At 70.1% G+C, this 57,108-nt stretch carries 53 protein-coding genes and 6 pseudogenes (1 of these 59 cut by a window edge); 38 read left to right on the plus strand and 21 right to left on the minus strand.

All coding sequences use genetic code 11. The features are described from left to right. Both OG568_RS08340 and OG568_RS08345 read right to left on the minus strand, forming a co-directional pair. Positions 1–989: the 5' portion of an Acg family FMN-binding oxidoreductase gene (locus OG568_RS08340; protein ID WP_329530920.1), read on the minus strand. Its footprint begins 16 nt before the window's first position; 989 of the gene's 1,005 nt are visible here — the first part of the coding sequence; it begins with the start codon at positions 987–989; the stop codon falls past the left edge of the window. A gap of 194 nt (positions 990–1,183) precedes the next feature. Next, the gene (locus OG568_RS08345; protein ID WP_329530921.1) at positions 1,184–1,384 is read right to left on the minus strand and encodes a hypothetical protein; all 201 of its coding nucleotides are present in this window, start codon (positions 1,382–1,384) and stop codon (positions 1,184–1,186) included. A gap of 548 nt (positions 1,385–1,932) precedes the next feature. Here OG568_RS08345 and OG568_RS61345 point away from each other — a divergent pair. Next, positions 1,933–2,942: pseudogene (locus OG568_RS61345) on the plus strand (MFS transporter). A 70-nt stretch (positions 2,943–3,012) separates the two neighbouring features. On the opposite strand, the gene OG568_RS08355 reads toward OG568_RS61345, so the two are convergent. Then, complete coding sequence (locus OG568_RS08355) at positions 3,013–4,731, minus strand: GAF domain-containing sensor histidine kinase (RefSeq protein WP_329530922.1); 1,719 nt, start codon at positions 4,729–4,731, stop codon at positions 3,013–3,015. A 227-nt stretch (positions 4,732–4,958) separates the two neighbouring features. Between OG568_RS08355 and ppdK the strand changes: the two genes are divergently transcribed. The 8 genes and pseudogenes from ppdK (at position 4,959) to OG568_RS08395 (ending at position 18,315) form a co-directional block, all read left to right on the plus strand. Continuing rightward, positions 4,959–7,643, plus strand: a complete 2,685-nt coding sequence (gene ppdK, locus OG568_RS08360) for a pyruvate, phosphate dikinase (RefSeq protein ID WP_329530923.1) — start codon at positions 4,959–4,961, stop codon at positions 7,641–7,643. Positions 7,644–7,680: 37 nt separating this feature from the next. Then, the gene (locus OG568_RS08365; RefSeq protein ID WP_329530924.1) at positions 7,681–8,478 is read left to right on the plus strand and encodes a CBS domain-containing protein; all 798 of its coding nucleotides are present in this window, start codon (positions 7,681–7,683) and stop codon (positions 8,476–8,478) included. A gap of 122 nt (positions 8,479–8,600) precedes the next feature. Continuing rightward, the gene (gene adhE, locus OG568_RS08370) at positions 8,601–11,303 is read left to right on the plus strand and encodes a bifunctional acetaldehyde-CoA/alcohol dehydrogenase (protein WP_329530925.1); all 2,703 of its coding nucleotides are present in this window, start codon (positions 8,601–8,603) and stop codon (positions 11,301–11,303) included. A gap of 293 nt (positions 11,304–11,596) precedes the next feature. Then, a complete protein-coding gene (locus OG568_RS08375) occupies positions 11,597–12,811 on the plus strand; it encodes a globin domain-containing protein (protein ID WP_329530926.1) in 1,215 nt (404 codons plus the stop codon). Positions 12,812–12,852: 41 nt separating this feature from the next. Then, positions 12,853–13,275 (plus strand): hypothetical protein, encoded by a 423-nt coding sequence (locus OG568_RS08380; RefSeq protein WP_329530927.1) that lies wholly within the window; start codon positions 12,853–12,855, stop codon positions 13,273–13,275. A gap of 187 nt (positions 13,276–13,462) precedes the next feature. Further along, positions 13,463–15,055 carry an oleate hydratase gene (locus OG568_RS08385; RefSeq protein ID WP_329530928.1) on the plus strand — a complete coding sequence of 531 codons (1,593 nt, stop codon included), beginning with the start codon at positions 13,463–13,465 and terminating at the stop codon, positions 15,053–15,055. 107 nt (positions 15,056–15,162) lie between these two features. After that, positions 15,163–15,447 (plus strand): annotated as a pseudogene (locus OG568_RS08390) (hemerythrin domain-containing protein); the annotation flags it as partial. A 180-nt stretch (positions 15,448–15,627) separates the two neighbouring features. Beyond that, positions 15,628–18,315: a bifunctional acetate--CoA ligase family protein/GNAT family N-acetyltransferase gene (locus OG568_RS08395; RefSeq protein WP_329530929.1), complete on the plus strand. Its 2,688-nt coding sequence runs from the start codon at positions 15,628–15,630 to the stop codon at positions 18,313–18,315. A gap of 391 nt (positions 18,316–18,706) precedes the next feature. On the opposite strand, the gene OG568_RS08400 is transcribed toward OG568_RS08395, so the two are convergent. After that, on the minus strand, positions 18,707–19,006 hold the full coding sequence (locus tag OG568_RS08400) for a hypothetical protein (RefSeq protein ID WP_329530930.1): 300 nt from the start codon (positions 19,004–19,006) through the stop codon (positions 18,707–18,709). 357 nt (positions 19,007–19,363) lie between these two features. Here OG568_RS08400 and OG568_RS08405 point away from each other — a divergent pair, with 357 nt between their 5' ends. Then, positions 19,364–19,822, plus strand: coding sequence for a Crp/Fnr family transcriptional regulator (locus OG568_RS08405; RefSeq protein ID WP_329530931.1), 459 nt, complete (start codon positions 19,364–19,366; stop codon positions 19,820–19,822). 26 nt (positions 19,823–19,848) lie between these two features. Beyond that, a complete protein-coding gene (locus OG568_RS08410; RefSeq protein WP_329530932.1) occupies positions 19,849–20,499 on the plus strand; it encodes a CBS domain-containing protein in 651 nt (216 codons plus the stop codon). 99 nt (positions 20,500–20,598) lie between these two features. Here the strand turns inward: OG568_RS08410 and OG568_RS08415 are convergent, their stop codons facing one another. The 3 genes and pseudogenes from OG568_RS08415 to OG568_RS08425 form a co-directional block, all read right to left on the minus strand. Next, positions 20,599–20,904 carry a hypothetical protein gene (locus OG568_RS08415; protein WP_329530933.1) on the minus strand — a complete coding sequence of 102 codons (306 nt, stop codon included), beginning with the start codon at positions 20,902–20,904 and terminating at the stop codon, positions 20,599–20,601. Between the two features lie 232 nt (positions 20,905–21,136). Continuing rightward, complete coding sequence (locus tag OG568_RS08420; RefSeq protein WP_329530934.1) at positions 21,137–21,838, minus strand: CBS domain-containing protein; 702 nt, start codon at positions 21,836–21,838, stop codon at positions 21,137–21,139. A 155-nt stretch (positions 21,839–21,993) separates the two neighbouring features. Continuing rightward, positions 21,994–22,249 (minus strand): annotated as a pseudogene (locus OG568_RS08425) (sensor histidine kinase); the annotation flags it as partial. 213 nt (positions 22,250–22,462) lie between these two features. On the opposite strand from OG568_RS08425, the gene OG568_RS08430 reads away from it, so the two are divergent. Continuing rightward, on the plus strand, positions 22,463–23,635 hold the full coding sequence (locus OG568_RS08430) for a site-2 protease family protein (RefSeq protein ID WP_329530935.1): 1,173 nt from the start codon (positions 22,463–22,465) through the stop codon (positions 23,633–23,635). Beyond that, positions 23,635–24,066: an OsmC family protein gene (locus tag OG568_RS08435; protein WP_181652414.1), complete on the plus strand. Its 432-nt coding sequence runs from the start codon at positions 23,635–23,637 to the stop codon at positions 24,064–24,066. The genes OG568_RS08430 and OG568_RS08435 overlap by 1 nt, the downstream gene beginning before the upstream one ends. A 225-nt stretch (positions 24,067–24,291) precedes the next feature. On the opposite strand, the gene OG568_RS08440 is transcribed toward OG568_RS08435, so the two are convergent. The 3 genes and pseudogenes from OG568_RS08440 to OG568_RS61350 form a co-directional block, all read right to left on the minus strand. Beyond that, a complete protein-coding gene (locus tag OG568_RS08440; protein WP_329530936.1) occupies positions 24,292–25,194 on the minus strand; it encodes a universal stress protein in 903 nt (300 codons plus the stop codon). Next, positions 25,121–26,413: a penicillin-binding transpeptidase domain-containing protein gene (locus OG568_RS08445; RefSeq protein WP_329530937.1), complete on the minus strand. Its 1,293-nt coding sequence runs from the start codon at positions 26,411–26,413 to the stop codon at positions 25,121–25,123. Before OG568_RS08445 ends, OG568_RS08440 begins: the two co-directional genes overlap by 74 nt. A gap of 193 nt (positions 26,414–26,606) precedes the next feature. Next, positions 26,607–26,933: pseudogene (locus OG568_RS61350) on the minus strand (penicillin-binding transpeptidase domain-containing protein); the annotation flags it as partial. A 607-nt stretch (positions 26,934–27,540) separates the two neighbouring features. On the opposite strand from OG568_RS61350, the gene OG568_RS08455 reads away from it, so the two are divergent. Continuing rightward, positions 27,541–28,857 carry an MFS transporter gene (locus OG568_RS08455; RefSeq protein ID WP_443077587.1) on the plus strand — a complete coding sequence of 439 codons (1,317 nt, stop codon included), beginning with the start codon at positions 27,541–27,543 and terminating at the stop codon, positions 28,855–28,857. A 265-nt stretch (positions 28,858–29,122) separates the two neighbouring features. On the opposite strand, the gene OG568_RS08460 is transcribed toward OG568_RS08455, so the two are convergent. Together OG568_RS08460 and OG568_RS08465 are read right to left on the minus strand one after the other, a co-directional pair. Next, the gene (locus OG568_RS08460) at positions 29,123–30,160 is read right to left on the minus strand and encodes a phosphatase PAP2 family protein (RefSeq protein WP_329530939.1); all 1,038 of its coding nucleotides are present in this window, start codon (positions 30,158–30,160) and stop codon (positions 29,123–29,125) included. A 194-nt stretch (positions 30,161–30,354) separates the two neighbouring features. After that, positions 30,355–30,681: a hypothetical protein gene (locus tag OG568_RS08465; RefSeq protein WP_329530940.1), complete on the minus strand. Its 327-nt coding sequence runs from the start codon at positions 30,679–30,681 to the stop codon at positions 30,355–30,357. Here OG568_RS08465 and OG568_RS61355 point away from each other — a divergent pair. The 5 genes and pseudogenes from OG568_RS61355 to OG568_RS08485 form a co-directional block, all read left to right on the plus strand. Beyond that, positions 30,629–31,063: pseudogene (locus OG568_RS61355) on the plus strand (substrate-binding domain-containing protein); the annotation flags it as partial. The gene OG568_RS08465 and the pseudogene OG568_RS61355 sit on opposite strands and share 53 nt — an antisense overlap. After that, the gene (locus OG568_RS08475; protein ID WP_443077853.1) at positions 30,973–31,593 is read left to right on the plus strand and encodes a PstS family phosphate ABC transporter substrate-binding protein; all 621 of its coding nucleotides are present in this window, start codon (positions 30,973–30,975) and stop codon (positions 31,591–31,593) included. The pseudogene OG568_RS61355 and the gene OG568_RS08475, both read left to right, overlap by 91 nt. Positions 31,594–31,685: 92 nt before the next feature. Beyond that, a pseudogene (gene pstC, locus OG568_RS61360) lies at positions 31,686–32,684 on the plus strand (phosphate ABC transporter permease subunit PstC); the annotation flags it as partial. A 204-nt stretch (positions 32,685–32,888) separates the two neighbouring features. Further along, positions 32,889–33,701, plus strand: a complete 813-nt coding sequence (gene pstA / locus OG568_RS61365; protein WP_443077854.1) for a phosphate ABC transporter permease PstA — start codon at positions 32,889–32,891, stop codon at positions 33,699–33,701. 39 nt (positions 33,702–33,740) lie between these two features. Further along, entirely contained in the window at positions 33,741–34,241 is a 501-nt protein-coding gene (locus OG568_RS08485; protein ID WP_329530944.1) for a winged helix-turn-helix domain-containing protein, read from the plus strand. Positions 34,242–34,395: 154 nt separating this feature from the next. On the opposite strand, the gene OG568_RS08490 is transcribed toward OG568_RS08485, so the two are convergent. The 5 genes from OG568_RS08490 to OG568_RS08510 form a co-directional block, all read right to left on the minus strand. After that, the gene (locus tag OG568_RS08490; RefSeq protein WP_329530945.1) at positions 34,396–35,199 is read right to left on the minus strand and encodes a hypothetical protein; all 804 of its coding nucleotides are present in this window, start codon (positions 35,197–35,199) and stop codon (positions 34,396–34,398) included. A 79-nt stretch (positions 35,200–35,278) separates the two neighbouring features. Continuing rightward, on the minus strand, positions 35,279–35,890 hold the full coding sequence (locus OG568_RS08495; protein ID WP_329530946.1) for a hypothetical protein: 612 nt from the start codon (positions 35,888–35,890) through the stop codon (positions 35,279–35,281). A gap of 200 nt (positions 35,891–36,090) precedes the next feature. Next, positions 36,091–36,486: a hypothetical protein gene (locus OG568_RS08500; RefSeq protein ID WP_329530947.1), complete on the minus strand. Its 396-nt coding sequence runs from the start codon at positions 36,484–36,486 to the stop codon at positions 36,091–36,093. Between the two features lie 59 nt (positions 36,487–36,545). Then, the gene (locus OG568_RS08505; protein ID WP_329530948.1) at positions 36,546–36,686 is read right to left on the minus strand and encodes a hypothetical protein; all 141 of its coding nucleotides are present in this window, start codon (positions 36,684–36,686) and stop codon (positions 36,546–36,548) included. Positions 36,687–36,797: 111 nt separating this feature from the next. After that, positions 36,798–37,475, minus strand: a complete 678-nt coding sequence (locus tag OG568_RS08510; protein ID WP_329530949.1) for a DUF429 domain-containing protein — start codon at positions 37,473–37,475, stop codon at positions 36,798–36,800. A 62-nt stretch (positions 37,476–37,537) separates the two neighbouring features. Between OG568_RS08510 and OG568_RS08515 the strand changes: the two genes are divergently transcribed. The 5 genes from OG568_RS08515 to OG568_RS08535 all read left to right on the plus strand — a co-directional run bounded on the left by OG568_RS08515 (position 37,538) and on the right by OG568_RS08535 (position 43,498). After that, complete coding sequence (locus tag OG568_RS08515) at positions 37,538–37,897, plus strand: potassium-transporting ATPase subunit KdpA (protein WP_329530950.1); 360 nt, start codon at positions 37,538–37,540, stop codon at positions 37,895–37,897. Positions 37,898–38,471: 574 nt separating this feature from the next. Then, on the plus strand, positions 38,472–39,668 hold the full coding sequence (locus OG568_RS08520) for an EfeM/EfeO family lipoprotein (RefSeq protein ID WP_329530951.1): 1,197 nt from the start codon (positions 38,472–38,474) through the stop codon (positions 39,666–39,668). Continuing rightward, the gene (gene efeB, locus OG568_RS08525; protein WP_329530952.1) at positions 39,665–40,900 is read left to right on the plus strand and encodes an iron uptake transporter deferrochelatase/peroxidase subunit; all 1,236 of its coding nucleotides are present in this window, start codon (positions 39,665–39,667) and stop codon (positions 40,898–40,900) included. Before OG568_RS08520 ends, efeB begins: the two co-directional genes overlap by 4 nt. Positions 40,901–41,077: 177 nt before the next feature. Continuing rightward, positions 41,078–42,919 (plus strand): phospholipase C, encoded by a 1,842-nt coding sequence (locus tag OG568_RS08530; protein ID WP_329530953.1) that lies wholly within the window; start codon positions 41,078–41,080, stop codon positions 42,917–42,919. A gap of 318 nt (positions 42,920–43,237) precedes the next feature. Next, entirely contained in the window at positions 43,238–43,498 is a 261-nt protein-coding gene (locus OG568_RS08535) for a hypothetical protein (protein ID WP_329530954.1), read from the plus strand. A 137-nt stretch (positions 43,499–43,635) separates the two neighbouring features. Here OG568_RS08535 and OG568_RS08540 read toward each other — a convergent pair whose 3' ends face one another. Both OG568_RS08540 and OG568_RS08545 read right to left on the minus strand, forming a co-directional pair. Next, positions 43,636–44,007 (minus strand): hypothetical protein, encoded by a 372-nt coding sequence (locus OG568_RS08540; protein WP_329530955.1) that lies wholly within the window; start codon positions 44,005–44,007, stop codon positions 43,636–43,638. A gap of 93 nt (positions 44,008–44,100) precedes the next feature. Next, positions 44,101–44,607 carry a MarR family winged helix-turn-helix transcriptional regulator gene (locus tag OG568_RS08545; protein ID WP_329530956.1) on the minus strand — a complete coding sequence of 169 codons (507 nt, stop codon included), beginning with the start codon at positions 44,605–44,607 and terminating at the stop codon, positions 44,101–44,103. A gap of 168 nt (positions 44,608–44,775) precedes the next feature. On the opposite strand from OG568_RS08545, the gene lgt reads away from it, so the two are divergent. Together lgt and OG568_RS08555 are read left to right on the plus strand one after the other, a co-directional pair. Beyond that, on the plus strand, positions 44,776–45,666 hold the full coding sequence (lgt, locus tag OG568_RS08550) for a prolipoprotein diacylglyceryl transferase (protein ID WP_329530957.1): 891 nt from the start codon (positions 44,776–44,778) through the stop codon (positions 45,664–45,666). Continuing rightward, entirely contained in the window at positions 45,663–46,496 is an 834-nt protein-coding gene (locus OG568_RS08555) for a phosphatase PAP2 family protein (protein WP_329530958.1), read from the plus strand. Before lgt ends, OG568_RS08555 begins: the two co-directional genes overlap by 4 nt. Here the strand turns inward: OG568_RS08555 and OG568_RS08560 are convergent. After that, complete coding sequence (locus tag OG568_RS08560) at positions 46,454–46,672, minus strand: hypothetical protein (RefSeq protein ID WP_329530959.1); 219 nt, start codon at positions 46,670–46,672, stop codon at positions 46,454–46,456. The two genes, OG568_RS08555 and OG568_RS08560, sit on opposite strands and share 43 nt — an antisense overlap. Positions 46,673–46,832: 160 nt before the next feature. Here OG568_RS08560 and OG568_RS08565 point away from each other — a divergent pair, with 160 nt between their 5' ends. The 3 genes from OG568_RS08565 to OG568_RS08575 all read left to right on the plus strand — a co-directional run bounded on the left by OG568_RS08565 (position 46,833) and on the right by OG568_RS08575 (position 48,356). Then, a complete protein-coding gene (locus tag OG568_RS08565) occupies positions 46,833–47,048 on the plus strand; it encodes a three-helix bundle dimerization domain-containing protein (RefSeq protein ID WP_329530960.1) in 216 nt (71 codons plus the stop codon). A 230-nt stretch (positions 47,049–47,278) separates the two neighbouring features. Beyond that, the gene (locus OG568_RS08570; RefSeq protein WP_329530961.1) at positions 47,279–48,109 is read left to right on the plus strand and encodes a hypothetical protein; all 831 of its coding nucleotides are present in this window, start codon (positions 47,279–47,281) and stop codon (positions 48,107–48,109) included. Between the two features lie 79 nt (positions 48,110–48,188). After that, positions 48,189–48,356 (plus strand): hypothetical protein, encoded by a 168-nt coding sequence (locus OG568_RS08575; RefSeq protein ID WP_329530962.1) that lies wholly within the window; start codon positions 48,189–48,191, stop codon positions 48,354–48,356. A gap of 357 nt (positions 48,357–48,713) precedes the next feature. Here the strand turns inward: OG568_RS08575 and OG568_RS08580 are convergent, their stop codons facing one another. Then, positions 48,714–49,391 (minus strand): DUF2202 domain-containing protein, encoded by a 678-nt coding sequence (locus tag OG568_RS08580; protein WP_329530963.1) that lies wholly within the window; start codon positions 49,389–49,391, stop codon positions 48,714–48,716. Positions 49,392–49,562: 171 nt separating this feature from the next. Between OG568_RS08580 and OG568_RS08585 the strand changes: the two genes are divergently transcribed. The 9 genes from OG568_RS08585 (at position 49,563) to OG568_RS61370 (ending at position 57,043) form a co-directional block, all read left to right on the plus strand. Then, positions 49,563–50,258, plus strand: coding sequence for a response regulator transcription factor (locus tag OG568_RS08585; RefSeq protein WP_329530964.1), 696 nt, complete (start codon positions 49,563–49,565; stop codon positions 50,256–50,258). Further along, positions 50,248–51,741 carry a sensor histidine kinase gene (locus OG568_RS08590; RefSeq protein ID WP_329530965.1) on the plus strand — a complete coding sequence of 498 codons (1,494 nt, stop codon included), beginning with the start codon at positions 50,248–50,250 and terminating at the stop codon, positions 51,739–51,741. Before OG568_RS08585 ends, OG568_RS08590 begins: the two co-directional genes overlap by 11 nt. A 68-nt stretch (positions 51,742–51,809) precedes the next feature. Continuing rightward, positions 51,810–51,992, plus strand: coding sequence for a rhodanese-like domain-containing protein (locus OG568_RS08595; protein ID WP_329530966.1), 183 nt, complete (start codon positions 51,810–51,812; stop codon positions 51,990–51,992). A gap of 67 nt (positions 51,993–52,059) precedes the next feature. Next, positions 52,060–53,289, plus strand: a complete 1,230-nt coding sequence (locus OG568_RS08600) for an NAD(P)/FAD-dependent oxidoreductase (protein WP_329530967.1) — start codon at positions 52,060–52,062, stop codon at positions 53,287–53,289. A 130-nt stretch (positions 53,290–53,419) separates the two neighbouring features. Continuing rightward, positions 53,420–54,805, plus strand: a complete 1,386-nt coding sequence (locus OG568_RS08605) for an MBL fold metallo-hydrolase (RefSeq protein WP_329530968.1) — start codon at positions 53,420–53,422, stop codon at positions 54,803–54,805. Between the two features lie 82 nt (positions 54,806–54,887). Next, a complete protein-coding gene (locus OG568_RS08610) occupies positions 54,888–55,469 on the plus strand; it encodes a rhodanese-like domain-containing protein (RefSeq protein ID WP_329530969.1) in 582 nt (193 codons plus the stop codon). Continuing rightward, on the plus strand, positions 55,466–56,431 hold the full coding sequence (locus tag OG568_RS08615; RefSeq protein WP_329530970.1) for a sulfite exporter TauE/SafE family protein: 966 nt from the start codon (positions 55,466–55,468) through the stop codon (positions 56,429–56,431). Before OG568_RS08610 ends, OG568_RS08615 begins: the two co-directional genes overlap by 4 nt. Before the next feature lie 45 nt (positions 56,432–56,476). Next, the gene (locus tag OG568_RS08620; RefSeq protein WP_443077590.1) at positions 56,477–56,764 is read left to right on the plus strand and encodes a metal-sensitive transcriptional regulator; all 288 of its coding nucleotides are present in this window, start codon (positions 56,477–56,479) and stop codon (positions 56,762–56,764) included. Between the two features lie 51 nt (positions 56,765–56,815). Then, complete coding sequence (locus OG568_RS61370; RefSeq protein ID WP_443077855.1) at positions 56,816–57,043, plus strand: three-helix bundle dimerization domain-containing protein; 228 nt, start codon at positions 56,816–56,818, stop codon at positions 57,041–57,043. The last annotated feature ends 65 nt before the right edge of the window (positions 57,044–57,108 follow it).

The raw sequence follows: 57,108 nt of genomic DNA on the forward strand, positions 1-57,108 counted from the left end.
CGGGGCGCCCTGAGTACCTCGGCCACCGGGCGCCGGGGCAGAGGCCGCACGCGCGACGCGTACCCGAGACGGAGGATCATCTGCGGGAACGCGCCGCCGCTGAGCGCCTGCCGGATCCGCGCTCTCAGGAACGGGACTTCCAAGGGCTGAGTGTGGAAGGCCGCCATGACCCCTTGGTCCGCCGCTTCGAGCAGGACCCGCTGGAGGGCCTCACCGGCCCGCAGCCACGCCCTCGGGTCGTCCCGGTCCGTGCTGAGGATCGCCACCTGGCCGGTCCGCGACTGCCAGTGCTGCCGGGGCGTGGGGAAGCTCCGGGCGAGGCCGGCGTAGTCCCGTCCGGCGAAGGACGAGCTGTCCGGGTGCGTCACGTGCACGTCGGCCGGGATCCCGTCGGACCGCGGCTCGACGTGCCGCCAGGTTGACCGGGTCTGCTCGACGGCGCACTCCGGCCGGGCCCTGCGCATGTCCTCGGCGATCCGGACGAGTTCGGCCAGGTGTCGTCCGCCCGCCCGGCCGGTGATGAAGTCCAGCATGGCGCCCTCACCGCGTGCGTTCTCGCGCAGCACGTCGGCCAACGAGGAGGGGAACGGCTCCGCCAGGAGCGGTCCGCGCACCGTGTGGCGGCGTCGCAGGGCCGCGAACAGGCGCTCGTCGTCGGGAACGAGGTGGCGATGGGTACCCCACGTCACCCGGGCGAGGAACGCCGGATCCGCCGGACGCGGGAAGGACTCGACGACGGGGTTGAAGCCGAGGTGGCACATGGCGAGCCGGATGTTGAACAGGGCGGCCCCACAGCTGATCACTGTCTCCCGGCCCTTTGGGTCCGTGTCGGGAAGTCGCCGGGCGGCGTCGGCGTGCACCTCAATGGTCCTGTCCTGGTCAACGGCGACGAAGATCCAGGGCTGGGTGTTGTACAGAGACGGAGCGGTGACGGCGGCGCGGACCACATAGGTGGACGCGCGGCACCGGTCGGCGCGGATGACGGTCATGATCGGGCCCCTCTCTCGGCGTCTGAGGCCATGTTGGTCACCGCCCCGCGGTACGAGCGTGGGCCGTTGGGTCCCGTGAAGGCTCCGAACGGCCCGCCCGGCTCCTCGGGAGCGGTGCGAGCGATGCGGTGTTCGCAGCGGCGAGGGCCGGGGACCACGTCCCCGGCCCTCCGAAGCGTCGCTCGATTCGCGCGTCAGACGTGCACCGACGTGCGGTGCTCCCTGCGGACGACCGGCGGTTGCGGCGTCCGGGGCGGCGTCCTGTGTGCCCGACGACGCAGGAGCCGGACGACGAGGTCGTCGAAAGCCGCGGCAAGGACATACGTCAGACCCGCCGCCAGCACGAGCAGCATCGCGAACCGCTCCCAGAACTCCGGTGTGAGGCTGGTTCCCACTGTCCTCGCCCTCCCTGGTAGGTGTCGTTCTCTTTCTTCCAGCCAACTCCGCGGCAGGCGTGGGCGCATGGGCCGAAGGGGCCGGACAGAGGTCCGGAAGGGCCCTGTGCGCGCCGTGCCCGAGGGACCTGGCCGGTCCGCAAACGGGTACGGAAACCGGCGGTCGAGAAACGGGTTCCCCTGGACCTCGGCCGGACCGGGCACGGTCGGCCTCGGAGTCGTCGTAGCGCGACGGCGCGGGACGATCTCCTTGGGCCGGGCGGCGGACTCGGTCGTCACCGCACGGTTCGGAGCACCCCGGGATCAGGGCTGGTCGGCCCTGGCGGCCATGCCGTCCCCATGATGTGCTGGAGATGACGGGAAGGACCCGACAGAGGCGCGGGGAAGCGGCCGGAGGCGGTCGCGCACCGCGCGATCAGGATCCGCGAGAAGCGGGTGGTGTCCTTCCCGCTCTTTCCCGCCATGGCCCTCCGGCAGTACCGGAGGGCACCCTAGATGACGCGGTGGCGGATCCGGTCGGCACCGGCCGTCCGACATCCCTTTCCCCGCTGAGGTTTCGTGCGCCCACCGGCCCCGGTAGAAGCCCTCCCACGCCGGGTCGCTTCAAGAGCTCCCTCCGGCTCACCTCGTTCCAGCAGTCACCGCCGGTGGCGGTCCCGGTCGTGGTCGGCTCACTGGGACGGATCCCCGTCGGGGCGCTCTCCGACCGGTTCGCGGGCGGGTCATGTTCCCCGTCGTGTCGGCCGCCACGGTCGTACCGGTGCTCTACGTCGGCCTGGTCGGCCACTCCTCGCTCACGGCACTGCTCTGGGTGACTTCCTTCCTCGGCATCGGCGGCACCGCGTTCGCGGTGGGCATACTCTTCGTCAGCGCCTGGTTCCCGCCCGAGCGGCGCGGGCTGGCCATCCACGTCTTCGGCATGAGCGTGGGCGCAGTCCTGTACGCGGTGGCCTTCGGCGATTACGTCGCCTTCTCCGTCTGTCTCCCCACCTATCCGACTACCCGAAGACCGGCTACGGCCTCACGCAGGCCGACGCGGCCACCGTAGGCCGGGGTTCGTGCTGCTCGCCGTGGCCATGCGGCCGGTCGGCGGCCGGCTGTCGAACCGCGTCGGCCCGGTGCGGGTCCTGACCGGAGCGCTGGCCGCGATCGTCGCGAACGCGCTCGTGCAGTCCTTCACGCCGACTCTCACACCAATGGGCACGAGCGTGTTCCTCACCATGGCCGCCGCACTGGGCGCCGGCAGCGGAGCGGCCTTCGCCTTGGTGGCCCTTCTGGCTCCGTCGAGCCGCACCGGCTCGGTCACCGGCGTCGTCGGCGCGGCGGGCGGCCTGGGCGGCGTCCTACCGCCGTTGATCACGAGCTCCCTGTACGGCGCCTACGGCTCGTACGCACTGGGCCTGCTCCCCTTGGCCGTGGTGGCGACGGGGGCCCTGTTCTTCACCGGCACGGGGTGCGCGGGGCCGTGTCCCACCGGACGGTGGTCACCACGCAGCACCGAGTACTCCGCCGGACATCCGGTACGTCGCCTGCGGGTCCGTCATGGCTGGTCACGTAGTTCGCCGCGCCCCTTTGGGGCGTCGGCGAACCCGCACCACCGCCCGTTCCTGCCATCCGGTTGTGGTGTCCTACGGATTCCGCAAGGGCACCCGCCACACCAGCGCGGTGCCGCCACCCTCAGGTTCCCCCAACTCCAGTCGGCCGCCCAGTTGCTCAGCCCGTTCCGCCATGTTGCGCAGCCCGCGGCGGCGGCCGTCGGAGGGGATGCCCACACCGTTGTCGGTGACCGACAACCGCACCTCCCGCCCGTCCGTGGTCAGGACCACCTCGGTCCGGTCCGCACGGGCGTGCCGGGCGATATTGGTGAGGGCCTCGGAGAGCACCGCCATCACGTGGTCGGAGATCTCCTTGGGCACATCGGTGTCGAGCAGGCCTTCCATCCGGACGCTGGGGGCGAAGCCCAGCACCGGTGCCGCCTCCCCGACCACCCGTATGGCGCGAGCCCGCAGACCCGCCTCCCCGGCGCCGTCGCGGGTGCGCAGGCCGAAGATCGTCGACCTGATGATCTTGATGGTCTCGTCGAGGTCGTCCACCGCCCGCACCACGCGTTCGGAGGCTTCCGCGTGCTCGATGAAGCGGCCCGCGCTCTGCAGGGTCATACCCGTGGCGAAGAGCCGCTGGATCGCCAGGTCGTGCAGGTCACGGGCGATACGGTCACGGTCCTCAAGCACGGCGATCTGCTCGGCGTCCTGGCGGCGCTCCGCCAGCTCCATCGCGACGGCAGCCTGCGCGGCGAATGCCTGCAAGGTCTCGGTCTCCGTCATCGTGAACACCGGCCGACCGGCTTCCCGCGCCAGCAGCACCACGCCTCGCACACCCGCCTCGCCCGTGCCGATGGGCACGGCCACGGCGGGGCCGAGTCCACCGAAGCGCGGAGGCTCCAGGGAGATCCGTTCGTCGTGGGTGACGTCCTCGCTGGTGACCGGAACCGCGCCGGAAAACGCCAGTCCCATCAGGCTCGTGTCCATCGGCAGTACGAGCCCCCGGTGCGCCTCGGCGTCCATTCCGACAGCGATCTCCACGGCGAGCGACCTTGTCTCCGCCATGGGCAGCGCCACCGCCGTCAGGGACGACTCGGTGATCTCGCCGGCCCTCTCGGCGATGAGGCCGAGGACCTCGGTTCCCGCACCGCCGGACATCAAGCTGTGGGTGATCTCCGCGTTCGCCTGCAGCCAGCGCTCGCGCAGCCGGGAGTCGGCGTACAGCCGGGCGTTGTCGATCGCGACTCCGGCCGCCACGGCGAGCGTGAGCGTGACCGAGACGTCGTCCTCGTCGAACTGGGCGCCGCCCCGCTTCTCGGTCAGGTACAGGTTTCCGAAGACCTGGTCCCGCACCCTGATCGGGACGCCAAGGAAGGTGTTCATCGGCGGGTGTTGGGGCGGAAAGCCGTACGACGCCGGGTGCGCGGAGATCTTCGCCAGGTGCAGCGGCTCGGGGTGGCGGATCAGCTCTCCCAGGATGCCGTGGCCCTCCGGATACGGTCCGATCCTGGCGATCTGCTCCTCGGTGACCCCGACCGTGTGGAAGGCGGACAGGCTCTTGCCGTCGGGACCGATCACACCGAGCGCCGCGTACTCCGCGTCGACCAGCACCGCGGCGGCCTCCACGATGCTGTACAGCGCCTGCTCCAGGTCCAGTTCCCGCCCGACCGAAAGCACCGCCTCCAGCAGGTTGTGCACGCGGTCGCGGGTGCCGCGGGCCGCGTCCAGGCGCGCCTGGAGCTCCTCCAGCAACTCGTCCAGCCTCAGCTGCGGCAGCCGTACCCGGGCCTCCTCGGGGTTTCCCACCGGTACTCCTCCAGGTCCCCTCGCGGCACGGACCCCCACCAGTCCGGTCGTGTGCCACGGTAGTGCCTGGCCGGAGGGGGCGACAGCCGATCGGGCCGAGTGCCCGGGGTTCCCCGCCTGGGCCGGTCGGCCCAGTGCCGGGGACCGACAGCACCTGCCGTTCCGGTACCGACCGTCCGACGCTGGAGCTGTACCCAGCCCGCAGACCGACGGAGGAGACCGGCGTCATGGTCCGTTACGTGTACGACTTCTCAGAGGGCGGCCGTGACATGGCCGACCTGCTCGGCGGCAAGGGCGCGAACCTGGCCGAGATGACCCGGCTGGGGCTGCCTGTCCCGCCGGGTTTCACCGTGACCACCGAGGCCTGCCGCGCCTTCCTCGCCACCGGCTCCGAGCCGGCCGACCTGGACCGCGAGATCACCGAGCACCTGAGCGCCCTGGAGCGGACCGCCGGACGGCGGCTGGGCCTGCCCGACGACCCGCTGCTGCTGTCCGTCCGCTCCGGGGCACGGTTCTCCATGCCCGGCATGATGGAGACCATCCTCGACGTCGGCCTCAACGACGCTTCCGTCCTCGGCCTGGCGAAGGTCTCCGGTAACGAACGCTTCGCCTGGGACTCCTACCGCCGTCTCGTGCAGATGTTCGGCAGCACCGTCATGGGCGTCGACGGCTCCCTCTTCGAGAACGCCATGTCCGAACTCAAGCGCATCCGGGGCGCGGCGAACGACCTGGGCCTGAACGCGGCAGACCTGGCCGGGCTCGTCGAGACGTACAAGGACCTGATCCACCGGGAGAGCGGCGAGTACTTCCCGCAGTCCCCGGACGTGCAGCTGCGCCGGGCGGTCCTCGCCGTCTTCGAGTCCTGGAAGGGCGAGCGCGCCCGGCTGTACCGCCGCCGCGAGCACATCTCCGACGACCTGGGCACCGCGGTCACCGTGCAGACCATGGTCTTCGGCAACCTCGGCCCCGACTCCGGCAGCGGCGTCGCCTTCACCCGCGACCCGGCCACGGGACGGCCCGGCCTGTATGGCGACTACCTGGCCGACGCGCAGGGCGAGGATGTCGTCGCCGGCATCCGCAACACGGTCCCGCTGACCGCCCTGGAAGAGCTGGACCCGGACTCGTACGCACAACTGCGCAGCCACCTGCGGGCGTTGGAGAACCACTACCGGGATCTGTGCGACATCGAGTTCACCATCGAGCGCGGCCGACTGTGGATGCTGCAGACCCGGGTGGGCAAGCGCACCGCCGAGGCTGCCTTCGCCATCGCCGCAGAGCTGGCAGACGAGGACCTGATCACCCCCGACGAGGGCCTGGCCCGCGTCAGCGGGGACGGCCTCGCCCGGCTGATGTTCCCCCGGTTCGACACCTCTGCCGTCGGCGAGGCGCTCGCGTACGGCCTCCCGGCCTCCCCGGGCGCGGCCGTGGGTGCCGCGGTGTTCGACTCGGCCGAAGCCGTCCGCCGGGCTGCCACGGGTCAGAAAGTCGTCCTCGTCCGTCAGGAGACCACCCCCGACGACCTGCCGGGCATGATCGCCGCACAGGCGGTGCTGACCAGCCGCGGCGGCAAGACCAGCCACGCGGCCGTGGTCGCCCGTGGCATGGGCACGGTGTGCGTGTGCGGCGCCGAGGCAATCGGCGTGGACACCGCAGCGCGTCGCTTCACCGTGGGTGACACGGTCGTCGAGGAAGGCACGGTCGTCTCCGTCGACGGCTCCGAGGGCGCCGTGTACCTGGGCGCCGCTCCGCTGGTCGACTCCGCGGTGATGCGGTACTTCGAGACGGGCGAACGCTCGGCCGGGCTCGTCGAGGCTGTGGCCGGCGCCATGGAGAAGGCAGACAGTGTCCGGCGGCTGGAGGTGCGGGCCAACGCCGACACCCCCGAGGACGCCGCACGGGCCCGGCGGTTCGGCGCGCAGGGTGTCGGGCTGTGCCGCACCGAGCACATGTTCCTCGGCGAACGCCGCAAGCTCGTCGAGGCGATGATCCTGGCCCGCGACGAGACCAAGCGCGAGGACACGCTGAGCGCGCTCCTGCCGCTCCAGCGGCAGGACTTCATCGGCATCCTGGAGGCGATGGACGGCCTGCCGGTCACCATCCGGCTCATCGACCCGCCCCTGCACGAGTTCCTGCCCGACCGTACCGACCTCGCCGTCCGCGTCGCCACCGCCAAGGCCCAGGGTGCCGTGCCCGACCCTCACGACACCGAGTTGCTCGACGCGGTCAGCCGCATGCACGAGGAAAACCCGATGCTCGGCCTGCGCGGTGTCCGCCTGGGTCTGGTCGTGCCGGGGCTGGTCGCCATGCAGGTGCGGGCGATCGCCGAAGCGGTCGTGGAACGCACGAGGGCCGGGGGCTCCCCCGTGGCGGAGATCATGGTGCCGCTGGTGGGCGCCGTCGAGGAGCTCCGCATCGAACGCGAGGAGGTGGAACGCGTCCTGGCCGAGGTCTCCGAAGCGTCCGGCGTCCCCGTGCACTGCCCGGTCGGCACCATGATCGAGCTGCCCCGCGCCGCGCTCACCGCCGGCCGGATCGCCGAGGAAGCCGAGTTCTTCTCCTTCGGCACCAACGACCTCACCCAGACCACCTGGGGCTTCTCCCGCGACGACGTCGAGGCGGCGTTCTTCTCCGCCTACCTCGACAAGGGCATCTTCGCCACCTCCCCCTTCGAGACGCTCGACCGCATGGGCGTGGGCCGTCTGGTCCACATCGCGGTCGCCGAAGGCCGGGCCGCCCGGCCCGACCTGAAGATCGGCGTCTGCGGGGAGCACGGCGGGGACCCGGACTCCGTCCATTTCTTCCACGCCGCAGGGCTGGACTACGTCTCCTGCTCGCCGTTCCGCGTCCCGGTCGCACGCCTGGAGGCCGGACGGGCCGCGCTCCCCGAGACGGGGACGAGCGACAGCAGGTGACAGAGCCGGGCTCGACATGAGGAAGGAAGTGAGTGAGATGGCCCGCATCGTCGGTGAGGTGATGACCCACGATGTCGTGGAGGCGCACCGGGACACGCCGTTCAAGGACGTGGTCCGGCTGCTGGAGCAGCATCGGATCAGCGGACTGCCCGTCGTGGATCACGACGACAAGGTCGTCGGCGTGATCTCCGAGACCGATCTGATCCACCGCCAGGCGGCCTGGTCGGCGGACGGCCGGGCACGGCGGTTCAGGATGCGCCCGCTGGGCCGCTCTCCCCGTCGGACCGACGCCGTCGCCCGCGCCGCCAATGCGGCGGAGCTGATGTCGACGCCCGCGATCACCGTGCATCCGGAACAGCGCATTGCGGACGTCGCGCGCGTGATGGAGCGTCACGGCGTCGAGCGTCTCCCGGTCGTGGACGAGGAGGACCGGCTGATCGGCATCGCCACCCGGCGCGACCTGCTGCGGGTCTTCCTACGCACGGACGACGAGCTCCGCCAGGAGGTCCACGACGAGGTGGTGACCGGCGCCCTGGGCCTGCCGGCCCACCACGTGGTCGTCTCGGTCCACGACGGCATGGTCACGCTGGAAGGGGCCCTGGAGCACCGGAGCGACATTCCACTCGCGATCCGGCTGACGTACCGGGTGGAAGGAGTGATCGGCGTCGTCAACAGCCTGACCTTCGGCGCCGCCGACGACCGCCCGTCCGAGAACCAACCGGCCCCCGTTCTCCGGCACGACCGGCCGTGCCGGAGCGGGCCACCCGGCCCGGCGGCTGCGGGGCCGGGTGGCCCCGCAAAGGGACCAACGGGGCCTGGGGACGAGAGGCGCTGACGAGAGACGCTGCTGGTGAGAGCGGCGCCGACCTCCCTCGCGGCACCGCTCTCCCCCGCGCGTTCTCTCCCCGCGCTGCCGCCCCTGCGACGGCGCCCCTTCGATGACGGAGGCCCGCCCCCATGACCCGCCACGACGATCCGAACGCGACCACCGGGCCCGCCGACCCCGCCGCCGCGCCGTCCGACATCACCATCGCGGTGGACCGGCTGGTGACAAGCGGGCTCAAGGCACTCTTCGACTATGAGGCGCTCGATCAAGAGCAGGTCGACCACATCGTGAAGAAGGCGTCGGTCGCCGCCCTGGACCAACACACCGCTCTCGCGCGGCTCGCGGTGGACGAGACCGGGCGCGGCGTCTTCGAGGACAAAGCCGCGAAGAACTTGTTCGCCTGCGAGCACGTCACGCACAGCATGGGCCCGATGAAGACGGTCGATGTCATCGCCCGCGACGACATCGAGGACATGATCGAGGTGGCCGAGCCCGTAGGCGTGGTGTGCGCGATCACGCCCGTAACCAACCCGACCTCCACCACGATCTTCAAGGCGCTGATGGCGCTGAAGACACGCAACCCGATCGTGTTCGCCTTCCACCCCTCCGCTCAGCGCTGCAGCGCGCGGGCGGCCCGCATCGTGCGCGACGCGGCGGTCGCAGCGGGTGCGCCCGAGCACTGCGTGCAGTGGATCGAGAGCCCGTCCCTGGAGGCGACTGGCGCCTTGATGCGACACCCTGGTATCTCGCTGATCCTCGCCACCGGCGGCAACGCCATGGTCAAGGCCGCCTATTCGGCGGGCAAGCCCGCTCTGGGAGTAGGCGCCGGAAACGTCCCCGCCTATGTCCACAGGAGCGCCAAGCTGCGTCGGGCCGTCAACGACCTGGTGCTGTCCAAGTCGTTCGACAACGGCATGATCTGCGCCTCCGAGCAGGCCGTCATCCTGGACGAGGCGATCTATGACGCGGCCCTCGCCGAATTCCACACCCTGCACGCCCACTTGGCCACCGCGGAGGAGAAGGCGAAGCTGGAGACGTTCCTGTTCCCCGTGGGCGCGGCCGGTGCGGGCTGCGAGCCGAAGGTCAACTCCGCGGCCGTGGGGCAGAGTCCGGCCTGGATCGCCGAGCAGGCCGGATTCTCCGTGCCTGACGACACGTCGCTCATCCTGGTCGAGGCCGACCGGGTCGGCGCGGACGAACCGCTCACCCGGGAAAAGCTCTGCCCGGTCCTCGCCGTGCTCCGCGCCGGCTCCGAACAGCAAGGCTTCGACCTGGCCGCCGACATGGTGGCCTTCCACGGGCAGGGACACAGCGCCGTCATCCACACCGAGGACCCCGCACTGGCCGAGGCGTACGGAAGGCGCATGAAGACCGTGCGGATCATCGTCAACGCCCCGTCCTCGCAGGGCGCGATCGGCGGCATGTACAACAGCCTGCTGCCGTCCCTGACCCTGGGCTGCGGCTCGTGGGGCAGCACCTCGGTGTCGAACAACGTCTCCGCCGCGCAGCTGCTGAACGTCAAGCGCGTCTCGACCCGCCGCAACAACCTCCAGTGGTTCAAGGTCCCGCCGAAGATCTACTTCGAGCCGCAGGCCATCCGCTACCTCGCCTCGATGCCGGACGTCCACCGCGTCACCGTCGTCACCGACGCGACGATGACCCGCCTGGGCCTCGTCGACCGCGTCGAGCGTGTGCTGCGGCGACGCCGCGAGCCGGTCACCATCCAGGTCATCGACAACGTCGAGCCCGAGCCCAGCATCGACTCCGTCCGGCGCGGCGCCCGGCTGATGGGCGACTTCCGCCCGGACACCATCATCGCGCTCGGCGGCGGCTCTCCCATGGACGCGGCCAAGGTGATGTGGCTGCTGTACGAGCAGCAGGCCGAGGGCGAGGACGTCGACTTCGCCGACATGCGGCACAAGTTCTCCGACATCCGCAAACGCGCCTTCCGCTTCCCGACGCTCGGCAGGCTCGCCCGCCTGGTGTGCATCCCCACCACCTCCGGCACCGGCGCCGAGGTGACCCCGTTCGCCGTCATCTCCGACCCCGCCACGGGCAAAAAGTACCCGCTGGCCGACTACGCGCTCACCCCCAGCGTGGCGATCGTCGACCCGCTGCTCACCACCGAGCTGCCCCGGGCGCTGGCCGCCGACAGCGGCTTCGACGCCCTCACGCACGCCATCGAGGCGTACGTGTCGGTCTACGCCAACGACTTCACCGACGGCCTCGCCCTGCACGCGATCAGGATGGTCTTCGACAACATCGAGGCAGCCGTGAACGACCGCGCGGGCCGGCCGGAAGCCCGGGAGAAGATGCACAACGCGGGCACCATCGCGGGCATGGCCTTCGGCAACGCCTTCCTCGGCATCGTCCACGCCATGTCCCACACCCTCGGCGCCACCTTCCACCTCGCGCACGGCCGCACCAACGCCGTTCTGCTTCCGCACGTCATCCGCTACAACGGCACCGTCCCCACGAAGCTCACCGGCTGGCCCAAGTACGAGGACTACCGCGCCCCCGAACGCTTCCAGGACATCGCCCGCACCCTCGGCCTGCCCGCCACCACCCCGGCCGAGGGCGTCAAGTCGCTCGCCTCAGGCGGGGAACGCCTCCGCGACGCCGTGGGCATCGAGGCGACGTTCCAGTCTCTCGGCGTCGACGAGCGGTCCTTCCTGGACACACTGCCCCAGCAGGCCCTCAACGCCTACGAGGACCAGTGCGCCCCCGCCAACCCTCGAATGCCCATGCTCGAGGACATGCAGGAACTCATGCGTACGGCCTACTACGGCCGTGAGCAGGGCCCTCCGGACGACGAGCGGGCAGAACGACCGTAGCGTGCGCATCGCGGCCGCCGCTCCGATGAACCGACCAGGCCCGGCGTGTTCAAGCGACCGTGCGGGCGGGCCTCGTGGCGGGGGCCGAGGAGGCAGCGCCACAGCGCCATCCGACCCCGGCCACACAGACCCGGTGGGGCCGATGCGCCCGAGGTGATGGGCCCTTCGGCCCCTCTTCACCCACTGCCGCCAAGCGCCGCCGAAACGCGCTCCGAGTGCCTGCTGCACAGAAGACCGCCGCCCCGACGCGATGCGGCTCCTTTCCCCTTCATCCGCCCTTTCCGGGAGGTTCCATGCTGTCCACAGAATCCGCCGCTCTCGTACGGGCCACCCTGCCCACCGTGGCTGGGGCGCTCGACGAGATCACCACCCGCTTCTACGACACGATGTTCCACGACCGGCCCGAACTGCTCGACGGGATGTTCAACCGCGGCAACCAGGCCAGCGGCGCCCAGCGCCGCGCCCTGGCCGGCTCGATCGCCGCCTTCGCAACTGCCCTGCTCGACAATCCGGACACCCGCCCGGACACACTGCTGGCCCGGATCGCGCACAAGCACACGGCCGTCGGCGTCACCGAGGACCAGTACACGATCGTGCACAAATACCTGTTCGGCGCGATGGCCGAGGTCCTCGGCGACGCGGTCACACCCGAGGTGGCGGCCGCCTGGGACGAGGTCTACTGGCTGATGGCCGGCGCCCTGATCAGCCAGGAAGCCCGCCTCTACCAGGCCGCCGGGGTGCAGCCCGGCAAGATCTGGCGGCAGTGGACGGTCGTCGAACGCCGCACCGAGACCGCGGACGTCGTGTCCTTCCTGCTCCGCCCGGCGGACGGCGAGCCGGCGCCGCGGGCTCGGGCGGGACAGTACGTGAGCGTACGCGTGCGCATGACCGACGGAATCCACCAGTTGCGTCAGTACAGCCTGTCCTCGGACCCGGACGGAGAACTGCGGCGGATCACCGTGAAGCGTGTCACGGGTGACGCCGGCGGGCCGGACGGCGAGGTCTCCAACCTGCTGCACGACCACATCCGTGAGGGGGACGTGCTGACGCTGTCCACGCCGTTCGGCGACGTCTTCCTCGACGAGCCGGCCGACGCCACCACCCCACTCGTCCTGGTCTCCGCGGGAATCGGCTGCACTCCCATGACCGGCATCCTGGCACACCTCGCCGCTCACGGCTCGGCCCGCCCGGTACTGGTCCTGCACGCCGATCACTCCCCCGCCGACCACGCCCTGCACGCCGAGACACGTGACCTCCTCGGCCAACTGCCGGGATCCCGCGCCCTCTTCTGGTACGAGCGATCCGGACCGGGAGAAACCGATGCCCGCATCGGCCTGATGGACCTGAGAGAGACCCAACTCCCCGACGACGCGACGGTGTTCCTGTGCGGCCCGCTCCCCTTCATGCGCGAGGTACGCGGACAACTGCTGGGCGCCGGGGTTCCCGCACGGCGCATCCGCTACGAGGTCTTCGGGCCTGACCTGTGGCTGCCCGGCACCGCGGCCTGAACCGCACCGAACGTTCTGATGTCCCCAAGGAGGAACCCCGCATGACCACAGACAACACCCAGGCGACGCCCATGATTCGGGTGCGCTCCGATGGCGCCGTGGACGAGGAGACCCTGGCGTACGCCCGTACGAAGATCGACGCCGTCGTGAGCAGGCCGGGCCTGCCCGCCGTCACCGGCGAGGTGCGCATCGTGCGGGCAGCCACCCACCACGCCGACCGCCCGTGGTCGGCCACGGCCGACCTGTATGTCGGCGGTCACCAGGTGGTCGCCGTGGCCGAGGACGCTTCGGGTACGGAGGTCGTCGACCGGCTCCAGGACCGGCTGCGCCGCCAGACCGACAAGGCCGCCCAGGCCTGGGAGAACGGCCACCGGACGACGGCCCCGCCGTGGCGCGGCGGAAGCCGACAGTCGCGTCCCGCCACGGAGTCCGGCAGCGCGGAGGAGGACTCCCGCACGGCATGAATCCGCGGTGAGGACAAGCCCGGTCAGTGACGGTCCACCGACCTGGCCGCCGTCCTGTCCTCCGCCCGTGGGCGGACACCGCCGAATCCCACTTCGAGGGCCGTCCGGACCAAATGAGGTGACCAACGGCCCACTGCGGAAGCCCTGTCCGAGGGAGACCGTGGGACGAGTGGTTCCCGACCGACCTGTGAGGACGAGGAGTTGTGTGATGGCCAAGGCATATCTGGTGGGCAGCGGGATCGCGGCACTGGCCGCTGCCACGTTCCTGATCCGCGACGGCGGATTCCAGGGATCCGACATCCACCTCTTCGAGGAACAGCGGACCATCGGCGGCAGCCTGGACGCGGCCGGCACGCCGGACACCGGCTACACCATGCGCGGTGGGCGGATGTTCGAGGCCGAGTTCCGCTGCACGTACGACCTGCTGTCCGGCATCCCCACCCTCGACGATCCCTCCGTCTCCGTGACCGAGGAGATCCTGGCCGGACACGAGGAGTTCGCCTGGGACGACATCGCCCGTCTCGTCGACGGGGACGGCAAGATCCTCGACACCACCTCGATGGGATTCTCCGAGCGCGACCGGCTGGAGCTGGTCCGCTGCCTGGCCACCCCCGAGGGGCGCCTGGACGGCAGGCGGATCACCGACTGCTTCGGCGAACACTTCTTCACCACCAACTTCTGGTTCATGTGGTGCACCACGTTCGCCTTCCAGCCCTGGCACAGCGCGATCGAGTTCCGCCGCTACCTGAGGCGCTTCATCCACCTCTTCCCCGAGTTCGCCACGATGTCGGGCATCCACCGGACCCGCTACCACCAGTACGACTCCATCGTGCGGCCGCTGACGACCTGGCTCCGCGAGCGCGGTGTCACCGTCCACACCGGCTACCGTGTCATCGACCTCGGGTTCACCCCGGGAGTCGAGAGTGGCACGGTCGAGATTCTCTACCTGAGCCGGGACGGCCACGACGAGAAGATCGCCGTCGCGCCCGAGGACCTCGTCCTCGTCACCAACGGGTCCATGACCGATGCCTCCAGCCTCGGCTCGCACACCTCCGCGCCCCCGTCGGCTCCGCATCGCTCGGACGCCTGGCTGCTGTGGCACCGGCTGGCCCGCGGACGCGACGACTTCGGCGACCCGGCCGTCTTCGACAAGGACGTGAAGGCGTCCCGCTGGGAGTCGTTCACGGTCACCGCGAAGGACCCCGCCTTTCTGAAGGCTCTCGAGGAGTTCAGCGGCCGTCCGGCCGGCAAGGGCGGCCTGATGACCTTCACCGACTCCAACTGGCTGCTCACCATCGTCGCCAACCGACAGCCCGTCTACCGGGACCAGCCCGAGGACGTCTCCGTCTGGTGGGGCTACGGCCTGTTCCCCGGCCGTGCGGGCAACCACACGCCCAAGCCGATGACCATGTGCTCCGGCCGTGAGATCCTCGAAGAGGTCCTGCACCACCTCCCGTTCGACGAGCAGACAGCGGCCCGAGTCCTGGACACCTCCACCGTCGTGCCCTGTGTGATGCCGTACATCACCAGCCAGTTCCTGGTTCGTCGCCGCACCGACCGGCCCCAGGTGGTACCCGAGGCATCGGTGAACCTCGCCTTCATCGGGCAGTTCGCCGAGGTGCCCGACGATGTCGTCTTCACCGTCGAGTACTCCGTGCGAACCGCCTGGACGGCGGTGGCGCAGCTCCTGAACCTGGACAAGCGCCCCCCGGAGGTCTACAAGGGCCACCACGACCCCCACGTACTGACCGCCGCGCTGGAGACCATGCACCGCCGGTAACTCAAGGCGTGATCACCGATGCGCTCCCGTCCGCGAGCGGGGAAGGGAGCCGCCGAGTCCGCTGGGGACTCCAGGGCGGCCGGACACAGCCTCACCGTCCCGTGCCGTCCGAACGGCCGCTGCCCCACGAGCACGCCGAGGAGCACCAGCTCTACCCCGCGCTCGCGCCCGCCCTGGGCGGGCCGGAGGCGACAGCCACCATGAGCCGTGCCCACACCGAGATCGAACGCCTCTCCCGCCGCATCGCCATCCACCTGCGGCTGGCTCACGCCGAAGGCGGCTTGTCCCCCGGCCGGCTCGACGACCTGCGTTCCTGTCTGTACGGACTGCACACCGTCCTGCGTCTTCACTTCACACAGGAGGAGGAAAACCACTTCCCGCTGGCCCAGTAAAGACACCGCAGCCCACAGCCTCCCGCCGGAGCCACGTCGGCACCGATGGCGCCACAGCGTGCTGTGACAGAACCTCTCTCAGGAGGGCCACTCGGTCCGGCGCAGTGCCCGGTCGGCCCCTGTTTGGCCGGAACCTCCCGGAGGACGCTGAAGGCGGAATCGCCGGAGGGAGAGTTCGTCATGACTGGCATCCAGGAAGTCCCGGTGCATGCCCTGCTGGCCGACGGCACCACCGTTCGCATACGGCAGGCAGGTCCGGCGGATCGTGAAGAGGTGCTCCGGCTGTACCAGAAGATGTCGCCGGAGAATCTGCGGCTGCGGTTCTTCTACGTCAGCCCGGCCTCCCCTCGGCAGGCCGCCGACCGGGTGGCCGCGGGCGAAAGGCCCGGCTACCGCGCGCTGGCCGCCGAGTGCGAGGGACACTTGGTGGGCCTGGCCGAATACGAGGTCCTGCCGCCAGACAGTACCGCCGAGATCTCAGTGGCCGTCGCCGACGACTGGCATCACCGCGGTGTGGCCACCCTCCTGCTGGAGCACTTGGCGGACGCGGCCCGTACCGCAGGCGTGACAGCGTTCAGCGCAGACGCCCTGTCCGAGAACCGTGACGTGCTGAAGGTCTTCCACGACCTCGGACTGCGCATCACCCGCCACTTCGACGGCCCCGAGGTGCACTGCACGGTCGAGCTCACCGAGGACGACACCTACTTGAGCGCCGTCGAGGCCCGGGGGCGAGTCGCCGACGTCGTCAGCCTGCAGCCGCTGCTGCAGCCAAGGGCCGTCGTCGTGATCGGTGCGGGCCGTAGGCCTGGCTCCGTAGGGCGGGCGATCCTGCGTAACATCCGCACCGGCTCCTATACCGGGCTGGTTTTCGCCGTACACCCCGAGGCCGGAGCCATCGCCGGCGTGCATGCCTACCGGTCCGTCGCCGACCTGCCGCAGGCACCCGACCTGGCCGTGATCGCCGTACCGGCCGCGGCCGTTGCCGAAGTGGCTGAGGAGTGCGGGAAAGCGGGCGTGGGCGCCCTGCTCGTGGTGTCCGCGGACCTGGACGCGCACCAGTCCGGGGGCCTGATGAGCGCGTGCCGGCGCTACGGCATGCGGCTGGCCGGTCCCAACTGCCTGGGGCTGGCCAACACGGAGGACGGCGTATGCCTGGACGCGACCTTCGCCGCCCGCCATCCCGGACCAGGCACCGCCGGAGTCGCCGTGCAGTCCGGTGGTGTCGGCATCGCACTGCTGGACGGCCTGGCTCGGCTCGGCATCGGGGTGTCGACCTTCGTCTCGCTCGGCGACAAGTACGACGTCAGCGGCAACGACATGCTCCAGTGGTGGGAGAGCGACGGGCACACCGACCTGGCACTGCTGCACCTGGAGTCCTTCGGCAATCCCCGCGCCTTCTCCCGCACCGCCCGACGGGTGGCCCGCTCGATGCCGGTGCTCACCGTGGACGCCGGCCGGTCGGAGGCCGGGCGGCGCGCCGCCGCCTCGCACACCGCGGCGGCGGCCACCCCGACCATGACCCGACAGGCCCTGTTCACCCAGGCCGGTGTCACTGCCACCCGCACCATCGGTGAACTCCTCGACACCGCCGCCCTCTTGCACGCCCAGCCGCTGCCCCACGGTCCGAATGTCGCTGTCGTCAGCAACGCGGGCGGGGCCGGCGTACTGGCCGCCGACGCGTGCGCGGAAGCCGGACTCGCTATCCCGCCGCTCGCCGCCGATCTGGTGGACGAACTCCTCGCCCTGCTCCCGGACAGCGCCACCGCGACCAACCCCGTGGACGTCACGGCGGCCGCCAGCGAGGAGCAACTGCGGGCGTGCATCGGCCTTTTGGCCCGGCACGGCGCAGTCGACGCCGTTCTCGTGAGCCTGGTCCCCACAGCGGTCGCGGCAGCCACCGGCGAAGACCTGGTAGGCGCCCTGACCTCGCCCCCTGGCCCGCTCGCCCGCCCGGTCGTCACGGTCCTGCCCGCCCAGGCGGCCCGCGTCGAACTGCTGCCGGCCGCAGACGAGACCGCCGTCCCCGCGTACTCGGACGCAGAGGATGCCGCCCGCGCTCTGGCCCACGCCGCCACCCGCGCAGACTGGCTCTCCCGACTGCCGGGCTCAGTACCGGAGTTGCCGGGGGTGGAGACAGGCCGTGCTCGCGACCTCGTCGCCGCGTATCTGGACGGCAGTCCGGAGAGTGGCTGGCTCGATCCGCAGGCGACCGCGGCGCTCCTCGCCTGCTACGGCATCCCGCAGATTACCTGGGCATGGGCCCGGGACGAGGAGGAGGCCGTCGTCGCGGCCGAACGGCTCGCGGGGCCGGACGGACGAGTCGTCATGAAGGCCCACTGGCCGGGATTGCTGCACAAGAGCGAGCAGCACGCCCTCCACCTCGACCTGCAGAACGCCTCCCAGGTCAGGGCCGCCCACCGGGACCTCGTCACCCGGTTCGGCGACCGGATGACCGGAGTGGTCGTCCAGCCGCTCGCAGAACGCGGTACCGAACTGTTCGCCGGAGTCGTCCAGGACGAGGTCTTCGGACCACTCGTAGTGTTCGGCCTCGGCGGTACGGCCACGGAGCTGCTCGCCGATCACGCGGCCAGGCTCGCCCCACTCACCGACCTCGACGCTCACGACCTGCTCACCTCACCCCGCTGCTCCCCGCTGCTGTTCGGCTACGCCGGCAGCCCCGCCACCGACCTGGGTGCTCTGGAGCAGCTGTTGCACCGGCTGTCGCGGATGGCCTCGGAGCTGCCGCAGCTGGCAGAGGCCGATCTCAACCCGGTGCTCGCCGGGCCGCACGGGATCACGACGCTCGATGCCCGCGTGCGGCTCGTTCCGCGCCACGCCCACGACCCGTACTTGCGCCGGCTGCGCTGACCCGGTCCGCACAGCTCAAGGAGACCAGCCATGATGCCAACGAAGATCGGTGCCGTCATGACCGACGAGGACAACAAGGTCATCGGTGTGACCGTGCCTACACCGCCTACACCGCCGAGGAACGTGAGCAGCACGGGCAGTGGCCCGCCGAACGACCGGGCTGCAGGCCCGGGAATCGCGGTGGTCATGTTCTCGACTCCTCACCCATGTCACTGGATTGGGGCCGGTCGGCCCTGGCGGACCGGCGGTTCCCGTGGTGTGCTGGTAGTGGCGGGAGGGACCCGTTGGAGACGCGGGGAAGCGGCCGGCAGCCGCGCACCGCGCAATCCGGATCCGCGAGAAGTGGATGGCCCTTCCCGTCCTTCATTGCCGTGACCGGGTCGGCGGCTCCTCAAGCAGCGGCGATCCGGTGCCGGACGTTCTCGTCCTCGATTCGCGTCGTGACGAGGATGTCGACGGCGGCGACGGCCACAGATGGGGAAAATCCCGATCCGAGTGACGTGTCGGCGGTCTCGACGGCGTACGCCACGAGGTGCCCGGGAAGCCGGTTCAGCTCCCCACGCCGCCTCGACGGGTTCACCGAGTCCGCGCGGGCCGAGCGCCCTGACCGGGCCGGTCGGCGGGCGCCCGGCGCGAGGCGATGGATCCGGCCCGGGTGGCTCGGCCGGGTGTGCACCGCATGCAGGATCACAGTCGGCTCCGTGTGGTCCCACGACCTGATCAGCCGCTCTGGATCAAGGTCACATTCCGAGAGGCCGGTGCCGGGCGGGAAGGGCCCCTCCAGCGCCCTCTCGCGCAGGCGGGCCAGCACCGCCGCCCACCTTGGTCGTGCCGGGACAGGTTGCCGACGGCGACGAACGCGATACGCGTGGAGACGTTCATGGTGGCTCTCCCTCCACAGCGGGTGTTTCCGGCGTGCGGGTCGCCGAACACCGGGTCCCATGGGCCGAAAGGCCCTGGTCGGATCCGAGCGCCCCGTGGCGGCGGGGCACGGACGCGCCCACGCTGAAAGCAGGAACCATCAGCAACCATGAAGGGAGCCGGTTCGATGACCTCCGCGACCACCATGGGCACGGCCTTGCCGGCCGAGTACCGCGAACGGCTGCTACGCCTCGCCCGCGAAGTCTCCTTCGAGGCCGGGGCCCGCCTGTTCGAGGAGGGTCGGCGCGCCGACCGCTTCTGGATCGTCCGTACCGGGACCGTCGCCCTGGACCTGCACGTGCCCGGCCGCCACCCCGCCGTGATCGAATCGCTCGGTCACGGCGAACTGGTCGGCTGGTCCTGGCACTTCCCGCCGTACACCTGGCACCTGGGCGCCGAAGCGATGAGCCCGGTGAGGGCTTGGGAGTTCGACGCCGAGGCGGTCCGGGCGATGTGCGCCGAGGACCCCGAGTTCGGCCGGGCGATCGCAGTCTGGGTCGGGCGCGTGGTCGCCCAGCGGCTGCACGCCTCCCGGATCCGGCTGCTCGACCTTTACGCCCCGTACGGCAGCGGTGGCCTGACGTGACCACCCGGCCCTGCGAGGAGGACAGCATGCACAGTAGCCCGCATCGAGTGAGTGACGTGATGACGGGGGCCGTCGTGGCGGTGGGCCGCGAGGCTCTGTTCAAGGACATCGTCGAGCGCATGGAGCAGTGGAAGGTCAGTGCCCTTCCCGTGCTGGAGGGCGACGGCCGGGTGATCGGGGTGGTGTCGGAGGCCGATCTGCTGCCCAAGGAGGAGTTCCGGGACAGCGATCCGGACCGGTTCACCCAGCTGCGCCGGCTGCCCGACCTGGCCAAGGCCGGGGCGATGAACGCGGAGGAGCTCATGAGCACCCCGGCCGTCACCGTCCACGCCGACGCGACGCTCCCCGAAGCAGCCCGCATCATGGCCCTGCGCCACGTCAAGCGACTGCCCGTCGTGAACGCCGAGGGTCTGCTTGAGGGCGTCGTCAGCCGCGGGGACCTGCTCAAGGTGTTCCTGCGCCGGGACAATGATCTTGCCAACGAGATTCGCCGCGACGTGGTCGACCTCCTCTTCGCCGCTCCGGTCGAACCCGTGCACATCATGGTCACCGAGGGCGTCGCGACGCTGACCGGACGAGTGCCGGACGCCACCCGGATTCCTCTCGCCGTCCGCCTCGTGCGGGGCGTCGAGGGCGTGGTGGACGTGGACTGCCGACTCACCGCGGCCGATGAGTAGTGGCCCTCGCCATGAGAACAACTGGCCCGGCTCCTGCGAGCGTTGACAGACAGCATGCCGTGTGGAAGAGCCCGCTGTTCAGCGTCTGCCTACCCCCGCTCAAGCGCTCAGGTTCCCCCACTGAGGTCCGACCTGCTTCCATTCCTGGCCCCATTCGGCCATACGCTGCCGGATGAGCCGGGTGCGGACCACCCACCCTGCTGCCCAGACAGCAGCACCGGTCGCCGGGGCGACGAGCGCGCCGGTCGGGCCTGCCTGCAGCGCTGCGGCGGTCCCCGTGACGGGTGCGGACACCATCCGGCCGGAGGTGTCCGTCCAAACCGTGATCCGGGTGCCCACCGGGGCGCCCGGAAACACCTTCGCCAGGTCGGTGTGCACGTCTCCGTTCGTTGCCTTCCAACGCACGGGGCCCACACCCGGCCGTCGTCGTATCCAGTCCCTCCGAGCGGGTCTCTCGGCGCGTCGTCGGTGAGGAGGAGGGAGCAGATCCAGGCGGCGAGCACGATCCAGGCCTCGACGACATCACTGTGCCGACGGAGCGGGTTCCGCCGCCAGCGCCACAGCCGTGCGCGCCTCACCGTCGTGGGAGGTGTCCGCATCATGGTCGCCACCTCCTCTCGCCGGGCGCCGCCCGTCGTCAGGCGGGGGCCGCTCGCTGTGGGTCCGGCAGGTCAGGATCGAGGTCCGGATGTCGCGGCGGACCGGTCAGCACGCACTGCACGTCCACCACGCCTTCCACCGCCCGCGCCAGCAGGGCGGCGAGCGGGACGAGCGCGGTGTCGTGCACCCGGCCACCGAATGTCACAACACCGTCGTGCACCTCGACCCGGACCGCTTCGGCATGTGTACCGAAGAGGCCTAGAACGATCTCACGCTGGACCTCCTCGGCAATGTCCGCGTCGTCCCGCAGGAACACCTTCAGCAGGTCGGAGCGGCTCACGATGCCCTTGAGGGCACCGTCAGGGTCAACAACCGGCAGCCTCTTGACCCTGTTGCGCGCCATGACGCGTGCGGCGTGCGCGAGAGTGGCGTCGGATGTCAAGGTGATGGCCGGGGCGGTCATCAGGTCGCCGGCTGTCACCGCGCCCGCCTTGTGCACGTCGGCGGGACGCTGCACTTGCCCGGCCCGGTCGAGGTCGCCTCGGCGGTACTCCTCCTTCGGCAGCATGTCGGCCTCGGAGACGACGCCGAGCACGTGTCCGGCGTCATCCAGCACGGGGAGGGCGCTGACCCGCCACTCCCGCATGGTCTTCACGATGTCCTTGAAGGCCGCTCCCGTGCGCAGGGCGACGACCCTGTGGGTCATCACGTCGTTCACGACGGTCGGATTGCCGTCCATGGAGTCCTCCAGAAGGCTCGGATGCCGTCTACGACACCTTCAGCCTGCGGCCCCGAACCCGTTCAAGGCATGGGCCGAGTGGCCCGTCCCTCGGTCCCTGTGCGGGATCGACCTGGATTGTTGCTCGCCTTCAGCCTCCCCGGCGCCTGGATCGCGGGCAGCGGGACCCGCCAGGCCAACATCGTGCCACGGCCGTCGGGGCTGCTCACCTTGAGTCGACCTCCAAATGCTCCGCCCGCTCGGCCATGTTGCGCAGCCCACTGCGTGGCCATCGGGTGGGATGCCCACGCCGTTGTCCGATACCGTCAGCAACACCTCGTTGCCATCTGTTGTCAGGGCCACGTGGCCCGGTCGGCCTGGGGCGCGCCGGGCGATATTGGTGAGCGCCTCGGGGTGCACAGCCACTGCGTGCTACCCCTGGCACGACGGGTGGTCCGCTCCCTGGAGAGGAGCCGCGGCAGCGCCCGGGCCGGTCGTCCCTGGTGTGAGCTGATCGGCCCCTCCCCGCGAGACAACCGCCGCCGGACGATGAAGGTGCTGCGGACCTGCTCCCGGCTTAGGGAGATCGGCGCCGTCCGCCCGCGTGACGGCCGAGGCGCCAGTCGGAGGGTGAGGCGAGATTTCGTGAACGAGACGTTGTCCCTCGGCCGGATCGCCGGCGTGCGGGTCGGCCTGCACTGGAGTGTCCTGGTCATCGTCGCCCTGGTGACGGTCGCGCTGGCGCGCGGCCGGTTTCCCGATGCCCACCCGGGCCATTCCGCCATCGCGTACTGGGCACTCGCCCTGCTGACCGCGGTCGTCTTCCTCGGCTCCCTGCTGACGCACGAACTGGCACACGCCGTGGTCGCCCGCCGCAACCGCGTCCAGGTGGACGGCATCACCCTGTGGATGCTGGGTGGTGCCGCCCGCCTGCATGACGAGGCGCCGACTCCGGCCGCGGAACTGCGCATAGCGGGTGTGGGTCCGCTCACGAGCCTGCTGGCCGGTGGCGTGCTCGCGGGCGTCGCCGCAGGGCTGGACGCGCTCCACGCGTCCGGGCTGGTGGTCGAGGCGTTCGCCTGGCTGGCCGCGATCAACGTTCTGCTGGCTGTCTTCAACGCGCTGCCCGCCGCGCCGTTGGACGGGGGGCGGCTGCTGCGCGCGTACTTGTGGCACCGCACCGGCGACCGTGCGCGAGCCACTCGAGGTGCCTCGGCAGCGGGCCGGGCACTGGGCTGGTTCATGGTGGTGACCGGATTCGTGGCCGTGCTGCACGGGCGTGACCTGTCTGGTCTGTGGGCCGCGCTGATCGGCTGGTTCCTCATAGGTGCGGCCACCGCCGAGGCTCGTCAGGCCGAGATGCGCAGCCTGCTGGGCGGTGTCCCGGTCAGCCGGGTCATGACTCCGGACCCGGTGACCGTGCCGGCCACGGCGACCCTCGCCGACCTCCTTGCCGAGGGGCCCTTCGGCCAGTACCGCCACTCCGCGTTCCCGGTGCTTGCCGCCGATGGCTCGGTGACCGGTGTGATCACCCTTCGGCGCATCGACGCGACCCCGCCCCAGGTCCGGGCGAGCACGATGGTCCACGAGGTGATGCGTCCCCTCGGCGACATCGTCACGGCCGCCCCCGAGGAACCCGTGCTCGACCTGCTCCCCCGCCTGCAGGCGAGCCCGGTGCGCCGGGCGCTGATCCTCGACGAGGGCCGCCTCGTCGGCATCCTCACCATCGCCGACGTCACCCGTGCCCTGGCCTGGCCGGGCGCGCCCGGCCCTGACGGGCCCCACCACGGCCCACCCGCACAACCGAAGGAGACGTGATGACAGACAACAGCCCGCCCGCCACCCCGGTGCTTCCGGGCCAAGTGCAGGTGAGCCAACTTGAAGGCCAGGCCTTCGCGGTCAGGGTGCGCGGCCACACCCTCATCACCGATCAGCCCGTCGATGCGGGTGGTGACGACCATGGCCCGACGCCCGTCGAAGTGCTCGTCGTGTCGCTCGCCTCTTGTGTCGCCTACTACGCGGGGCGCTTCCTGGAACGCCACCACCTCGACCGCGAACGCCTCCGTGTGCTGGCGGACTTCACCATGGCCGACGACCGACCGGCCCGTGTCGCCTCCGTGCGCCTGCGGGTCCTGTTGCCACACGAGCTGAGCAGGACCAGGCTCGAGGCGCTGCGTGCGGTGATCGACCACTGCACAGTGCACAACACGCTGCGGCAACCGCCCGAGATTCGGGTCGAGTTCAGGTGACCTGCCTCTTCAATGGACCCGGTGAAGTGCCCTGGCCACGCCCTGCCGCGGTGGCGTTCGGCACTCGCCTCGGCATCGCCGTATCGTCCGGTGAGTACCGCGCTGCTCGTGGTGAAGGGGCAGCACCGCACGGGCGGGGCGCAGTTCGTTGTTCCGCCGGCTGCCGGCACCCGTGATCGTCATGCCGAGCGCTGCCGTAGTGGGTTCTCCCGCTCAGATGCCGGGTCAGCCGTGCGCCACGACGGCGACCGGAGCGGTGATGTGGTGCAGAGCCGCGTGCGTGACGTGGCCGATGTGCACACCGAGGGGGCTGGTGCGGATGCGCCGGCCGACGACAGCCAGTGATGCGTCGTGAGAGGCGCTGACGAGGACCTGTCCGGCGCTGCCGCACCGGCTCGCCTCGATCACTTCGACGCCCGGGAACTTCTGTCGCCAGGGACGCAGGACCTCGGTCAGAGCAGCGGCCTGCTGACGCTCGAGAGAGTCGTAGAGTTCGGCGTCGCCGGAGAAACGGTAGAAGGAGGTGGGCGGCTCGGGCCAGGCGTGCACGACGCGCAGGGACGCTTCCCGGCGCGCGGCGGCGTCGAAGGCGAACTCCAGCAGGGTGTCGTCCGGAGCATCGGTGTCGAGGCCGAGCACGACGGGTCGGAAGGGTGCCGCAGCGGAGGGCACACCCGTCGGGTCCATCTTGTGCTCGTCCGCGGCCTGCTCCTCCGCCCGCACGAGTACCACCGGCCGCTCGACGCGGGCGACGACGGACAGACTCACCGAGCCGAACATGAACCCGCCGATCCCACCGAAGCCCCGCGAGCCCAGCGCCAACAGCTCTGCCAAGCCCGCCGCCTCGCACAGGAGGTCGGCCACGGTCCCCGTGAGCTGCTCGCTGATCACCTCGAGACCGGGGTAACGCGAGCGCAGGCCCTCGGCGGACCCGCACGTCATCTGCTCGATCCAGTGCTGGTCGGTCTCGGAACCGTGCAGAAGGTGAGCCGTGTACTCGGGCACCGGCTCCCAGACGTGGACGATCTTCAGCGGTAGGGCGCGCAGCAGGGCTTCACGTGCCGCCCACTCGGCGGCAGTCCGGCTCTCGGGCGATCCGTCGAGGCCTACGGTGACGGTTCGGGACATGGTCTCCACCTCCCGGGTGAGGGTTCGATTCCAGCGTGATGACGCGGTCGCGGCTGAGGTCAGGGGCCACACGTCCCTGAGCGGGGCCAACCGGCCCACAGGAGCGGCGGTGGCCCGGGGTGCACGGGGCCGCGGTGTCCTTCACCCGCTGGTCGTACCGCAGGTACCGGGCGTGCCGGATATCGGAGGCCTGTCTCCGTGACCCCGAGCGGCCCTGCCGTGCGGGGCGGTGGGCGGGCAGTGCGGGTGCGGAGGAGGTGAGCGGCTTGCGCGGTCTGCACGACGGTGGATCCTGAGAGCGGACGGCGGAGGACGAGCTCATGGCCCAAGGCTCGGGCAGGCGGACGTCAGGGAGGTCGTTCCTCATGCCCGGGCTCGGCGCCCTGTTCGTCCGCCCACGGGAGTGGCTTCGGGGCGACCTGATCGCGGGCGTGAACTTCATCAGGTTTCGCAGGGCCGCATCGGCCGAGGCACTCAATCGCCGAGGCGCCTGGGCAATCTGACGGCCGTCCACGGAGGCCGGCACGATCACCGGCTGGCGGAACACTCCCGCCTTGGCGGTTGCGACCACCGACGCCATGTCGATCGGGCTGACGATGACCTTGCCCTGTCCGATGTACGTCATCGCCTTCGACGCGCCACCAGTCGTCGGCACACTGCCGTCGAAACTGGGCACGCCGGTGTTCCAGTTCAGGCCGAGACCGAACACGTCGCGCGCTTCGTCCTCCACCGCGCCGTCCGGCAGCACCTGGACCGTCGACATGAAGGCGGTGTTGCAGGACGCCTCGAAGTCCGCTGCAAACGTGGCGTGGTCGATCTTCGTCTTGTCCACGTTGTGGAAGGTGAGACCGCCGTACGAAAAGTACTGCGGACAGTTCAGCGGCGTACTCGGGGTGAACTTGCCGCTCTCCAGCAGCGTCGAGGCGGTGATCACCTTGAAGGTGGATCCCGGCGCGTAGGTGCCCTGGAACGCCTTGTCGAAGCCCTTCGCCGGGGTCATGGCCACCGCCAGCACGTCACCGGTGCTGGGCTGGACGGCGACCACCGACGCGTCCGGGCCCTGCTTCTTGACGTCCTTTTCCGCCTCGGCCTGCAGGTTCGCGTCGATCGTGGTGGGCAGCGGCTTGCCCGGCCTGCCCTGCGAGAGCACCCTGATCACCCGTCCCGCGCTGCCGTCGGCGTTCCTGACGCGGATCTCGGTACCGGGCTTGCCCTGCATCTTGGCCCCGCACCGGGCCTGAAGCTGACTGAGGATCCCGGCCAGCGACGGGTACTGCGCGGCCGTCAGCTCTTCGCCATGGCGGTTCCACGGCCTTGACCGGCGGGGCGCCGACCGGCGTGACCGCGACCGACTGGCCCGGTGTGAGCTTCGGATAGAGGACCGACGACATCCACTTGACCACTGCTTGACCGTCTGTGCCGCGCACCACGGTCAGCGACGAGTCGTAGGCCCACGTCGGATTCTGCCCGGCGTAGTCCAGCTGGGTACGTACGGAGAAGCGGACCTGGAAGCCGGCCGGCTGCTTGCAGTCGAGCGTCAATGCCGTGGCGTGCAAACCGCTTTTGAAGGAGGCCAGTTGTGTGCCCGCCCGTGTGACGTCGTCGGTGAGCGCCGCTGCTTTCGCGGTGTTTTCGGACCGCCAGGCGGAGAGGAACGCCTGGGCCGTGGCGAGTACTTCGTGCGGTGACGGCGGGCTGGTGTTCACCGACTTCGCCGCGCCGGAGCGCGTCGAGGCCATGTCGTGACCTGCGACCCCTGCTGCCGTGAGTTGTGGTGGGCGAAGGCCACCCCAGCGACAGCCACCGACACCGCACCGCCGACAACTGCGATCTTCGCCGCTTTCCGCATGCGCCCTCCCCCGGCCGCCGAACTGGTCGGCACGACACTACATCGGATACCGAACCTTTCGGATGCCGGAGTAATGCAATCGTTCGCCCGGGGTGACGGATGCCCGGGCCCCGACTGGTTCCAGACCGGTCCGCTCCACTCCGGCGTTGCACCGGCCACGACTACGGGGTCCGCTCAGCTCCACTGGGACCTTGGGAGCAGTCAGGCGGGAAGGAGAGGACTCGGGCGGACAGTACGCACAGTCTTTTCCCTCCGGTCACAGAATATTTCTGTTGCCGATGTAATCTGGAGGGAATTCGGAGCGGCGCATCACCTGCCTGCCGCCGTCGCGTCACTGAGGAGGGTCTGTGAGCGGGCGCGCTACGCGCACCAGGACGGAGAAAGCAGAGGCGGGGTGGTCGGCGGTGTTGGTACGGGAACGTCCTCGTCCAAATGCCATACGTAACCACCCCAACGCCTGGTGGCTTGCGGTCGCCACGGTGTGCTTCGGCGCGTTCATGGGCCAGCTTGACGCCAGCATCGTCACGCTCACTTACCACAGCCTGCGCATGCAGTTCCACGCTCCGCTGGCCGGTGTGGAGTGGGTGTCGCTGGCGTATCTGCTGACGCTGGTGGCGCTACTGGTGCCGGTCGGGCGGCTGGCAGATGCCCGCGGACGCAAGCTGTTCTACCTCTACGGGTTCGTGGTCTTCACCGCCGCCTCGGCGGCCTGCGGCCTGGCTCCGTCGTTGGGCGCCCTGATCGCCTTCCGGGTGGTGCAGGCCGCCGGTGCGGCGATGCTCCAGGCGAACAGCGTGGCGCTGGTGGCCACGAGTGCGCCCCCGGAGAAGATGCGGACGGCGCTGGGGGTGCAGGCTGCGGCCCAGGCTCTGGGACTGGCGATCGGGCCCACAGTGGGCGCGGCATTGGTGGCCACGGTGGGCTGGCGGTGGGTGTTCGGCATCAACGTGCCGATCGGTGTGGTCGCGGTGGTGGCCGGGCATTTCCTGCTGCCGCGCACCCGCAGCCGCAATCCGGTGCCCGCGTTCGACTGGCGGGGGCTGGCGTGGCTGGCGACCGCGACGACGTCGCTGCTGCTGGGTGTATCGGCGGCGTCCGGGCTGCCGCTTCCGCCCTGGGTGGTGGCTGGGTTGTTCGCCGCGGCCGTGGCGGCAGGCGTTGCTTTCGTCCTGCGGCAGCGCCGGGCGCCGGTACCGCTGCTGGATCTGGGGCTGTTGCGCCTTCCAGCGGTCTCGCCCGGGCTGGCGGGCGCGCTGAGCGGCTATCTGGTGCTCTTCGGCCCGTTGGTCCTGGTGCCGATCGTGCTGGTGCGTGCGGGCTGCTCGGAGGTGCTGACCGGTGTGGTGGTCAGCGCGCTGCCGGCCGGATTCGCTCTGGCCGCCACCGGCGCGGAGCGGGTGCTGCCGCGTTCAGCGACCGATCGTGGCAGGTGCCTGCTGGGTGCGGTCGTTGCCGGTGGTGCGCTGGTGTGCATGTTGGTGGTGCCCGTGGCGGCCGGGTGGACGGCGCTGCTGCTGGCGCTGCTGGGCGTGGGGCTTGGTGTGTTCACTCCCGCGAACAACACGCTGATCATGCGCGCTTTCCCGGTGGCCGCGTCCGGCACGGGTGGCGGGCTGGTGAACATGACCAGGGGTCTGGGCACGGCGCTGGGTGTCGCGCTGGTCACCCTGGCCCTGCATCTCACTCCGGTCGGGAGCGTGACACCGGCGGCCCACGGCGCCGTGAAGGTGCTGCTGGCCGCTGCCGGCGTGATGCTGCTGGCGGCCTGGCTCAGCCCGCGGCGGACGGCCTCGAACGGCATGGTCACCGAGTAGCGCGGTTGGTGTCGACGGCCGGATCGGAAGGGGGCAGGGACGGCCGGGGAACGCGAGGTGCGGCAGTGAGGCAGGGTTCGCGCAAGACGACGAGGACGACCGGCTTACCGTCGCCGACGTGACCACTGCCGTGGGCCTTGCGGTGGCCGCGCTACTCGGCCGGGCCATGCGCCTGGGATGCCTGGTCGGCCTGCGAGCGGTTCGGGTGGGGTACCACGGTCGGCCCGTGGCCCGCCGAGGGCGTTTTGGGGCAGCACCTGTCGCGTCAACCCCGCGCCCGATCGCCGGCGGGAGCCGATGCCTCGGCCGCCGGGGAGACGCCTCGCTCGGAAACGGGCGCCGATATCTGCCGCGGTACGCAGACGATGACTCCCGCGCCCCCGGCAAAGGGAGCAGACACCTCAGGAGTCGTCGTCGCCGAGGTGTCGCCGTGTGGCTCGGTCCCGGCCGAGGCCGCCTTGGTACCTGCGTCCGTGGTCGCTGGGCTGGGCTCCGAGGACGCAATCGTTGTCGAGGCCGAGACAGCCGCTGCCTGCCTGCGTGCGCGCCAGCGGACGAGCAGCACCTCGACGACACGTAGCGCGGGCTTGGCAAGCGCGAGGCCGATTCCCATCACCAGGACACCGGCGGCGACATCCATCAAGTAGTGGTTGGCGGTGCCCAGCACCACCAGGACGGTAACCACCGGGTAGATCGCTCCGAGGGTGCGCACCGACCAGTGCCGTCCGAAGCGGAAGAGTAGGAGTCCGCACCACAGTGCCCAGCCGACATGCAGGCTCGGCATGGCCGCGTACTGGTTGGTGAGCTGCCCCATGCCGCGCGGTGCGCTCGCGTCGGTGCCCCACCAGCCGTAGGAGCTGTACTGCGCCATGGTGTCGATGAAGCCGTAACCGCCGGTCAGCAGCCGGGGTGGGGCGGTGGGCAGCACGGTGAAGCCGACGAGGCCGATCAGGGTGGAGATCATCAGCCAGGTGCGGGCCATCCGGTAGTGCATCGGGCGGTGGCGCCACAGCCAGACCAGGACGGCGGGCGTCACGAGGTAGTGCAGCGAGGCGTACGCGAAGTCGGCGGGCACGCCCAGGAAGGCATGCTTCGCCAAGAGTCGGTTGAGCCAGTGCTCCGGGTCCAGGGGTATCAGTTGCTCGTAGTGCAGGATGTCGGCACCGTGCCTCACGGCGTCGCTCGCCTTGCCCCTGATCAGTAGACGAACCCCGGAGTACAGGGCGTAGACGACGGCTATGAGGGGCAGTTCGGTCCGCCAGCGAAGGCGATCGCGATGCGTCGGGGCGACGGTGATCGTCATCCTGATGTGTCTCCGGGTTCTCCGACGGCCGCGGGCCGACGGTCATGGCGTGTGCCGTACCTGTTCCGGCCTCACCGAGAGTGATACGGACACCGAACAAGTAGCTATCCGAACATATCGTTCACCAAATATATCGGTAACCGAATAGATTGGCCGTCGGTACACGGCAGGTTCACTCGCGTTCGCCTTGTGTTTCACCGCCCGCTCCTAGCTTCGCCGGTGCCTGAACTCGACAGGCTCACGAATCCGGCGGCGGGACCTGACCCCCAGGGGAACCGGTTTGCCCAGGAAAGGACAGTTGCGGCGAAGCTCCAGCGGTTTGCGCTTGTGGCGGGTGTCGGTCTGCTCGCGACGGCCACGCTCTCTGCGTGCGGGAATGACAACAACAACGCCAGTTCGTCGACCTCGTCCAGCGCAAGCGGGTCGTCGGGCTCGTCCGCATCGGGGGTCTCGTGCGGTTCGGGCACGCTGACGCCGGCCGGGTCCAGCGCGCAGGCCAACGCGATATCGAAGTGGACCAAGGACTACCAGGGCGCCTGCTCCGGGGCGACGGTCAACTACAACCACAGCGGCTCCGGCGCGGGCGTCACGGCGTTCGAGCAGAAGCAGGTGGACTTCGCCGGTTCCGACTTCCCACTGTCGGCGGCCGACCAGCCCAAGGCTGACGCGCGTTGCGGCAGCGGCAACAAGGCGATCAACATTCCTCTGGTGCCGGGCGCGATCGCCGTGATGTACGACGTCTCCGGCGTCAGCGCCCCGTTGAACCTGTCGGCGCAGACCCTCGCGAAGATCTTCAACGGGAAGATCACCAGCTGGAACGACGCGGCGATCAAGAAGGACAACCCCGGCGTGAACCTGCCCGGTACGAAGATCACCACGTTCCACCGGGCGGACAAGTCCGGTACCTCGTACAACTTCTCCAACTACCTGAACCAGACCGACCCGGCCGACTTCCCCTCCAAGGCCAACAGCAGTGGCCGGGCAGCGGCGGTCAGGGGCAGAACGGCAGCTCTGGTGTCGCTCAGGTGGTCAAGACCACCGCGGGCGGCATCGGCTACGCCGAGATCTCCTACGCCCAGGCCAACAGCCTGCCCACGGCGAAGGTGGGCAACGCCAAGGGACAGTTCGTCGAGGCCACCACGCAGAACGCCTCGGCGTTCATCTCCAAGGCCAAGACCCAGCAGAAGGGTGCGGACCTGCAACTGGCCTTTGACTACAGCTACTCCGACACCAACGCCTACCCGGCGGTCCTCGTGACGTACGAGATTGCGTGCGCCTCGGGCAACTCCTCATCCCAACTTCCGCTGATCAAGGGCTTCTTGAACTACGGCGCCGGTGACACCGCGCAGGGCGAACTGCCGGATGCCGGTTACGTCCAGCTGCCGAAGAACATCCAGGCGCTTGTGCAGTCCTCGGTGAAGTCCCTGAGCTGACAGGCCCCATGACTCCGGCTGCCGCCCCACTGCCTTGGGCGGCAGCCGGACTGCCCCCAACGAACACCTGCCCCCGCACTGACCGGAGAACTATGAGCGGCACGTCGCCGACCGCGGCCGATCCGTCCGGCGCGGCACAAGGACGCACCCGTCCCGCAGGGCCCACCTCCTCCGGGCTGTTGACGCGGCGGCGTGGCGCCCAGCGCGGTGACGCGGCCTTCCGCGGGACGGCCGTTGGGGCAGCGGTGTTCCTGCTGGCGCTGATGGGCGCGATCGCCGCGTTCCTGGTCACTCAAGCCCTGCACGCCATCACCGCCGACCACGTGAACTTCCTCACCGCGTTCGAGTGGAGCCCCGATGAGGATCCCTCGGTGTGGGGGGTCGCGCTGGTGGCCTGGGGCACCCTGGTGACTTCCCTGTTCGGACTGGTCATCGGGGCGCCGGTCGCGATCGGCGCCGCCTTGTTCATCACCCAGTACGCCCCCAGGCGCCTCGCCCAGGTCCTCGGCTACATCGTCGACCTGCTGGCGGCTGTGCCGTCGGTGGTCTACGGCCTGTGGGGGATCATCTTCCTCGTCCCGCACATGGGCGGCGTCTCGAAACTCGTGGACGATGTCCTGGGCTGGATCCCGATCCTCTCCTACGACGGCTCGCCCGCCCCCCGCTCGGTGTTCGCTGCCGGCATCGTGCTGGCAATCATGATCCTGCCGATCATCGCGGCCCTGTCGCGGGAGGTGTTCCTGCAGACCCCCCACGAGACTCAGGAGGCCGCCTATGCCCTGGGCGCCACCCGCTGGGAGATGATCCGTCTGGCCGTGCTGCCCCACGCGCGATCCGGCGTCATCAGCGCCGTCGTCCTCGGCTTCGGCCGTGCGCTGGGCGAGACGATCGCCGTGGCGATGGTGCTGTCGCAGACCCAGACCTTCTTCAGCCACTTCCTCGAGCCCGGCGGCAACACCATCGCCGCCAACATCGCCATCCAGTTCAAGAACGCCTTCGGCATCGGCCGCGGCGCCCTGATTGCCTCGGGCCTGGTGCTGTTCGTCATGACGTTGCTGATGAACTACCTCGCCCGCTGGATCGCCCGCCGTGGCACCACGACCCAGCACCCCCACACCGACGCCCCGGCACCGCAAGCCGAAGCCATCGCTGCCGACGCACCTGCCGACGAACTCCGCCACCTGCTGGACTCCGCACCCCACGGCACCCGGAACCCGGACGACCGCCCGAGTGTCGCGCTCATCCCGGTAGAGGGCACCACGATCGGACGGCGGATACGCGACGGTGCTCCCCAATTGCTGGCCGCACTCGCCTTCGCTGCCGCCGTTCTGCCCCTGGCGTCCATCCTGTGGTTGGTGATCGGCAAGGGAGCCAAGCGGTTCGACAGTGTGTTGCTGAACAACTCCATGCGCAACATCGCCGAATCCGACCAGGGCGGCGGCGCCTACCATGCCATCCTCGGCACACTGGAACAAGCCGGCATCGCCACCCTGATCGCCCTACCCCTCGGCACCTTCGTCGCGATCTACCTCGTCGAATACGGCCGCGGCGTGCTGGCCCCGATGGTCACCTTCACGGTGGACGTCATGATGGGCCTGCCCTCGATCGTCGCGGGCCTGTTCATCCTCTCCCTGTGGATCCTGACCTTCGGCTTCCAGGACTCCGGCTTCGCCGGATCCCTCGCCCTGGTCATCCTCATGCTGCCCATGGTCATCCGCTCATGCGAGGAGATGCTCAAACTCGTCCCCGACTCCCTCCGCGAAGCCGCCTACGCCCTCGGAGCGCCCCGGTGGCAGACGATCCTGCGCGTGGTCGTGCCCACCGCACTGCCCGGCATGGTCACCGGCATCATGCTCGGCATCGCCCGCGTCATGGGCGAGACCGCCCCCGTTCTGCTTGTCGTCGGCTTCACCTCCTCCATCAACTTCAACCCCTTCAGCGGCGCCCAGGGCTCCCTGCCCGCGTTCATCTACAACGAGGCCACCCAGCCCTACGCCCCCGCCATCGACCGGGCCTGGGCCGGCGCCCTGACCCTCATCCTGATCATCATGCTGCTCAACCTCGTCGCCCGCCTGATCGCCTGGTGGAAGAGACCCGGTCGCGCCTGAGACCGCGCCCTTTCCGCCGAATCGACACAGGAGGCTCGTATGGCCCCGACCAGCAGCGGCCCCAACGCCCCCACAGGCCGCGGCACCTACATCGTCGTCCCTCCCAGCACCCAGGGGCGACTGCGCCTGCTCACCGTCGGCCCCGTGGAACTCGACCTCGACGGCAAGCAACTGAGCATCGCCGGCACAGTCATGCAGATCCCGCTCAAGGAATTCCTGCTGCTGGCAGCTCTCATGGACAACGCCGGACGTGTCCTGACCCGCCGCCAGCTCCTGGACACCTGCTGGGCACCCGGACACCCCGACGGCACCAAGACACTCGACGTTCACATCAAACGCGTACGCGAACACCTCGCCGCCGCCGATCCCGCCCTGCGGACCCGTCTTCGTACCGTCCGGGGTCTGGGCGGCGTGTTCGACGTCAGCCCCAGCCCCTCGAACACGCCGCCCGCTACAAGCACGGGTAGCCCCAACTCCGACGCAGCCGAGCCGACCGACCCCGGCACCGCCGGCCGGCCGGCATCCCCGAATACCCGCTGATCCCGCAGCCCTCACCCCCAAGGTCCACCGCTCGGCACTCAACGAGCCATCGCCACATAGGACACAGTCTCAATCGCGAGTGCAGACACACGGCGCGACGTGCAGCACCGATTTTCCAGTGGCCCAGGGTCGCAAGTAGGAGCATGACCGCCTGTCACACCGAACAGAACAGTCGCCCGAAAGGCTCGTCGCGTCCGTCGACAATGCGGAACATTCCGAATCGGTCCGCGAACCTTCGCAGGGATGCGACAGCCACATCGCCGGTCGTGTCGATCCTCTCGAACGCCCATTCAAGGTTTCCAACGAGACCGGCAGAACTGACAAGTCCGGCTGTGGCAAGGGCTTGAACCAAGTCGGCGTCACGGTCGAACAGGCCGTAGAAACTCTCATCGCGCATGAGGGCCCAGACGGGGTCCAATTGGTCCTCGGGCACGTCGAGCGCCCCGCCCAGCCGGTAGATCGGGTCGAGGAATCCTCGGGTCTGCCTGCGATAGCCACCCATGCGACGCAGCCCCGGAAACTGACCGAAATCTTCAGCGCGTGAAGAGATGAGCTCCTGAGCCAGGGAATGGGCGAGTCTGCCGAGAACGAGCCCCTCCAGTGCGAACACGCTGTCACCTGCGACCTCGGGGTTGCTGGACCACACTGGACCTGCGGACCACGGGGGATCCGACGAGCACAGCAGGCTGAAGCCCGGCTCGGTTGAAGTGACGGCCACCACCCGCTGCCCGCCGCCGGTCATGAGGTACACGTAGAGAAAGGACGGGGCGTGCCGACCCTCGCGCGACTTCCCCGTCGGTATTCTCGCCACTTCACGGCCGTCGGCGAACACGTGTGCCTGTCCGTCGTGGACGTCGATGCTGCACGGCAGCTTTCCGATCAGCATCAAATCGCGGCTGTGCAGGATCAGCGAGAAGTGGCGCGCGAGTTGGCTGGACTCGAGGCCAGCTGAGTTCATGTCTATCGGAAGATCCGCGAACACCGGGGCCGACGTCGTGGGAGACCCGTGGCGCCGCGTAGCGGACCGGGCCCGAAGTTCACACCGCCTCGACCCTGGCTCGGTGTTCGTCAGCCAGTCGGGCCGCGATACCCATGAAACTGCCCTGGATGCGTTGGGCCAGGTACTCGACGAGCGTGTTCACGGACGCGGGAGCGCGCTGCCCGGGCTCAAGGAGGAGTGCGAGCAGGTCCTCGTCCTCGTAGAACCAGTGGTAGGCCATCTCAAGGAATTGGTCGGAGGTCCAGAGCCCGGGTTCCGGGTGGTCGAGAGACCAACGGTTCTGCAGCATTTTGACGGTCAGATAGCCGGCGAGGTAGCCGCTGCTGTCCTGGCACGACAACGGCTGGGCGAGCAGGGATTCCTTCCGGCGGCGTACCTCGTCGCCGAGTCTGACCTGAGCGAGGTCGACCACGGTTCGTGCTCCGTGAAACTTCACCGCCCAGCGCAGCGGCGCGGGAAGCAAACGGTTCCACTGCGCCGGTAGCAGGTCGAATTCGGCGAAGGTCGCAAGTCCCTCGGCGAGCGGACGGTAAACGTCCGTGACGGTCTCGGCGCGCAAGAGATCCTCGGCGGACCGCGCTTCCCAGTGCGCCCGCCGCGCCGGGGTCGACGCCTCCAGAGCGAGGAACGCCTCGACGCGGCTGCGCATCCCGAGCAGTGTGACCACCGTGTGCACCGGCGAGGAGAAACACCGGTGATGCGTTGCCTCGTGGAGAAACGCGGGCATGAAGTCAGCTGGCGGTTTCCCGTCTGCCCGCACCAACTCCGGCAGCCACTGGCAAACCTGCTCGGGTGAGAGAATCGCCTGGTTGGTGAACGCGTCGGTGAAATGGCGCATACTGCTGCCGCTTACCGCGACTCGCCTGTTGCTCCGTCAACCGCCTGGGGTGGCTGCATCAGCGCTGTGAGCTGACGCAGGACTTCTGCCTCAGGAGCGGACTGCTCCGAACTCTCGATCCGCACCGAGCGGCGCTCCCACCCCGTCCCGTCGGAGGACCGAATCTCGACCTCGACTTCGACAACGGACTTCTTGCGCCGCTTCAGCAGCCATGCCGCGAGCAGGGGCAGTGTCGGAACGTACGCCTCGACAACAACCTGCCAGGTGGCCAGATCGCCGTGCAACCCACCGAGCCCGATGTCCTCCTGGGCCGTATCCACCTGCTCCGGAGGTAGCGCGTCTGTCAACTCGCGCTGCTCAAGCCGCGTCAAACCACCGATTCGAATTCTCCGCGGAATGTCGCCCATCCGAGCCTCCTGCGTCGCGCGAGCATCGGACCACTGAAATGCGTTCCTCCGCAGCCAGCTCACCACAGTAGGCGAAGACCAGAGCCGGTACCAACGCCTTGACGCAAGCGCAGGTTCGCGGTGCAGCCGGTCTCGAGCGGGTTCTCGACCGGGTTCTCGGCACGCAGCATCGCGTCGATCAGCGGCGCGACCTCGTCCACCAGAACGGCTTCACGGGACCTTACTGTAGGAGCGAACGGAACATGCCGACGGGCGTTGAACTCCCTTGCCCCCTGAGGCCCCTGCGAGGAGACCTGATATCCGGCGGTTGGTCAGAACCGAATCTCGACGACGCGGCCTTCCGCGTCGAGTTCAGGAACCGCGGGAACCCGGTCCGCGATCCCCAGTGCGATCCGGTGCGCCGACCAAGCCGCGACAGCGGCGTCGAGAACGTCGTCGGCGGGAATGCGATCCGCCTCACCGAGCGCGTCCGGGACCATGATCCCGGCCTCGGCCAGCAGAGAGCGGCGCAGGTGCTGGCCCCGCCAGGTCTTCTTCGCGTAAGCCAGCGGAACCCCGCCGGCCAAGGCGTAGAAGGACACCTCAGGGTGCACCTCGTGGACCCGCTCATCGGCCAGCCAGCACGCCCGAGCCGCAAGCAGTTTCGGCGCCAGCGCCCATGCCTGCTGGCTCAGCCGATTACCGGTCAACTCCTGGCACCGGTCCGCGGCCGCCGCGTACTCCCGCTCCTGCCACGCCGACCTAGGCGCTATGAGGAAAACACTGCTGCGCCGCGCGCCGAGAAGCGTCTTGGCCGCAAGATCCGCGGCACGCCAGCCCTTCTCGACAAGGCCGAGCAGCATGTCCACCGCGATCACCTGCGCTCCGGCGGCACCCTCGATCAGCGTAGCGAGCCGGGCATCCACCAAGCTGCCGGCGTACGTGCCGTCCGTGAGACTGATCCCGACCCAGCCCTGCTTACCGCAGGCATCGACTCCCAGGACGTCCATCGCACCCCACCCTCGCGCAAGGAGCGCAGCCTACCGCGACTGCGCCCGACCAGTCGCCGACCATGGTCAGACATCTGTACGGAGGACTCCGCCGAACGCGTCCGCGTGGGCCTTCAAAGCCCTCGTACGACAGCTTCTCCAGCCTCGGCGGCGGTGTACTGCTGTCCTCGATGATGCTCGGCGAGATCGCACCCGGCGGCACCGGCAGCGGACTGTGCGGCCTGATCATGGTGGTCGTGGTGGCCGTCTTCATCGGCGGTCTGATGGTCGGCGGCACTCCCGAGTACCTGCGCAAGCGGATCGTGTTCCGGGAGATGCGGTGGGTCGTGGTGTACGCGCTGATGCCGCCCACGGTGATCCTCGCTTGCACGGGGGTCGCGCTCGCCTTCGACGACGGGCCAAGGTCGGCGCCGCCTGCCTGAGCTTCACGGACTCCGACACCCACAGCACGGTGACGCTCACCGGCGCCACCTCGGCCGGACTCTGCGACGAGGCATACACCATCACCCGTACCGACAGCGCCTGGGAGAGCGGCACCACGACGATCGCCACCCGTGCGGGCACGGCCGTCATCAGCGTGCTGTCCACCGACGGCATCAACAACGGGGCCACGAGCGCCAAGAAGCTGGCAGAAGAGGTCGTGGCGTCACTGAAGGGGAAAAGCGGCACGGCGGACCAGGGCTGCTCGCCCGACGCCGGCGGACGAGCGCCCGCCCGCACGGCCGCCGGGCGCGCTTCGGTGGTCTCGCGCGTGTGTCCGGATCCCGTAGGCGGGAGCCGGCTCGGTGGCGGGTGGTCACGGCGGAGCGGCGATCGGAGCCCGCAAGCCGCCCTTCAGCTACTGAGACGCGATAGGCGGGCCGGGTGCCAGCTCTGGAGGCCGTCCGGTGAACCGGGAGGGAACTCTTGGTCACGGGTCTCTTTGGACGGCTGTTCGAGCCAAGGCCACTACCTAGCATGGGGTGATCACGTTCGGCACGACACCGGGAGGCCCGGATGCTGTTGTCCGGCCTCAAGCGGAGGCCGCTGCGTCTGTGGGGCGCCGTCGGCCTTGTGCTTGTGCTCGTCCTGGTGGGAGTCCTCTTCCTCCGGCGCGGGCCGAGCCAGGCGCACGTCACCGCCGACGGACTGCCGCACACCGCCGTGGAGGTGTCGCCGAGCGGCTGTGGCCGCGGCTGGCACGAGCCTCGGCCCGGCCTGCAGGTCTTCGATCTGCACAACCCCTCCTCCGGGGCCGCCGAGGTGTACCTCGAAGACCCCGCGAGCCACGCGGTGTACGGCGAGGTGGAGGGCCTTGCTCCCGGTACGACTCGGGAGTTGACCGTGCGGCTGGGAATGGGTTCGTACGCCTTCAAATGCCTGCCGGACGACGCCGACGCGGTCACGGGCCCCACGGTCCGTATCACCGAGGGGCGCAGCGGTCCAGCGGCGGCGCCGGTCACTGAGCACGACCTGATCCCACCGTCGATCGGCTACCAGAAGTGGGTCGGTTCCGGGCTCGACTACGTGGTGACGCTGACCGGGAAACTGCGGGACGCGATCGACCGCGGCGATCTCGCCGATGCCCGTACGGCCTGGCTGCCGGCGCATCTGCAGTATGAGCGGCTCGGCGCGGCGTACGACGCCTTCGGCGATGCGGACGGGCAGATCAACGGGACGGACGCGGGACTGCACGCAGGGGTGCACGACCAGCACTTCACCGGCTTCCATCGCATCGAGTACGGGCTGTGGCACGGCGAGTCCGCCCCCGCCCTGCGCGCCCCGGCCGCCGCCCTCGTCAACGCCGTCACCGCGCTGCGCGACGACTGGTCGCAGACCCGCATGGACCCGGCCCAACTCGGCCTGCGGGCGCACGAGATCCTGGAGAACACCGTGCAGTTCGAGCTGACCGGTCGGACCGACTACGGCAGCGGCAGCAACCTCGCGACCGCCCGCGCCAACCTCGACGGCACCCGCGCCGTCCTGTCCCGGCTGCGCCCCCTGCTCACCACCCGGTACGCCGATCTGCCGGGCCTGGACCGGGCGTTGGAGCGTGCCCAGCACGTCCTCGACGGTTTCCGCCACGGGGGCGCGTGGACCGCGCTGGACCACCTGAGCCGGGCCCAGCGGGAGAAGACCGACGCGGTCCTCGACGATCTGGCCGAGCGGCTCGCATCGGTGGCCACCCTGTGCGACCCGCGGAGGACGGCGTGAGCACGTCGAAGGATGCGTCCCCAGGCAAAAGCGGTGTCGGCAGGCGCGGTTTCCTGCGCGGCGCGGCCCTCGCGGGCGCCGGGCTCGCCGCCGGCGGGGCGGCGGCCCCAAGCACCTCCGCCGGTGCGCCGTCGGTCGCCCCGTTCCACGGCCCGCACCAGGAGTCGGTGCTCGCCACGCCCCGCCGGGTCACCGCTTTCACCGCCTTCGACGTGACCGCCGAGAACCGCGCCGAGTTGACCGACCTACTGCGCACTCTCACCGAGCGCGCCCGTTTCCTCACCTCTGGCGGCACGCCCCAGCCGGTCGGCATCACCGGGCCGCCCACCGACTCGGGCATCCTGGGCGAGCGACTGCCCTCCGGCGCCCTGGCGGTGACCGTCGGGGTCGGATCCGCCCTCTTCGACGACCGATACGGCCTGGGCGCGCAGCGCCCTCGGCGCCTGACCACCATGCCCGTGTTCCCCGACGACGACCTCCAGTCCGACTGGTGCCACGGCGACCTGAGCCTGCAACTGCACGCCGACGACACGGACACCGTCCTGCACGCCCTGCGCGACATCGCCCGGCACACCCGCGGCGGCCTTCAGGTCCGCTGGCGCCTCGATGGCTTCAGCAGCCCGCCACGCCCGTCCGGAACCCCGCGCAATCTGCTGGGTTTCAAGGACGGCACGGCCAACCCGGAGGCGACCGACGCCCAGCAGATGAACCGCCTGGTATGGGTGGGACGGGGCAGCGGCGAACCCGACTGGGCGGTCGGTGGTAGCTATCAGGTCGTACGGCTGATCCGCATGTTGGTGGAGTTCTGGGACCGGGTCTCCCTCAGCGAGCAGGAGCGGATGTTCGGCCGGGCCCGCGAGTCCGGCGCACCCCTGGACGGCAACGCCGAACACGACACGCCGGACTACCCGTCCGATCCCAAGGGCGACGTCATCCCGCTGGACGCGCACATCCGCCTCGCCAATCCGCGCACCGCACAGACCGCCGGCCAGCGGATCCTGCGCCGCGCCTACAACTACGACCGAGGCACGGACAGCAACGGCAACCTCGACATGGGCCTGCTGTTCTGCTGCTACCAGCAGGACCTGGTCCGGCAGTTCGAGACCGTGCAGAATCGTCTGGCGGGCGAGCCACTCACCGACTACATCAAGCCGTTCGGCGGCGGCTACTTCTTCGCGCTGCCCGGCGTACGGGACGAGGCGGACTGGTACGGGCGCGCCCTCCTCCACTGAACCTGTCCGGACAACTCGACCGGCTCAGTTGGTCAATACACGGTCAATCCTTGGCCTGGTTTCCCTGACTCGGTGTTCACTCCGGCGCCATGATGACTCCGCCGGGCGGCCGACCGCCGGGCACAGCATCGCGATCCGTACAGCACAATCGCATCGGTGTCCGGAGGGTGAAGCAGCATGGCCAGCAGGGGAAGACGAGCAACGATTCGGAGTCTGGGGGCGCTCGCGGGCGCTGCCACGCTCACCGTTCTGGGCGGCGCACCGACGTGGGCGGCCACGGCGGACGGGCACCACGGCCACTCCTCGACGGCCACGCCCATCAAGCACGTGGTCGTCCTCTTCGACGAGAACGTCTCGTTCGACCACTACTTCGCGACCTACCCGAAGGCCGCGAACACCGACGGCACGAAGTTCACGGCGTCCAGGAAGACCCCGAAGAACATCGACACCCTCGCGCACGCCGGGCTGCTGACGAAGAACCCCAACCAGTACGCGCCGAAGCGGCTCACCCCGGCGCAGGCCATGACCTGCGACCAGAACCACAACTACGGGGCCGAGCAGTACGCCGCGAACGGCGGCAAGGCCGACCAGTACGTGCAGAACACCGAGGTCAACAAGTGCAGCGGCGGCCTCTTCGGCGAGCCGGGCCTGGTCATGGACTACTACGACGGCAACACCGTCACCGCGCTGTGGAACTACGCACAGCAGTACGCCATGAACGACCGTTCCTACAGCTCGGTCTACGGCCCCTCCACGCCCGGCGCCCTCAACCTGGTCTCCGGCCAGACGCACGGCGTCATCTCGACAGACCCCACCTCCGGCACCGAGAACCCGAAGCAGACCTCGACGCCCGACGCGTACACGGTGAAGTCGCCCGACGCGAAGGGCGTCGGCACGGTCATCAACGACCCCGACCCGGCCTACGACGACTGCTCCGGCAAGGACCACACCAGCACCAACGCGCTCGCCGCGATGCAGGGCAAGAACATCGGTGACGCCCTCAACTCCAAGAACGTCAGCTGGGGTTGGTTCCAGGGCGGCTTCCGGCCGTCCACCGCGTGGGACGGCAAGCAGGGCGACTACGCCAAGTGCGACACCACACACACCAACGTCGGCGGCGCCGCAGTCGTCGACTACAGCCCGCACCACTCACCGTTCGAGTACTACAAGTCGACGTCCAACCCGCACCACCTGCCGCCCAAGAGCGTCGACGAGATCGGCCACGCCGGCCAGGCCAACCACAACTACGACCTGACCGACTTCGGTGCCGCGGCGAAGGCGGGCAAGCTCCCGGCCGTCAGCTTCGTCAAGGCCCCCGAGTACCAGGACGGCCACGCCGCCTACTCCGACCCGATCGACGAACAGCACTTCCTCGTCGACCAGATCAACGCCGTACAGTCCTCGCCGCAGTGGAAGTCCACCGCGATCGTCATCGCCTACGACGACTCCGACGGCTGGTACGACCACGCCTACGTCGCCCCGCGCAACGGCTCCACGGACACCACCCTCGGCTCCAACGGCAAGGCCACCGACAGCGCCGCCTGCCAGACCGGCCCCAAGGCGTCCGGCGGCTACGCCGACCGCTGCGGCCCCGGCACCCGCCAGCCTCTCCTCGTGGTCTCCCCGTACAGCAAGGTCAACAAGGTCTCCCACGCGCTGACCGACCAGTCCTCGGTTATCAAGTTCATCGAGGACAACTGGCACACCGGCCGGATCGGCGACCACTCCTTCGACGCCACCGCGGGCTCGTTGACCAGCATGTTCGACTTCAGGCACCCCAACAACAAGCAGGTGCTGCTCAACTCGGACGGCTCGGTCAAGTCCGTCGGCCCCATCCACCACGTCGCGCCGGTCGCGACAAGCATCACCCCGGGCCCGGCGATGCAGAACACCGCCGCGACCACCGACACCTCGTCGTTCCCCACCGTCCCGGTGGGCCTCGGCGTTGGCGCCCTGCTGGCCGCCGGCGCCACGGGCACGTACCTCACCCTGCGCCGCAAGCAGCGCGCGACCACGTGACGCAACCTGCATGATCAGCGCGGCGCGGTCCTCCTGGGCCGCGCCGCGTCCGCTCCGTCGGATCGGCAGCACTCACCACGTTCTCCCACGGGAGGTGAGCCCCGCTCTCGCTGCGTGCGGATGTCGCTCGCTGTCCGGTAAAGGGCGGCGAACGACAAGAGCCATCAGACCACACACGGTGACCACAGCGAGTACCGGCACGGCAGCCTTGGCAGCACGCGGAGGAAGCACGAACTCGAACAACGGGACGGGATCTCCCCCCGCGCCGTCCGCCACGCCCGACCGGCCATCCTGACCGGCGCACTGGGCGCCTGCCTGATGCTCGTCGCAGCAACCGCCGACACACCGCTGTTGCTGTGGACGGGACTGGCCGGTGGACTCGCCGTGGCGGTCGCACCATGGATCGCGGGCCGCTCCGTACCCGCCGCGGTCGCGGCCTCGCTGCTCGGGGCACTGCCCTACGCGGTGATCACCTGGTGGACGGCCGTCACCCCGCTCACGGCCACCCTGGCACTCTTGGCCGGCACCGTGGCGATCCGCCGGCACCGCCCCTCCCCGGGCACCCGGACACTGGGATGACGACCTCAACGAAGATCGACTTCAGGCGGGAACGACGTCGGCTGTATGAGGCCGGCACCGAGCCGGCCTCCACCTCGTCGATATGCCCGGACTCGCCTTCTTGATGGCCTCCGCGCAAGGTGACCGGTCCGGCTTCCTCAGAAGACGAACGTGGCATTGCTGAGGGCGACGTAGATCGCGACGATGCCGGCGATCCACAGGGCCAGTGTGCCGACCAGGGCGCCCGTGGCCGCGGGGATCCCAGCGCGGCGTCCCGCCATGGCGGCAACCATCCCGGCGAGGAGAGCCCCGAAGCAGGGCGCACCGACGATCAGCGCGACGGCATACTCAAGCGACTGCTTGACCTTGTGGTTGCCACGCCAGTCGGTCGTGCTCCGGTGCTGGAGCGCGTCGTTGGCGGCGTACCACAACCCGCCCAGGAGCGGGAGCAGGAGCACGGCCGTCACCACGAGGAGCGCGATGACCCTGCGCCGTTGCCGCGCGGACGTCGCGTCAGAGGAATCCGTCACGCGGGCACCCTGCGCGGAAGCCGCCGCACGGCACCATCCGTACGCGTACTCAACCGCGTCGCGGGAGCCTCTGAAGGCACACCCGTGCGCTGATCACTGCTCCGGCGCGCCGTCGGCCGGCCCGCCGAGGTGTTCGGCCAGTTGGAAGAGCGCGGGCAGCGCGTTCGCGATGGCCGCGCGCTCGGTGTCGTCGAGGGCGGCGAGCGCGGCGTCCATGCGGCGTTCGTGGGCGGTGGTCCACGCGGCGAGCTGGTCGCGCCCGGCGTCGGTGAGGGTGACCACGGAGGCGCGGCGATCGACAGGATCGACCTCCCGGGCGACCAGCCCCGCGGTGATCATCTGGCCGATCAGTCCGCTGACCGTGCTGGGCGCGAGGCGCTGGCGGGCGGCGAGGTCGCTGATCCGGGCGGGCGAGTGTTCGCCCAGCACCTGCAGCAGCTCGACCTGCGCCATGGGGAGGGTCTCCCACGGGTAGTCGGTGCGGATCGAGGCGCGCAGCGCGCGGCGCAGCCGGGTGACGGCCTCGGTGAGCAGGCGGGCGTCCGGCGCCTGCCCGGCGGGAGGGGGCGGGGAGACCTCGGAGCGGGGCTGCGCAGACATGGGGCAAGGGTAGCCGGGCCGCACACGGGCGTGTCCCGGCCGTCCGCAGCTCGGACGGCCGCCTCCGTCCGGCACTCGTTCCAAAAGCTTCGGTGTCCGATGTATCGTCGGGTGGGTCGTCCCCGCCCCCCGAGTCGGGTCCCCGTGCGCGTGAGAACGGTCGATCCCATGAACCTGGCGTACCTCCCCAGCCCGTCGCAGGGGGTGTGGCATCTCGGACCGCTGCCGATCCGCGCGTACGCGCTGTGCATCCTGTCCGGCATCTTCACCGCCGTGTGGCTCACCGGCCGCCGTTGGCAGGCCCGGGGCGGACGCCGCGAGGACATCGCCGACATCGCGATCTGGGCGGTGCCTTTCGGAATCGCCGGCGGCCGCATCTACCACGTGATCACCGACCCTGAGCTGTACTTCGCCGCCGGCAAGCAGCCGATCCGCGCCTTGTACATCTGGGACGGCGGCCTCGGCATCCCCGGTGCGGTGGCCCTCGGCGCGGTCGGCGCCTGGCTGGGCTGCCGCCGCCGGGGCATCAAGCTGTCCGACTTCGCCGACGCCGTCGCACCTGGGCTGGTGCTGGCCCAGGCGATCGGCCGCTGGGGCAACTACTTCAACCAGGAGCTCTTCGGCCGCCCCGCGCATGTGCCGTGGGCGCTGTACATCGACCCGGCCCACCGGCCCGCCGACAGCCCCACCGTCGCCTACTACCAACCGACCTTCCTGTACGAGTCGCTGTGGGACCTCGGCGTCATGGCCCTGCTGCTTTTGCTCGACGCCCGCCACCACGACCGGCTACGGCGCGGCCGCCTGTTCGCCTGCTACGTGCTGGCGTACACCACCGGACGGGCCTGGATCGAGGCGCTGCGGATCGATCACGCCAACCACTTCCTGGGACTGCGCCTGAACGACTACGTCTCCCTCGTCCTGTTCACCGGCGCGCTGCTCTACCTGGTCGCCAGCCGCCGCCCTCGTCCGGGCGACGACGGCCCGTACCCGCCTGGGAAGGGTGAAGAGAAGGTGCTGACGTCGGTCGCGACCGACACGTCCGGCCGGGAGCGGGTGTGACGGCGGCACCGGATACCTCCGCATCTGCGGCCGTCGCCGACCAGAGCCCTCGGCGGTGGCGCCCCGGCCCGCTGCTGCCGGCCCGGCTGCGCCCGCTGGACCGGCCCCGGCTGTCGGTGGAGCTGACCTGCACCGCGCTGCTCTACTGGGCCTACACCCTCACCCGCAACGCCGTACCCGCCCACCGAACGGCCGCCCTGCACCGCGCGCACACCATCCTGCACGCCGAACGGCTGCTGCACGTGGACGTCGAGCTCACGGTCAACCACGCGGCCGACCGGGTGGGCTGGCTGATCGTGGGGATGAACTACTACTACGCCACCCTGCACTTCATCGTCACCATCGGCGTGTTGGTGTGGCTGTACGTCCGCCACCCAGACCGCTACAGGGCGGTGCGCACCGCCCTGTACACGGCCACCCTGCTCGCGCTGGCCGGCTTCGACTTCTACGCCACCGCCCCGCCGCGCTTCCTGGCCGGGCAGGGCTTCATCGACACCGTGGTGGTCCACCACACCTGGGGATCGTGGGCGTCGGGCGATGTGGCCTCTCTCTCCAACCAGTACGCCGCCATGCCCTCGGTGCACATCATCTGGTCGACCTGGTCCGGTCTCGCCCTGGCCTTCCTGGCTCACCGCACGTGGGTGCGAGTGCTCGGCTTTTGTTATCCGTTGGCGACGTTCACCGTCATCCTGGCCACCGCCAACCACTTCGTCGCCGACGCGGCCGCCGGGGTCGCCGCCCTGGCGATCGGCTTCCTCGTCCAGCGGCTGCTCACGGGACGTCTGGCCTACCTCCCGCGCCGGAACGACCTGACCGCCACCCAGCCCTGACGTAGCGCCACCACCGACCACACTCCGGCCACAACGGCCAGCCAGCGCGCCTGCAACACCATCGCGCCAGTCACCGCGACAGCCGTGACCAGGACGTCCAGGCCGCGGGCCCGCTCCTCGGTGAGCACGGCGGACCAGCGCCTTCTGGAGGGGCGGGGACTCATTCGAGTGGCCACACTCCCCACGATATATCGGTCCCCGAAATATTTTGCTATCGTTCCATCTCGGGTCCCGCGGCGGCGCCACCCGCTCCGCCCAGATGACGAAGCGTGGAATGTCCATGGCGCTGCCGCGGGCCTCTCAGGAAGACGAAGAGCCCTGACGCCAGGGGGAGCCGTGTCGATTGACCTGAACGAAGAAGCCGCCATCCAGCGGGTGACCGAGCAGCTCAAGACAGCCTTCAGCGACCGCCGCACTCCCGATGAGATTGAGGCCGCTGTCGCCGAAGCCCGCGAGTCCTTGAGCACCCTGCCGATTCGCACGCACGTGCCCGTCCTCATCGAGCGCAAGGCCCGCCGCATCCTCAAGGAGCACTCCGGCCAAGGAGAGTGACGCGACGGGGCTCCTGCTGCGGCAGAGCCGGCGATCAGCGATGACCCGAGCGCCGCCAATCCCCCCTGGGTGCGATCGCCACCGAGCACGGCGGCAAGATCGGCCCGCGTCGGCTGAGTGGTACCCGCCCTCGCCCGGCCCAGGCCAGGCCAGGTGCAAGAATGCGGGCCTTGGGTGAAGAGCGCACTGGCTCACGGTGGGGTACGACCACCGTTCGAACGGGGGTCGCCATGGGGCTGGTCATGTGTCCGCTGTGCAGCGACGACGAGGACATCGAGGTGGTCCGCACGCTCGATGACGGACGTCGGGTCGTGAAGCACCGGTGCGGCTACGAATGGCAGCATGGTGAGCCCGCTGCCCCGAAGAAGATGCCGTCCTACTCCTTCAACGACCTCAGGGCCCGTTTCCCGAAAGCCGAGGACGTCGAGCCCAAGTGGCTGGAACGCGCGGCCCGGCTCAAGGCGCAGTACCTCGCAACCAAACCGGACTTCGACCCCGCGGTAGCGGCCTACTGGGCGAAGTACCAGAAGATCTTCTCGCCCGACGGGCTGCGGACCTACCCCCCGAGGCTTCTGAAGGACTTCGCCAACTCCGAGGTCGGAGCCCGCCCTGGCAACCAGGCCACCTTCAACTCCGCCTGGAACGCCATGGGCGACGCCGCGGCAGGGGAAACGACCCGCGAGACGATCGAGTACCTGCTGTACGGGCCTGCCGACGTGCCGCTTGAGGACCGGCTGCAGCAACTGCTGGACGGCACCAAGCCGTTCGCCATGACCGGATTCAAGGAAGCCCTCCTCACGAGAGTTCTCTGCGTGATGCAGCCCGACCGGTTCCTGTCGATCCTCAAGTACACGACGGAGGCGGGTGGCAAGCGTGAGATCGCGCGGTTGGTCTACGGGCTGGAGCTGCCGGCGCCCGAGTCGGTGAACTGGACCCTCGGGCGGCTCATCCTCTGGAGCAACGACCTCCTGCACACCCTCGTCGGCGAAGGCTTCGCCAACCAGCAGCACTCCGCAGCGTTCCTGTGGTGGGCCAAGGATCAATCGGGAGGGTTTCAGTAAGCACCGCCCTCGCCCGACCGAATCCGGCGCCCTCTCCGACCACTACCGCGGAGTCCGCCCCGTCGGCGGCGGCCTCGGCTTGGCCATCGCCCGTCGCCTGACCACCCGCCTCGGCGGCGCCATCACCACCCACGGGAAGGCTCCCGAGGGCGGCGCCTGCTTCGCCGTCCAACTGCCGCCCCGGCCCGGCACCGCCACCCCGGACATCGATTCCGACGGCCCTTACACGCCCCGAACACCGCGCTGACGCGATCGTCGCCTCACCCGGTCACGCTCGTGCCCGCGGTGACACAGGGGAAGAAGCGACACGATGAAGGGTCTGCCCGGATGGCAGCCACGGCACCGCACCGCTGCCGATCCGGAAGGCGACATGCCGCAACGGCTACGGCAGGACCTTGAGCGGGCCCTGGCCCTGACCGACGACGCGGCCCGGCGTGCGGCCGTCGAACGGGTCGTCCAGGAGACGACCGCCGGCACCTACGGAAGGGCCTTCCATCGGTGGGCGGAGAGCGCGGCGAGGCGAAGTCACCCGGATGACTCCGCCAGAACCACTTCTCGGGACGGGCAGGCCGCGATCAGCAACCACCCCCTGCCCGCCATTCGTCTACTCGCTGAAAATCCAGCGCTCGAAGGCCGCCTGGTGCCGCTCCGAGGCGGCGAGCAGGTTGGTGTACACCTGGCGCGCGTCCGGGGCCGTGAGTCCGGACAGCGCCTTGGTCAGCGCGGCGATGTCGTCGGTCTCGACCGTGTGTCCCGCCTTCAGGGCCTCGTTCAGGCTGACTTCACCCTGCTTCAGCAGCCGGTCGTAGGTGGCCCGGACAGTGGGGTCGGTGAAGACTCCGGTCGCCTTGCCCGCGGTCGGGTCGGTGACGACGTAGCGGTCCAGCAGGGTGCGGACTGCGGTCAGGTGGTTGGTCTCGGCTGCCGCGATCCGCTCGAAGATCCGCACGTCGTAGCGGTCCGTGAACGCCGTGTACAGGTCGTGCGCCAGCTTCTCCTCCTCGGCCATGCTCGCGAGCGTGGCCTTCTGGTCGGCGGTCAGGGTGCCTTGCTCGACGAGGCCGGACCGGATGCAGGTTCCGTCTCCTCGGCCGTCCGGCATACCGTCACCGTGACGGTGCGCGTACTGTCCGCCGTCCGCCGTCAGGCTCTGCGCGACGGTCCGGTCCGGCGTCGGCCGCCCGCCGCCCGTGTCCGCGGTCACCGGGCCCACCGCCAGGACGCCGGCGATGGCGAGGGCGCCCGCGGTGATGGTCGTGGCCACCTTGACGTTGCGCTTCATGATTCCTCCTTCGGTCCGCGGGGACCTGGTCCGTTCCCGCACCATCACCGTCGCGGCGGATGCTGCAGTCGGTGTGCCGTGTGTGTGGAGACGGGATGGAGACCGTCCGGCCGGGCGGGTTGGGCCGTTCGGCCCTCGCCGGCGGACCGCCCGGGCGCGTAGGTGTGGGACATGTCCACCACGGTGCTCGTCGTCGAGGACGAGAGGGAGATCCGCGATCTGCTGCGCCGCTACCTGGAGCGCGCCGGATACGGGGTGCTGACGACCGGGTCGGGCGCGGAGGCCGTACGACTGCTCGGTGAGCGAGGGATCGACCTGACGCTACTCGATCTCGGGCTGCCGGACGTGGACGGTGACGAGGTCCTGCGCGAGGCCCGTGAACGGGGCCGCGTGCCGGTGGTCGTGCTCACGGCGCGCACCACCGTCGAGGACCGCATCCACGGGCTGCGACTGGGCGCCGACGACTATGTGACCAAGCCGTTCAGCCCCACCGAGGTGGTACTCAGGGTGGGCGCGGTCCTGCAGCGCGCCCGGGGTACGGCAACGGATGCGGCGCCGGTCTCGTCGTACGGCGGAGGACGACTGCGTGTCGACGAGGCCCGGCACGAAGTGGTGCTGGACGGCGCGGCGCTGGAACTGACGCCCACCGAGTGGGGACTGCTCACCGCGCTGGCATCGGTGCCCGGACGGGTGTACTCGCGCTATGAGCTGGTCAACCGGGTGCGCGGCTACGAGTTCGCCGGCTACGAGCGGACCGTCGACTCGCATGTGAAGAACCTCCGGCACAAACTCGGGTCCGCCGGATCGACCCTTGTGGAGACGGTGTTGGGTGTGGGCTACCGCCTGGGGTGGTCCCGTGACCCCTGAGCCTTCACAGCACCCCGCAGCACAGGTCCCGCCCGCTCAACCGACGGGCGGACTGGGCCCGTTGGGCCGACGGCTGTTCGCCGCGTTCGCCCTGGTCGCACTGGCGTCCGTGGCCCTGCTGACGGCCGCGGCACTCGTCGGCACCGGCCGCGGGCTGAGCAGTGCCCACCAGGCCGATCGCCAACACACCGCCTCCCGAGTGGCCGCGGCCGCGGCGGACGCCTACCGGGCAGCGGACGGCTGGACGGCGGCCGACCTCTCCGCTGCCCAGACGCTGTCCGACGGCGGCGGAGCGACACTGACCGTACGGGATGCGAACGGCCATGCCGTCCTCGGCACCAACGGCTCCGGAACCGACCACGGCATGCCCGGCCAGGAACACGGCCCACACACGCGCGGCAACGCCTCCGGGCCCACCGCGAGCGCATCTGTCGTGGTGGACGGGAGCACGGCCGGCTCGATACAGCTGCGCTTCCCGGCCGGGGCAGCTTCGGCGGGACTGTCCGTGGCCTGGGGCTGGGTGTCCGTCGCCGCTCTCGGCGCTCTCGCCCTCGCGCTGGCCGTCACCTGGTTCGTCACCCGGCGCCTGACCACTCCCGTGGTCAGGGTCGCGGCCACCGCCCGAGCGCTCGCCGCCGGAGACCGCAGCGCCCGCGCCCGGATCGACGCCCCGGGTGAACTGGGCGACCTCGCCCGCGCCTTCGACGCCATGGCCGACGACGTGACCCGCACCGAGCAGGCCCGCCACCGGCTGGCGGCCGACATCGCCCACGAACTGCGCACCCCGCTCGCGGCGTTGCAGGCAGGGCTCGAAGAGCTGCGCGACGGCTACGCCGACCCTGCCCCGGATCGGCTGGCCGCTCTCCACGACCAGACCCTGAGACTTGGCCGGGTCGTCGGTGACCTCGGGGAGCTGGCGGAGGCCGAGTCGGCACGGCTGTCCCTCCACCTGACCGAGGTGGACCTGAGCACCCTGGTCCGTGCCGCCGTGGCCGACCGCGATGCCGAACTGCGCGCCGCCGGACTGACCGTGCACACCCGCACGGGCGCTGCCCCCTTGCCGGTGCACGCCGACGCGGACCGCCTGCACCAGGCCCTCGGTAACCTGCTGAGCAACGCAGCACGCCACTGCCGTCCAGGCGACACGGTCACCGTCACCACCTCCTCCACCGCTGCCGAGGCATTCGTCGAGGTGGCCGACACCGGTCCCGGCATCCCCGCCGACGAACTGCCCCATGTCTTCGACCGCCTCTGGCGCGGCACCCGTGGCCGCGCGACCGGCGGCAGCGGCATCGGCCTGGCCGTCGTCAAAGAGCTGGTCACCGCCCACGGCGGCACGGTCACCGCGGACTCCTCACCAAGCGGCGGGACCCGGATGACCCTCCGCCTGCCCAGGGCCGGCGCACGGCGCTCCGGGTCTGCCCTTGAATCGCGCGCAACGCCGGATGTTGCCTCACGGGCAAATACCCCTAGGGGTATTTGACGCCTTTCTCGAAGCCGCCGTACTCTCGACAGCAGTAAACCCCCGGGGGTATTTAAGGAGGCAACGAAGTGGCTCGCGAAGTGACGCAGGAGACGTTCGCGGCGGCCTGGTGCGACGGTGGGCTCGTGGTCGACGTACGGGAGGCGGACGAGTACGCGGCCGGGCATGTGCCTGGCGCGCGGCTGATGCCACTGCGCACCGCGCCCGCCTGGGCCCGCGACGGACGCCCGGTCGCGGCAGGACCCGTCTAGCACGCGGCCTGACCCCACACCGACACCTGACGCCTGACACCCGGGCCAGAAGAGAAGGAGCTCCGCCTTGACCGCCACCCCCTCACCCATCGGCGAGCCGATCTCCGGCCGCCACCGCGTCGCCGTCATCGGCGGCGGCAGCGCCGGCATCAGCGTCGCCGCCCGCCTGCGCCGCGCCGGCGTCAGTGACATCACCCTGATCGAACCGTCCGACACCCACTGGTACCAGCCGCTGTGGACCCTGGTCGGCGGCGGCCAGGCCCCCCTGCGCGCCACCCGCCGCCCCGAAGGATCCGTCATACCCGACGGAGTGCGCTGGATCCGCCGGCGCGCCCAGGCCGTCGACCCCGACGCCCGCACGGTGACGCTCTCCGGCGGCGCCGAACTCACTTACGAGTACCTGGTGCCTGCGCCCGGCCTCCAACTCGACTGGGACGGCGTGCCCGGCCTCGCCAAGGCCGTCGGCCACGACCGGGTGAGCAGCAACTACGCGCCCGAGTACGCCCCGCGCACCTGGGAGCTGATCAAGCAGATGCGCTCGGGCACCGCGGTCTTCACGCACCCGGCGACGCCCCTGAAGTGCGGCGGCGCACCGCAGAAGATCGCCTACCTGGCGGCGGACTACTGGCGCAAGCAGAAAGTGCTTGACCGCATCCGGATCATCCTCGTCCTCCCCGATCCGGCGATGTTCAAGGTGCCCGCCTGGTCACAGGTCCTGGAGAAGGTGGCCGCCCGGTACGGGATCGAGGTGCGGCTGCGCTCCGAGATGACCGCCGTCGACGGCGACGCCCGCGAGATCACCGTCACCGACCACGCGAACGGCACGAAGGAGACCATCGGCTACGACCTCCTGCACGCCGTGCCGCCGCAGAGCGCACCCGACTGGATCAAGACGGGCCCGCTCGCCGACCCGGCGAGTCCCCAGGGGTTCGTCGCCGCGGACAAGCACACGCTCCAACACCCTTCCTACGACAATATCTTCGCCCTCGGTGACGTGGCGAACCTGCCCACGTCCAAGACCGGTGCGGCCGTGCGCAAGCAGGCGCCGGTCGTGGCCGCCAATCTGCTCGACGTGATGAACGGCCGGGCTCCGTCGCACCGGTACGACGGCTACACGTCCTGCCCCCTGGTGACAGCCCGCGACCGGATGCTGCTCGCCGAGTTCGACTACGACCTGAACCCCACACCCAGCTTCCCGCTGATCAACCCCTTCAAGGAGCGGCGCACGATGTGGGTGTTCAAGCGGTACGGCCTGCCGCCGGTGTACTGGCACGGCATGCTCACCGGCCGCCTCTGACCGGCCGGCCCGGGACATCCCCCGCCCCGGGCCGGTCACCACGCCCTCGAATCAAGGGCGTACAAGACCCTCTCGTATACCCCCAGGGGTATGAACAATCCCGTTCTTCCGACACGGAGGTCACCCTAAGATGTTCTTCGCTCAGTACTACCTCGACTGCCTCTCCCAGGCGTCGTACATGATCGCCGACGAGACCACCGGCCGGGCCGTCGTTGTCGACCCCCGCCGCGACGTCTCCGAATACCTCACCGACGCCGCCGAGCACGGTTTCACCATCGAGGCCGTTGTCAACACCCACTTCCACGCCGACTTCCTCGCCGGCCACCTGGAGCTGGCCGACCGCACCGGCGCCTGGATCGGCTACGGGCAGCGCGCCGAGGCCGAGTACCCGATCCGCAAGCTGACCGACAGCGAGCGCATCAGCCTCGGCGACGTGCACCTGCAGATCCTCGAAACCCCCGGCCACACGCCGGAGTCGATCAGCGTCCTGGTGTACGAGCACGCCGCCGACGCCGTCCCCTACGGCGTCCTCACCGGGGACGCGCTGTTCATCGGCGACGTCGGGCGGCCCGACCTGCTGGCCTCGATCGGCGTGACCGCCGACGAACTCGGCCGCATGCTCTACGACACCATCCAGAACAAGCTCATGGCCCTGCCCGACGCCGTCCGGGTCTTCCCCGCGCACGGCGCCGGATCCGCCTGCGGCAAGAACCTCTCCACCCAGCGCCAGTCCACCATCGGCGAACAGCGCGCCACCAACTACGCCTGCCGCCCGATGAGCGAGAAGAGGTTCGTGGAGCTGGTGACCGAGGGACAGCCGTCCGCGCCCGCGTACTTCGTCTACGACGCCATCCTCAACCGCAAGGAGCATGGCCTGTTCGACGCGGCCTCCGCGCCCCGCCCGCTCTCCGTCGAGGAGTTCATGCAGCGGCGCGCGGCAGGAGCGGTCGTGGTCGACGCCCGCTCGCCGCAGGACTTCGCCCCAGGGTATCTGCGCGGCTCGGTCAACGTGCCCGCGGACGGCCGCTTCGCCGAGCAGGCCGGCATGATCGTCGCCCCCGAGCAGGACGTCGTCGTCATCGCGCCGCAAGACCGCGAGGAGGAGGTCGTCACCCGGCTCGCCCGGATCGGCTTCGACAAGGTCGGCGGCTACCTGCGCGAACCCGAGGGCGCCTTCCCCGCCCTGGCCGACGAGATCGAACAGGCGAGCCGCCTGACTGCCGACGAACTGCGCCGCCTGCTCGACAGCGACGAACGTCCGCTGGTCCTGGACGTGCGCAACGCCGCCGAGCGCGAAGAAGGCTTCATCGAGGGCTCCCTGCACATCCCCCTGGCCGAACTCGCCCGCCGCACCGACGAGATCCCGGCCGACCGGCCCCTGGTCGTCCACTGTGCGGGCGGCCACCGCTCCTCCATCGCCGCCAGCCTGCTGCGCCACCAGGGCCGCGCCGACGTCTCTGACCTTCTCGGCGGCTACGGTGCCTGGCTCGCCCTGCCCGCATCGGCCGACGTCTGATCCACCGCACGCCGGGCGGCGGCCGAAACCATCGGCCGCCGCCTACCCCGCCAGCCGCTTCAGCGACAGCAAGGAACCCTCGATGACCACCAGTGCCGACAAACCCCGGCTCGATCCCGCAACCCTGCGCGACCTGACGCAGGACGGCGAAGGCCCGCGCCTGCTGGACGTGCGTACGCCCGGCGAGTTCCGCACCGCTCACATCCCCGGCTCCTACAACGTGCCCCTCGACACCCTGCGCGAGCACCGCGGTGAACTGCTGCACCACCTCGACGAGGACGTCATACTCATCTGCCGCTCCGGCGCTCGCGCCGCCCAGGCCGAACAGGCGCTGGCCGAAGCCGGACTGCCCAACCTGCGCGTCCTCGACGGCGGCGTCATGGCGTGGGAGACCGCCGGAGGCCCGCTCACCCGGGGCCCGGCACGCTGGGACCTGGAACGCCAGGTGCGCCTGGTCGCCGGAACCATCGTGGTGGTCACCGGCATCGCGGGCCTGTTCCTGCCCGGACTGCACCTGATCGGCACGGCCGTCGGGGCCGGGCTGACGGTCGCCGCGCTCACCAACACCTGCGCGCTGGGCATGCTGCTGTCGAAGCTCCCCTACAACCGCGGCCCGCGCACTGACATCGACACGGTTGTCGCCGTCCTGCGAGGACCGTCGTGATCGCCCTGGTCGTCGCCGCGTCCCTGCTGATCGGGGCCGGCTTGGGCGTCCTGGGCGGGGGCGGGTCCATCCTGACCGTGCCGGTCCTCGTCTACCTCGCCGGGATGGGGACCAAGGAGGCCATCGCCACCTCGTTGTTCGTCGTCGGCGTGACCAGCGCCGCCGGAGTCGTCCCGCATGCCCGCGCCGGACGGGTGCGGTGGCGCACCGGGCTGTTGTTCGGCGTGGCCGGCATGAGCGGCGCGTACGCGGGCGGCCGGCTGGCGGCGTTCGTCCCCGGCACCGTGCTGCTCCTCCTGTTCGCCCTCATGATGATCGCCACCGCCGCCGTCATGATCCGCGGCCGACGGAAGCCGCAGCAGATCCGCCACGAACTTCCCATAGGACCCGTCCTGTGGAACGGCATCGCCGTCGGCCTCGTCACCGGGCTCGTCGGTGCCGGCGGCGGCTTCCTCATCGTCCCCGCGCTGGCCCTGTTCGGCGGGTTGCCGATGCCCGTCGCCGCCGCCACGTCGTTGCAGGTGATCGCCCTCCAGTCGTTCGCGGGGTTCGCCGGGCATCTCTCCGGCGTGCACATCGACTGGACGCTGGCGGCCGTCGTCACGTCGACAGCGGTCGTCGGCAGCCTGATCGGCGGCCGTCTCGCCGGGCGCATCCCGCAGGACGCGCTGCGCAGGGCCTTCGGCTGGTTCGTCGCAGCCATGGGCGTCTTCGTGCTGGCCCAGCAGATCCCCCCGGGTGTGCGCCACACCCTCGTGACGAGTCCATGGGCCTGGTCCACGACGGCCGCGACCGCCGGGGCCCTGTTCAGCTGGTACGTGCTGCGCCGCTCCGGGCGAACGCCGGACCGGGACGACGAAGCCTCAGGCCCTGCGGGCGGGGGAGACGGACGGACGGACCTGCGTCCCTCACGCCAGGACACGACGTCCAGCCACGCCACCCGTTCGCCGCTCGACACATAGCAGCGCATCCCCGCCTCCGACGAACACGCCCCAAGGAGATGTCCCGTGAAGGACACGGCAGTCGTGAACGAGGAAGACGACTCGCGGGCCGAAGTGCTCAACCGGCTGCGTCGGGCGCAGGGACAGCTGGCCGCGGTCATCGCCATGATCCAGGCGGGACGCGACCGCAAGGACGTCGTCACCCAGCTGGCCGCGGTCTCCCACGCCCTGAACCGGGCCGGCTTCAAGATAGTGGCGGGTGGCATGCGCCAGTGCCTGACCGAACGGCAGCAGGGACACATCCCTCCGCTGACCGAGGCCGAACTGGAGAAACTGTTCCTGGCTCTCGCGTGATCCCGGGCGCCATATCTCAGGGGGCTCCCCCCCGTCATCACCGGGTCGGCCATCGGGCCGGGCGGCCGCTGCCCCGGCACCCGCCCGGCCGGTCCATCGACACCAGCGGCAGACCCGCGCGCCCGCCAACACGTCCAGGCCCGACTCATGAGCCGATTCCCGGAGGTCCCGTCCGATACACCGGCGACGGCAGCGGCAGAGGCGTTCACGCACTTCGCGGACGCGCGCGTTCGGCACTACGTTCCCGTTATGGCCTTCAAGCGCGCCTCGCGGCAGTAGTCCGCCGGCTTCGACACCCGGGGCGATGCAGGCGGTGCGGCATGAGACCGGCCCCGAAGTGCGTT

It is taken from the genome of Streptomyces sp. NBC_01450 (genome assembly GCF_036227505.1).
Lineage (GTDB): Bacteria > Actinomycetota > Actinomycetes > Streptomycetales > Streptomycetaceae > Streptomyces.

Excerpts from the sequence above, each read along its gene's own strand:
- ppdK (WP_329530923.1), top strand. The coding sequence starts at position 4,959 with ATGGTCCGTTACGTGTACGACTTCTCAGAGGGCGGCCGTGACATGGCC.
- OG568_RS08365 (WP_329530924.1), top strand. The coding sequence starts at position 7,681 with ATGGCCCGCATCGTCGGTGAGGTGATGACCCACGATGTCGTGGAGGCG.
- adhE (WP_329530925.1), top strand. The coding sequence starts at position 8,601 with ATGACCCGCCACGACGATCCGAACGCGACCACCGGGCCCGCCGACCCC.
- OG568_RS08375 (WP_329530926.1), top strand. The coding sequence starts at position 11,597 with ATGCTGTCCACAGAATCCGCCGCTCTCGTACGGGCCACCCTGCCCACC.
- OG568_RS08380 (WP_329530927.1), top strand. The coding sequence starts at position 12,853 with ATGACCACAGACAACACCCAGGCGACGCCCATGATTCGGGTGCGCTCC.
- OG568_RS08395 (WP_329530929.1), top strand. The coding sequence starts at position 15,628 with ATGACTGGCATCCAGGAAGTCCCGGTGCATGCCCTGCTGGCCGACGGC.
- OG568_RS08405 (WP_329530931.1), top strand. The coding sequence starts at position 19,364 with ATGACCTCCGCGACCACCATGGGCACGGCCTTGCCGGCCGAGTACCGC.
- OG568_RS08410 (WP_329530932.1), top strand. The coding sequence starts at position 19,849 with ATGCACAGTAGCCCGCATCGAGTGAGTGACGTGATGACGGGGGCCGTC.
- OG568_RS08420 (WP_329530934.1), bottom strand. The coding sequence starts at position 21,838 with ATGGACGGCAATCCGACCGTCGTGAACGACGTGATGACCCACAGGGTC.
- OG568_RS08435 (WP_181652414.1), top strand. The coding sequence starts at position 23,635 with ATGACAGACAACAGCCCGCCCGCCACCCCGGTGCTTCCGGGCCAAGTG.
- OG568_RS08440 (WP_329530936.1), bottom strand. The coding sequence starts at position 25,194 with ATGTCCCGAACCGTCACCGTAGGCCTCGACGGATCGCCCGAGAGCCGG.
- OG568_RS08445 (WP_329530937.1), bottom strand. The coding sequence starts at position 26,413 with ATGCAGGGCAAGCCCGGTACCGAGATCCGCGTCAGGAACGCCGACGGC.
- OG568_RS08455 (WP_443077587.1), top strand. The coding sequence starts at position 27,541 with ATGGGCCAGCTTGACGCCAGCATCGTCACGCTCACTTACCACAGCCTG.
- OG568_RS08460 (WP_329530939.1), bottom strand. The coding sequence starts at position 30,160 with ATGACGATCACCGTCGCCCCGACGCATCGCGATCGCCTTCGCTGGCGG.
- OG568_RS08485 (WP_329530944.1), top strand. The coding sequence starts at position 33,741 with ATGGCCCCGACCAGCAGCGGCCCCAACGCCCCCACAGGCCGCGGCACC.
- OG568_RS08490 (WP_329530945.1), bottom strand. The coding sequence starts at position 35,199 with ATGAACTCAGCTGGCCTCGAGTCCAGCCAACTCGCGCGCCACTTCTCG.
- OG568_RS08495 (WP_329530946.1), bottom strand. The coding sequence starts at position 35,890 with ATGCGCAGCCGCGTCGAGGCGTTCCTCGCTCTGGAGGCGTCGACCCCG.
- OG568_RS08500 (WP_329530947.1), bottom strand. The coding sequence starts at position 36,486 with ATGGGCGACATTCCGCGGAGAATTCGAATCGGTGGTTTGACGCGGCTT.
- OG568_RS08510 (WP_329530949.1), bottom strand. The coding sequence starts at position 37,475 with ATGGACGTCCTGGGAGTCGATGCCTGCGGTAAGCAGGGCTGGGTCGGG.
- OG568_RS08515 (WP_329530950.1), top strand. The coding sequence starts at position 37,538 with ATGGTCAGACATCTGTACGGAGGACTCCGCCGAACGCGTCCGCGTGGG.
- OG568_RS08520 (WP_329530951.1), top strand. The coding sequence starts at position 38,472 with ATGCTGTTGTCCGGCCTCAAGCGGAGGCCGCTGCGTCTGTGGGGCGCC.
- OG568_RS08530 (WP_329530953.1), top strand. The coding sequence starts at position 41,078 with ATGGCCAGCAGGGGAAGACGAGCAACGATTCGGAGTCTGGGGGCGCTC.
- OG568_RS08535 (WP_329530954.1), top strand. The coding sequence starts at position 43,238 with ATGCTCGTCGCAGCAACCGCCGACACACCGCTGTTGCTGTGGACGGGA.
- OG568_RS08545 (WP_329530956.1), bottom strand. The coding sequence starts at position 44,607 with ATGTCTGCGCAGCCCCGCTCCGAGGTCTCCCCGCCCCCTCCCGCCGGG.
- lgt (WP_329530957.1), top strand. The coding sequence starts at position 44,776 with ATGAACCTGGCGTACCTCCCCAGCCCGTCGCAGGGGGTGTGGCATCTC.
- OG568_RS08570 (WP_329530961.1), top strand. The coding sequence starts at position 47,279 with ATGGGGCTGGTCATGTGTCCGCTGTGCAGCGACGACGAGGACATCGAG.
- OG568_RS08580 (WP_329530963.1), bottom strand. The coding sequence starts at position 49,391 with ATGAAGCGCAACGTCAAGGTGGCCACGACCATCACCGCGGGCGCCCTC.
- OG568_RS08585 (WP_329530964.1), top strand. The coding sequence starts at position 49,563 with ATGTCCACCACGGTGCTCGTCGTCGAGGACGAGAGGGAGATCCGCGAT.
- OG568_RS08605 (WP_329530968.1), top strand. The coding sequence starts at position 53,420 with ATGTTCTTCGCTCAGTACTACCTCGACTGCCTCTCCCAGGCGTCGTAC.
- OG568_RS08610 (WP_329530969.1), top strand. The coding sequence starts at position 54,888 with ATGACCACCAGTGCCGACAAACCCCGGCTCGATCCCGCAACCCTGCGC.